Source organism: Mesorhizobium sp. M8A.F.Ca.ET.218.01.1.1, assembly GCF_004791165.1.
In the GTDB taxonomy this organism is placed as follows: Bacteria; Pseudomonadota; Alphaproteobacteria; order Rhizobiales; family Rhizobiaceae; genus Mesorhizobium.
In genome coordinates, this window is the sequence record NZ_SRUZ01000002.1 from 586,963 (window position 1) to 644,633 (window position 57,671).

General features: G+C 59.1%; 46 protein-coding genes and 7 pseudogenes. 18 read left to right on the plus strand and 35 right to left on the minus strand.

Annotation, left to right across the window (positions count from 1 at the left end):
• Positions 1–142: 142 nt before the first annotated feature.
• The 17 genes and pseudogenes from EN861_RS09180 to queC form a co-directional block, all read right to left on the minus strand.
• Positions 143–1,288: a TlpA disulfide reductase family protein gene (locus EN861_RS09180; protein WP_063170388.1), complete on the minus strand. Its 1,146-nt coding sequence runs from the start codon at positions 1,286–1,288 to the stop codon at positions 143–145.
• A gap of 272 nt (positions 1,289–1,560) precedes the next feature.
• Positions 1,561–1,938 carry a hypothetical protein gene (locus tag EN861_RS09185; protein WP_024505270.1) on the minus strand — a complete coding sequence of 126 codons (378 nt, stop codon included), beginning with the start codon at positions 1,936–1,938 and terminating at the stop codon, positions 1,561–1,563.
• Between the two features lie 13 nt (positions 1,939–1,951).
• The gene (locus EN861_RS09190) at positions 1,952–3,250 is read right to left on the minus strand and encodes a SidA/IucD/PvdA family monooxygenase (RefSeq protein WP_063169368.1); all 1,299 of its coding nucleotides are present in this window, start codon (positions 3,248–3,250) and stop codon (positions 1,952–1,954) included.
• Between the two features lie 842 nt (positions 3,251–4,092).
• A complete protein-coding gene (locus tag EN861_RS09195; protein ID WP_126087041.1) occupies positions 4,093–4,965 on the minus strand; it encodes a universal stress protein in 873 nt (290 codons plus the stop codon).
• A gap of 95 nt (positions 4,966–5,060) precedes the next feature.
• Positions 5,061–5,765, minus strand: coding sequence for a response regulator transcription factor (locus EN861_RS09200; protein WP_224571202.1), 705 nt, complete (start codon positions 5,763–5,765; stop codon positions 5,061–5,063).
• Between the two features lie 107 nt (positions 5,766–5,872).
• Entirely contained in the window at positions 5,873–6,352 is a 480-nt protein-coding gene (locus EN861_RS09205; RefSeq protein WP_024505267.1) for a NifX-associated nitrogen fixation protein, read from the minus strand.
• 16 nt (positions 6,353–6,368) lie between these two features.
• Entirely contained in the window at positions 6,369–6,866 is a 498-nt protein-coding gene (nifX, locus tag EN861_RS09210; protein WP_063169371.1) for a nitrogen fixation protein NifX, read from the minus strand.
• The gene (nifN, locus tag EN861_RS09215) at positions 6,863–8,215 is read right to left on the minus strand and encodes a nitrogenase iron-molybdenum cofactor biosynthesis protein NifN (protein ID WP_126063827.1); all 1,353 of its coding nucleotides are present in this window, start codon (positions 8,213–8,215) and stop codon (positions 6,863–6,865) included. Before nifN ends, nifX begins: the two co-directional genes overlap by 4 nt.
• A gap of 8 nt (positions 8,216–8,223) precedes the next feature.
• Entirely contained in the window at positions 8,224–9,699 is a 1,476-nt protein-coding gene (gene nifE, locus EN861_RS09220; protein ID WP_095489376.1) for a nitrogenase iron-molybdenum cofactor biosynthesis protein NifE, read from the minus strand.
• A gap of 61 nt (positions 9,700–9,760) precedes the next feature.
• Positions 9,761–11,302 carry a nitrogenase molybdenum-iron protein subunit beta gene (gene nifK, locus EN861_RS09225; protein WP_126063826.1) on the minus strand — a complete coding sequence of 514 codons (1,542 nt, stop codon included), beginning with the start codon at positions 11,300–11,302 and terminating at the stop codon, positions 9,761–9,763.
• A gap of 129 nt (positions 11,303–11,431) precedes the next feature.
• Positions 11,432–12,934: a nitrogenase molybdenum-iron protein alpha chain gene (gene nifD / locus EN861_RS09230; RefSeq protein WP_024505262.1), complete on the minus strand. Its 1,503-nt coding sequence runs from the start codon at positions 12,932–12,934 to the stop codon at positions 11,432–11,434.
• Positions 12,935–13,021: 87 nt separating this feature from the next.
• Positions 13,022–13,915, minus strand: a complete 894-nt coding sequence (nifH, locus tag EN861_RS09235) for a nitrogenase iron protein (protein WP_024505261.1) — start codon at positions 13,913–13,915, stop codon at positions 13,022–13,024.
• Positions 13,916–14,966: 1,051 nt separating this feature from the next.
• A pseudogene (locus tag EN861_RS36200) lies at positions 14,967–15,163 on the minus strand (7-carboxy-7-deazaguanine synthase QueE); the annotation flags it as partial.
• 160 nt (positions 15,164–15,323) lie between these two features.
• Positions 15,324–16,076 carry a carbonic anhydrase gene (locus tag EN861_RS09245; RefSeq protein WP_126063825.1) on the minus strand — a complete coding sequence of 251 codons (753 nt, stop codon included), beginning with the start codon at positions 16,074–16,076 and terminating at the stop codon, positions 15,324–15,326.
• A gap of 770 nt (positions 16,077–16,846) precedes the next feature.
• Complete coding sequence (gene queE / locus EN861_RS09250) at positions 16,847–17,572, minus strand: 7-carboxy-7-deazaguanine synthase QueE (protein ID WP_164752747.1); 726 nt, start codon at positions 17,570–17,572, stop codon at positions 16,847–16,849.
• 5 nt (positions 17,573–17,577) lie between these two features.
• Entirely contained in the window at positions 17,578–17,934 is a 357-nt protein-coding gene (gene queD / locus EN861_RS09255; protein WP_126063824.1) for a 6-carboxytetrahydropterin synthase QueD, read from the minus strand.
• A complete protein-coding gene (gene queC / locus EN861_RS09260; RefSeq protein WP_063170389.1) occupies positions 17,934–18,632 on the minus strand; it encodes a 7-cyano-7-deazaguanine synthase QueC in 699 nt (232 codons plus the stop codon). Before queC ends, queD begins: the two co-directional genes overlap by 1 nt.
• 492 nt (positions 18,633–19,124) lie before the next feature.
• On the opposite strand from queC, the pseudogene EN861_RS09265 reads away from it, so the two are divergent.
• Positions 19,125–19,242: pseudogene (locus EN861_RS09265) on the plus strand (transposase); the annotation flags it as partial.
• A gap of 13 nt (positions 19,243–19,255) precedes the next feature.
• Here EN861_RS09265 and EN861_RS09270 read toward each other — a convergent pair.
• The 4 genes and pseudogenes from EN861_RS09270 to EN861_RS09285 all read right to left on the minus strand — a co-directional run bounded on the left by EN861_RS09270 (position 19,256) and on the right by EN861_RS09285 (position 24,095).
• Positions 19,256–20,462: pseudogene (locus EN861_RS09270) on the minus strand (IS3 family transposase).
• A 244-nt stretch (positions 20,463–20,706) separates the two neighbouring features.
• Positions 20,707–21,741, minus strand: a complete 1,035-nt coding sequence (locus EN861_RS09275; protein WP_095484287.1) for an LLM class flavin-dependent oxidoreductase — start codon at positions 21,739–21,741, stop codon at positions 20,707–20,709.
• Positions 21,742–21,835: 94 nt separating this feature from the next.
• Complete coding sequence (gene hisC / locus EN861_RS09280) at positions 21,836–22,951, minus strand: histidinol-phosphate transaminase (protein WP_126063823.1); 1,116 nt, start codon at positions 22,949–22,951, stop codon at positions 21,836–21,838.
• Positions 22,952–23,783: 832 nt separating this feature from the next.
• Entirely contained in the window at positions 23,784–24,095 is a 312-nt protein-coding gene (locus tag EN861_RS09285) for a hypothetical protein (protein ID WP_206437555.1), read from the minus strand.
• A gap of 1,174 nt (positions 24,096–25,269) precedes the next feature.
• On the opposite strand from EN861_RS09285, the gene EN861_RS09290 reads away from it, so the two are divergent.
• Both EN861_RS09290 and rpoN read left to right on the plus strand, forming a co-directional pair.
• Positions 25,270–25,803, plus strand: coding sequence for a peroxiredoxin (locus tag EN861_RS09290; RefSeq protein WP_029356553.1), 534 nt, complete (start codon positions 25,270–25,272; stop codon positions 25,801–25,803).
• 68 nt (positions 25,804–25,871) lie between these two features.
• Complete coding sequence (gene rpoN, locus EN861_RS09295; RefSeq protein WP_126063822.1) at positions 25,872–27,305, plus strand: RNA polymerase factor sigma-54; 1,434 nt, start codon at positions 25,872–25,874, stop codon at positions 27,303–27,305.
• Here rpoN and EN861_RS09300 read toward each other — a convergent pair.
• From EN861_RS09300 to EN861_RS09325, 7 genes and pseudogenes are all read right to left on the minus strand, one after another.
• Positions 27,302–27,928 carry a nitrogen fixation protein NifQ gene (locus EN861_RS09300; protein WP_029356557.1) on the minus strand — a complete coding sequence of 209 codons (627 nt, stop codon included), beginning with the start codon at positions 27,926–27,928 and terminating at the stop codon, positions 27,302–27,304. The genes rpoN and EN861_RS09300 overlap by 4 nt on opposite strands.
• Positions 27,915–28,967, minus strand: coding sequence for an LLM class flavin-dependent oxidoreductase (locus tag EN861_RS09305; RefSeq protein WP_024505249.1), 1,053 nt, complete (start codon positions 28,965–28,967; stop codon positions 27,915–27,917). Before EN861_RS09305 ends, EN861_RS09300 begins: the two co-directional genes overlap by 14 nt.
• A 138-nt stretch (positions 28,968–29,105) precedes the next feature.
• Positions 29,106–30,707, minus strand: coding sequence for an SDR family oxidoreductase (locus EN861_RS09310; RefSeq protein ID WP_063169384.1), 1,602 nt, complete (start codon positions 30,705–30,707; stop codon positions 29,106–29,108).
• 148 nt (positions 30,708–30,855) lie between these two features.
• Positions 30,856–31,443, minus strand: coding sequence for a nuclear transport factor 2 family protein (locus tag EN861_RS09315; protein WP_126083656.1), 588 nt, complete (start codon positions 31,441–31,443; stop codon positions 30,856–30,858).
• A 138-nt stretch (positions 31,444–31,581) separates the two neighbouring features.
• Positions 31,582–31,704 (minus strand): annotated as a pseudogene (locus EN861_RS36205) (ferredoxin); the annotation flags it as partial.
• A gap of 29 nt (positions 31,705–31,733) precedes the next feature.
• The gene (locus EN861_RS09320; protein WP_164759124.1) at positions 31,734–32,912 is read right to left on the minus strand and encodes a cytochrome P450; all 1,179 of its coding nucleotides are present in this window, start codon (positions 32,910–32,912) and stop codon (positions 31,734–31,736) included.
• 265 nt (positions 32,913–33,177) lie between these two features.
• Positions 33,178–34,134 (minus strand): IS481 family transposase, encoded by a 957-nt coding sequence (locus tag EN861_RS09325; RefSeq protein ID WP_126063820.1) that lies wholly within the window; start codon positions 34,132–34,134, stop codon positions 33,178–33,180.
• Between the two features lie 1,307 nt (positions 34,135–35,441).
• On the opposite strand from EN861_RS09325, the gene EN861_RS09330 reads away from it, so the two are divergent.
• The gene (locus EN861_RS09330) at positions 35,442–36,674 is read left to right on the plus strand and encodes an MFS transporter (RefSeq protein WP_126063819.1); all 1,233 of its coding nucleotides are present in this window, start codon (positions 35,442–35,444) and stop codon (positions 36,672–36,674) included.
• 261 nt (positions 36,675–36,935) lie between these two features.
• On the opposite strand, the pseudogene EN861_RS09335 reads toward EN861_RS09330, so the two are convergent.
• Positions 36,936–37,967 (minus strand): annotated as a pseudogene (locus EN861_RS09335) (ChuX/HutX family heme-like substrate-binding protein); the annotation flags it as partial.
• A 586-nt stretch (positions 37,968–38,553) separates the two neighbouring features.
• On the opposite strand from EN861_RS09335, the gene EN861_RS09340 reads away from it, so the two are divergent.
• The 14 genes from EN861_RS09340 to EN861_RS09405 all read left to right on the plus strand — a co-directional run bounded on the left by EN861_RS09340 (position 38,554) and on the right by EN861_RS09405 (position 50,055).
• Positions 38,554–38,874, plus strand: coding sequence for an iron-sulfur cluster assembly accessory protein (locus tag EN861_RS09340; protein WP_029356570.1), 321 nt, complete (start codon positions 38,554–38,556; stop codon positions 38,872–38,874).
• A gap of 346 nt (positions 38,875–39,220) precedes the next feature.
• The gene (gene nifS / locus EN861_RS09345; protein ID WP_126063817.1) at positions 39,221–40,432 is read left to right on the plus strand and encodes a cysteine desulfurase NifS; all 1,212 of its coding nucleotides are present in this window, start codon (positions 39,221–39,223) and stop codon (positions 40,430–40,432) included.
• A 180-nt stretch (positions 40,433–40,612) separates the two neighbouring features.
• Positions 40,613–40,990, plus strand: coding sequence for a nitrogenase stabilizing/protective protein NifW (gene nifW, locus EN861_RS09350; protein WP_024505239.1), 378 nt, complete (start codon positions 40,613–40,615; stop codon positions 40,988–40,990).
• 188 nt (positions 40,991–41,178) lie between these two features.
• On the plus strand, positions 41,179–42,030 hold the full coding sequence (locus EN861_RS09355; protein ID WP_126063816.1) for an electron transfer flavoprotein subunit beta/FixA family protein: 852 nt from the start codon (positions 41,179–41,181) through the stop codon (positions 42,028–42,030).
• A gap of 16 nt (positions 42,031–42,046) precedes the next feature.
• Positions 42,047–43,156: an electron transfer flavoprotein subunit alpha/FixB family protein gene (locus tag EN861_RS09360; protein ID WP_126063815.1), complete on the plus strand. Its 1,110-nt coding sequence runs from the start codon at positions 42,047–42,049 to the stop codon at positions 43,154–43,156.
• A gap of 10 nt (positions 43,157–43,166) precedes the next feature.
• On the plus strand, positions 43,167–44,471 hold the full coding sequence (locus tag EN861_RS09365) for an FAD-binding protein (RefSeq protein WP_126080604.1): 1,305 nt from the start codon (positions 43,167–43,169) through the stop codon (positions 44,469–44,471).
• A gap of 12 nt (positions 44,472–44,483) precedes the next feature.
• Positions 44,484–44,783 carry a ferredoxin family protein gene (locus tag EN861_RS09370; RefSeq protein WP_024505235.1) on the plus strand — a complete coding sequence of 100 codons (300 nt, stop codon included), beginning with the start codon at positions 44,484–44,486 and terminating at the stop codon, positions 44,781–44,783.
• Positions 44,784–45,179: 396 nt separating this feature from the next.
• The gene (locus EN861_RS09375; RefSeq protein ID WP_287152319.1) at positions 45,180–45,761 is read left to right on the plus strand and encodes an alpha/beta fold hydrolase; all 582 of its coding nucleotides are present in this window, start codon (positions 45,180–45,182) and stop codon (positions 45,759–45,761) included.
• Positions 45,762–46,461: 700 nt separating this feature from the next.
• Entirely contained in the window at positions 46,462–46,533 is a 72-nt protein-coding gene (locus EN861_RS35830; protein WP_245467364.1) for a helix-turn-helix domain-containing protein, read from the plus strand.
• A gap of 273 nt (positions 46,534–46,806) precedes the next feature.
• Positions 46,807–48,288, plus strand: coding sequence for a nitrogenase cofactor biosynthesis protein NifB (gene nifB / locus EN861_RS09385; RefSeq protein WP_024505233.1), 1,482 nt, complete (start codon positions 46,807–46,809; stop codon positions 48,286–48,288).
• 29 nt (positions 48,289–48,317) lie between these two features.
• Complete coding sequence (locus tag EN861_RS09390; RefSeq protein WP_024505232.1) at positions 48,318–48,512, plus strand: 4Fe-4S binding protein; 195 nt, start codon at positions 48,318–48,320, stop codon at positions 48,510–48,512.
• Between the two features lie 85 nt (positions 48,513–48,597).
• Positions 48,598–48,918, plus strand: coding sequence for a nitrogen fixation protein NifZ (locus tag EN861_RS09395; RefSeq protein WP_024505231.1), 321 nt, complete (start codon positions 48,598–48,600; stop codon positions 48,916–48,918).
• A complete protein-coding gene (gene nifT / locus EN861_RS09400; protein ID WP_024505230.1) occupies positions 48,915–49,127 on the plus strand; it encodes a putative nitrogen fixation protein NifT in 213 nt (70 codons plus the stop codon). Before EN861_RS09395 ends, nifT begins: the two co-directional genes overlap by 4 nt.
• 34 nt (positions 49,128–49,161) lie before the next feature.
• Complete coding sequence (locus EN861_RS09405; protein WP_024505229.1) at positions 49,162–50,055, plus strand: SIR2 family protein; 894 nt, start codon at positions 49,162–49,164, stop codon at positions 50,053–50,055.
• Between the two features lie 307 nt (positions 50,056–50,362).
• Here EN861_RS09405 and EN861_RS09410 read toward each other — a convergent pair whose 3' ends face one another.
• From EN861_RS09410 to EN861_RS36770, 6 genes and pseudogenes are all read right to left on the minus strand, one after another.
• Positions 50,363–50,929 carry a sugar O-acetyltransferase gene (locus EN861_RS09410; RefSeq protein WP_024505228.1) on the minus strand — a complete coding sequence of 189 codons (567 nt, stop codon included), beginning with the start codon at positions 50,927–50,929 and terminating at the stop codon, positions 50,363–50,365.
• Between the two features lie 582 nt (positions 50,930–51,511).
• Positions 51,512–52,555 (minus strand): annotated as a pseudogene (gene nifA, locus EN861_RS09415) (nif-specific transcriptional activator NifA); the annotation flags it as partial.
• A 762-nt stretch (positions 52,556–53,317) separates the two neighbouring features.
• Positions 53,318–54,526, minus strand: a complete 1,209-nt coding sequence (locus EN861_RS09420) for a beta-ketoacyl-[acyl-carrier-protein] synthase family protein (protein WP_127231680.1) — start codon at positions 54,524–54,526, stop codon at positions 53,318–53,320.
• Positions 54,527–54,808, minus strand: a complete 282-nt coding sequence (locus tag EN861_RS09425) for an acyl carrier protein (protein WP_126057635.1) — start codon at positions 54,806–54,808, stop codon at positions 54,527–54,529. It abuts the gene before it with no gap.
• A gap of 1,218 nt (positions 54,809–56,026) precedes the next feature.
• Entirely contained in the window at positions 56,027–56,551 is a 525-nt protein-coding gene (locus EN861_RS36765) for a transposase (protein ID WP_245265439.1), read from the minus strand.
• Positions 56,552–56,642: 91 nt separating this feature from the next.
• Positions 56,643–57,017 (minus strand): annotated as a pseudogene (locus tag EN861_RS36770) (IS110 family transposase); the annotation flags it as partial.
• Positions 57,018–57,671: the final 654 nt, after the last annotated feature.

Consider the following 57,671-nt stretch of genomic DNA (forward strand, 5'->3'; position numbering starts at 1 on the left):
GACCCGAGGTAAACGCAATGGAAATTCCACCTGCCGCAAGCCGCGCACTTTTGCGGCATCGACGTTATTGCTGCGAAGTGCGCCTGGGCGGGCGGATTTGCCGGTGTTCAATTCCAATTGTCATGCCCTTCGCGATCCTTGCTCAGGAAGTGACAGCGTTTTGAGTTTCGGAAGTCTTGTTTTGCGGAGCCACACAGAGACCCGCGTGACAGGCAGGCTCACCCGTGTAGTTGGCCAGGGCTTGGAGCAACGAGGTGAGGTAGCGCTGTTTGGTTTGGTCCGGCACTGGCTCCGAATGGTCCAGCGATTTGATTGCCACCTCGATCAACTCGATCGCCCGGTCCTTGTTGCCGCTCTCGTAATAATACTGAGCGACCGGAAAGTAACACCCGAATTTAAAGTCTCCATCGCCTTGCGGAGGATTAAGTTCCAGGATCTGTTCGGAGAGCTCCTTGCCCATCGCAAAGCGATCATCATGCGGAAGATGGGAGTTGTCGATCGTGGGATGGAAGAGTTGGTTCAGCGCCATCACCACCCAAGACATCGCTTCGAACTTTTTGTTGATCGCGTCCTCGACCAATTCGCGCATAAGCGGCAAGCCGGTTTTGATGTCGCGCAGCTTGTGAAGCAGAATATCCGCATGAACCCGCCGAAAATCAAAAGAGTCTGGCATCACGGCGAGGCCTTCTTCGATGGCCAATAGTGCCGCTGCCCAATCCTCGTCCTGCATCGCCGGCCCAAGTTTGGCGTATATCGGCTGACTCAGCGACGATTCGCGCACACGCGAGATTCGCTTTGCATCGACGGCTTTCGCTTCATAGCTGCTGCGCCAGCTGCCGTTAAGGACTTTCGGCAAAACGTCATCGAGAGGTGCCGGGTGGCCGATATAAGCGATGTGGCCGTCGCGGTCGACCACGAACGAGGTGGGAATCCCGAACGAAGAGCTGGGTTCCAGCCAGAGCTTTTTCATTTCGCCAGTGCAATCGAACGCTGTCCGATAATTCAGATTCGGGAACTTCTCGGTCAGCCAGGCATCCACGTTGGTCCGCGCTTCGTCCGCGGTTGCAGCCTTTTCGCAAGCTGCGACTCCGATAATCTCAAATCCGCTGTCTTTATATTTCTCCTGCAGTTCGATCAAATGGGGCATGGCGTGGACACATGGTCGGCACCAAGTCGCCCAAAATTCAACGAGGTAGACCTTGCCGGGCCGAAGGCTCGTGAGGGGCTCGCCACGCAGCCAGTTCTCCACTTTCAGCGCAGGAGCCGGGGACCCCATACGCAGTTCCATCTTGGTGTCCAAAGTCATTCCACACCTTTCGTCTCTTTTGTCGCGGAATATTTTCCAGTCAAAATCGGACACGGTCTCGAGGGCATTGCTCCCTCTCGCTTGCTTCAGCGGAGCTCTCACCGTGTTGCCGCACATCAAGCACGGCAAAGGGCATGCCAACCCTTCTTAGCTTCGGCAAGCGCCGGTACCGCCTTGAATAAGCGAGCCCTAACACGGCCAGCTGACGTTAACCTGAATGTCGGCTTTCGACGGCTCACCTTAGCGGCTGCCGTTTAGGAAGGTGAGAGTTTGGCTGGCCCGCTGGCGATAAGACCGGCTTCGGCGTCCTGGAGTAGTCGCACTTCGGCGATGGGGTCGAAAGTGCGGGAGAGGCTCGGTACCCTTGCAGCCACCGCCGCATGTGGCCCGGCGTCATAATTCGCGTCGCGGTTGCCAACGGCGGCGTTGGGCTCGATCCACGTGGCGTTGAGCCCGACAGCACGTAAAGCTGCATCGTGATTGAATGCCCTTTGCTGTTTCACGCCAAGCAGGAGTCGCGCGACGCTACCTTGCTCAAGCGCGAGCAGAGCGATCTGACGCCGTAGGAATATTGCTCGTCCCGCTTTTGCCGCCAGAGGCGGAAATCTTTCCTGAATGCCACCGCCGATCATCAATATCGACGAATCATATCCCGCTGCCCATTTGTTCGACTCCGAGGTCGGGCCAGCACTCCGTCAAGGGACGGTTGATGAACCCTAGATGCTCGGGATTGGCGCATGGCGCGCGCCGCAGAAGGCTGTCAAGGATGCGGCGCGCTCGCCAGGCCAGCAGCCCAAAGTTCGGATCAGCCAGCCCGCGCTGTCCAAGGCAGGCGTTCTGAACGAAAAGGCGTCGGTCTCGCGGTCCGTCCCAGTACACCGAAAAATCCTCGCCGATGGCGAGCTCATTGCCGATCTGTTCGAGGCGATCTGCGATCGGTTCTAGGAAACCCGGCAGCGGTTTCTCGTACCCGGTGGCCAGGATGACGATATCGGCGGTTACTTCTCCGATGTTGTCCAAGCCGCGTTGCAGCGTGAGCCTGTGCCCTGCTCCGGCATTGATGCAGCGCGACACGTTGCAACTTGGCCGCAATGTGATCTCGCATTGGTGTGGCTCGAGAAAGGCGTGGTGGTAGAGCGCCTGATAGACCGCGCGCAACTTGCTTTCTGAAATGCCCTCGGAGGCAAGCGCGAAACGCCGCAGGAACAGCTGTCGATGCACCTCGCTCATCGCAGCAAAACGATCCGAGAAGCATGGCGTGAACAGCCCGTTTGTGAACGCGTGGTCGTCGAAAGGCATCTCGCGCGTCAAGACCCATGTGATCGCCGCGGGCCGCCGTTCTTTCGGCCGGCCGACAAGGTGCAGTAGCAGCTCGGCTCCCGACTGTCCGCCGCCAACAACGCAGACATGCTTTTTTTGCACCTCAGGATTGATGTGGGCCAACTCAGATGAGTGGAACAGGTTGGGTCCAGTCCAGCCATGAAACTGAGGCGGAATTTGCGCCTGCTTGCCTATGTCGATGACGAGGTTTCTTGCATCAAGGACCGCGTTGTCCGTCCGCACGCGAAACTCGCCGTCAAAGCGGATTTCGCGAACGGCCTCGCCGCCACGGACAAGCGGATTCTTCTGGAACGCCCAGTTGAGATATTGGGCGAACTCGGCTCTAAGCACCCCGTGAAATTGCGCATTGAGGAAATTGTAAAGACGCCCGTTCTCGTGGAGGTAGTTTACGAATGTGTAGGCTGATCGCGGATTGACCAGAGTAACCAGATCCTGGAAGTGGCCGACCTGGAGCTCCGCGCAATCGAAAGCGCTGCCTGGATGTCCTCGGAAATCGACCTCCCGGTCCAGGAACAGTGCCCCTTGCGCAATCTCTTCCTGTATCTGACACGCAAGGCTCAAATTAGATGGTCCAGCACCCACACCAATACAAAAGAGGTCCACTTATCCTTACTCCTCTAGGAGTGTTTTCCAACTCAGCGGCATGTTGACGTCGATTGCCGGGCATTGAGCAATGCGAACCTCACAGGCATGCTTGAGCCGCGGTCCCGACTGAGAGGACAGCAAAAGCGTGTGCCGCCTTCCAGGTCTTGGGCTCAATGTCGGCGGCATCGACAGCGGCGCGGCGTGATCCGAACCCAAGAGCAGAAGGAAAGTGTGTGATGCTGTCGCGCGGCTCTTCCGGATCTTACGGCGGCTTCTAGCGCCGGCCTCCACCCCAGGAGTGGCTGTTTCCCTGCCACGACGGAAGCGGCTCTTTCTTTCGAGGGGCGTAACCATGGATAACGGCTCTTAATGCTTTCGGAGACTCCCATGCATGCGGCGTGCCGGATAAAGACCTGTCAAACCAACGAGTTCGCGCAGTTCCAGCTCGTCTGGAATCCGACATTGTCGCACGCCCGACGATCGGGCAGGGGAAGCTCCGCGGCAGCGGCCCTTGCACACCGCAGGCTGACAGGGACAGCCGCCGATTTGACGCGCGTCCGGGTACTGATAAGGGGCCTTCCAACAGGGTTCGCGCACGAGGCGGGGTCTCCTGGTACACCCGCCCTGTGGCTTGGCTGCGGTCTGCTGCAGCCGTTCGTCTTTACTGCCCGTTGCGGACGATCTCGCACGAGTTGGTTCACGAGAGCGTCGTGAAGCAGTCGAGGCGTCCGGTTTGGCTCTGACAAGCGTCGCAAGATGTTCGCGGATCCAGCCATGTCTCCGCAATCCGACCGGTAACCGACGACGACTTCGGACTGGTTGGCGGTCCTACGACCTGATCGGTGTTCCTACGGAGCTGATCAGCGAGCCAAAAACAGCGGCAATGTGGTCTTCCCAAAGCTCCAGCTCGGCGGACCGCCGAAAATCCGCTCACGCAGCCCACGGCTGCCATAAGCACCCATAACCATCATGTCAGCACAGATGTCGTTCGCGTGCTGGGTCAGCACTGTGCCCGCCGATTTGCCGGCGCTCTTAAGCAGGTCAACGGAGACCCGAGCACCGTGCCGAGTAAGATAGGCAGCGATGTCAGCTCCAGACTGCGCGCCTTTCCCGTTGTTTTGCGCCTTTGGATCGACCATAGCGACACAGACTTCCTTGGCAGCGGATAGGATACTAAGAGCTTCCCGAACCGCACGCGAGGCCTCTACACGCGAATCCCAGCCGACCAGCACGCGTCGAGGCGACAGCGTCGCCTTAACGCCCTTCGGCACGATGAGCACCGGCTTTCCGCTATCGAACAAGCAGCCGTTGACAACAGGAGGTCCGAGAGTCTCATCGTTGAGGAGGTCTCCTCCAACGATCGTCAGGTCAGCGCAGAGCGCCCGCTGTCGTGCCACTTCACCGAGGCTAGCCGGATCGCAATAGTCGGTGTCAACGTCACAGGAAAGCGACATAGCTTTCAGCCTTTTGAGGATATCCGCGGACCGTCTTTCCATTCTGGTCACGTCCTGTGAAAATTTCTCGATTTGCTGAAATCGATAGTTCGGTACTGCAATTGCCTGTGCACGTCCTGTATTCCATTCGGGGGGCGGAGACAACATCAAGAGCAATGGAGGCGGTATAATGAGTACCGATAGGTGCGCGCCGACCTCGGCACACAGTCCGGCAGCTGTTGTGAGGTCCTCATCAGAATGATCAGCACCCGTCACACTGAATATGCTTTTAAATTCCATTTGCCTGCTTCTCCTGGTCTTCGTTAGGAGCGCCTCAAAGCGGCAACACCGCTCTCAGGAGGAAGAGAGAGCGGCACCACGTTCGATCACCGATTTCAGTCGTCCGGCTTCTCGAGCGAGTAGCCGGCCGACCTGACGGTGCGAATGACGCTGCCGGGCAAGGCCGTTTTCAGCGCCCTCCTGATTCGGCTGATATGGACATCGACGGTGCGTGCACCGACATGAATGTTGGGCAGCCAGGCCGCCCCGATAAGCTCGTCCCGGCTGAAGACCTTGCCGGGGGCCTCAATCATAAGCCGCAGCACGTTGAAATCGATCCGTCCGAGATGGATGTCGTGGCCATTACCGCGAACCCGATGGGCATCGAGCTTCATCTCCAGGCCTCCACAACAAATCCAACTGTCGTTTTCAACCCCGTTCGGACCACGCTTGGTCAGCCCGAGCCTCGCCCGCAGGCAGTCGAGCAGCTTGGCCGGAGCCACCGGCCGCACAAAGCTCTCAACGCCTGCCTTCAAGAGATCGAGGTGCTGGTGCTCGGCGCCAGGCGCGATCAGGGCGATGATAGGCAGGTCGGTGGTGCGCGGTTCCCGCTTGAGGTGGGCGCAAATTGCGGACCCGTTTATGCTGGCTGGGTCGCAATCCAGCACTACGGCCTGAAGCTCCCGTTGTTCGGCCAAGGCCAGCGCAGCCTTCGCGCCGTCTGCCGTCTCACTGCTGAAACCGTCAACCTCCAGTATGTGGCTGTAGAGCAGATAGAACTCGGCATCTTGCGAGCAGATCAGGACCAGCGGCTTCTTCATCGGCGATACCCCAACAACCTGGTCGGCCTCGAGTCCCTGGATCGAGGGGACTGGCCAACATAGTTTCTCGGGTCCGTCATGATGGCCTTTCTCGAAAATCGCGCCCATCATGCCAGCGCCACGTGGGGAAAGGTTTCGATGACTGAAATCGCATCGTCGACCAGCTTCGTACCGGCCGTGGCGAGCTTCAGGAGCGTCTCGAAGCCAAACCGGTGGACATCGCGCAGCGTTTTGGACAAAACGACCAGCCGTCCGGTCGTGAAAAGCACCCGACCAAAACCCTCATGGCTCACCTGGATCATCGGCGATGCCATAAGGCCGCAGCGCTCCTCGATCGCAAGCCCGATGGCGGCGTAGTACTTGTCGAGCCTCCACAGCACGTCGGGATCGGGATCTCCGATGATTGGGATCCCTCGGCGCTGTTCCTTGGTAATGATGAAGTCGCCCAGCAGCTCAGCGTCCGCTTTGCGTTCCCACGAGCCATAGGAATCCTGAGAACGGATCAGCCGCACGAGGCATTTGACGAACGGGGTGCAAAGAGCCGCCTCGTCTTCGGCGACAGCTGGGGGGATTGCGGGGTCAGGCATTGGCGTCCTCCTCTTTTCAGTCCTCGTCCTCGAAGGACGGTTTCTTTTCGGCAATGCCCGCTCGCGCCAGCACCTTGCGCAGCCAAGGCGGAGGACACGTCCTGAGCATCATCTGCGTGCGCAAGAGCACCTGTGGGATCGATTGGGGCTCCGCCACTTTGATCGGGTGGATTTTTGCCGCGACAAGCTTGGCTGCCGAAGGGCCGCCAATTGCCAGACAAAACAGGATCTGACAGCCCTTGAGCGCATCCACCTTTGGCGTGATGCGATCATCGCGCTCGGCCCGATGCTCCCCGCTTTCATCGGACACGTCATCGAAGGCCACGGCTTCTACGAGATTCCATTCCTCGCGCGTCACGTCGTAGACAGCAAAGCGCCTGGCCGACCCGAAATGGGCGTTGAGGTCCTGCATGTCCTGAGTGGCGATCGCAACGCGCAATGCGCCCTTACGTCGTTCAGGCATCGGGGCGAAAACCTCACTACTGACCAGCGAGAGGCGGCGAACAGCGTTCATCGTGATATTTCTCGATTACGGAGTGGATCAAGCGCCTCAGGAGTGGGCGCGTGTTGGTTGGCCTGGAAGATGCTGGCGACCTCGAAGATCATGTCGCGGGTGCCCTGATAGAGAATTGCGAGCTTGTGCTGGCTGCCTAGTCGATCGAAGACCGGGAACCCGATGCGCATGAGCGGAATTCGGAGCCGCTCCGATGCTTGGCGCCCGTGCGAATGCGTGACAAGCAGGTCAGCACCGACGGCAAGACTTTCCAGATCGCCGAGATCGCCGATCTGAACCGAAACCGCCGGGACTTTCTCGAGAATTTTAGACCTGTCGGTCGTTGTGACGGCCGCGGCTATCTCGGAGCCGAGGCCAGCAAAGAAGGTCGCAAGTTGGAACAGCTGGTCTGGTTCGGCAGCGATGGCAATTTTCTTGCCGCCGAAATGGAAATGTCCGTCGAGCATCGCGTCCTGCAATTGCGCCCGGCGCCGGCGCACGCGGGCCGGTACCGCCGCGCCCGAAATCGCAGACAGCAGCGACACGAAGCGGTCCGTGTCCTGCAGCCCAGTCAGTGACTGGAACAACACGTAAGGCACGCCGGTCAACCCGTGCAGCGCTTTCGCCGGGCGGCGCATGTGCTCACCGATGGCGATGCATTGCATGGCCGTGCCCAACTCGCGAATGTCTTCGACGCTGGTGCCGCCGTATGTGGTCGCTACCCAGCGGTCAGGAACCGTACCGTCGAGCGAGCCTGAAATGTCGGGCAGAATAACCGGCTTGAGCCCAAAGCTTTCAACCATGTCCCGCATATGCTCGATGTCGGCGATAGAGAGGTTGCATCCGGGCAGGATTGCGATCTTCTTCGGGTGCCGCGCCCGTTCGCCCGAGCGCGTAATCCCTTCGATCATTGCGGTGACTGCCTTGGCCCAGCCCTCTTCGATCGCGCCGTCAAAATCCGGCGTGTTGGCCAGCACGACCTCCGTACCCGCAAGCTGTTGCGTGTGCTTCCGCATGATGTTGGCAATATCACCCGCGCAATCTTCGCCACGCGTCTCCACCAGCGCGGTCGTGCACACCCCGATCAGCGTTGGCTTCGTGCGGTTCTTGAGGTTGAGGATCGCCTCTTCCAGATGGTCGGCTGCGCCGAGGATGGTCGCCACCTCATCCATCGCCGTAGTCTGCAAGGGAATCGCTTCTTTGAAGTGCCGCACGAAGAGAACGAGCGCAAAGCTTGTGCAGCCTTGGCTGCCGTGGAACAGCGGCATCGCACCGTCGACGCCAAGAAAGGCAAAGGCGGCACCCAGCGGCTGCGACGACTTCAGCGGGTTGACTGCCGCCGATTTGCTCTGGGGAAGGATGCGGGCCATCGGTCGCCTCAACACTCGTGTGCCGTCGCGCAGGCGAATTCATCAAACAGGTACGCGGTCTCGTTCCTCGTGCACGGCAATTCGCCTATCAGCTCAGGCTGGCAATCCCACGGGGCCGGCTGGCGCACCTGAGACCAGATCGGATTGTGAATGGCGAGGTCGATCTGGCGTACGAGTTCCACCATGCCGTCATAGCCGGCATAAGGATGCTGGCGCTCCTGGTTGATATCGAGCCAGGGCGTCTTGGCCTTGAGCGCAATGAATTGCGTGCGACCGCCCGACAGCATGATATCGGCCCTGTGTTCAGAGAGCATGGCGTACAGCTCGCTCGCAGCCATGGATTCGAACATGTGCTTGTCGTGCTTGAGAACTTGTTTGATGCGCTCCTTGTCCTGCACCGTAGATTTCTTGATCGAGGTGCCGACGATCTCGATTCCGATCTCCATCAGCGCATGGACAACCGACCAGGACTTCACACCGCCTGTGTTGAGCAGCACGCGCTTGCCTTGGAGCCTTTGCCGGTAGGATTCGAGTTTCTTCCACGCGATCGCCTCCTGCTGCGCGATCAGCGTCTCTGTGCGCTCGAGGATCTCCGGATCGGCGCCCTTCCTCACCAGCAGCCTGACAAGGTTTCGAAGAGCTTGCGATGTGTCGGAGATGCCATAGAAGGAGCCCTCGAAGAACGGGATGTCCCAGCGCTCCTCCATCTTGCGGGCAAGACTGATCAGCGCGGTCGAGCACACCATCATTGCCGCCCGGGCGCGGTGCGCGGAAGCAATGTCGCGGTAACGCGCATCGCCGGGAATGCAGGCGCGCACCCGGATCCCGAGCCGATCGAGGAGCGGCTTTACAAGCCAGAATTCGCCCGAGAGGTTGAATTCGCCAAGGATGTTGATGTCGTAGGGTCCGGGGTCGTCGGGTTCGACCGTGCCGATGACATGATCGAGCAACGCCTCGGCGGCGAGCTTATTGCCGAGGTTCTTGGAGCCTGCCAGGCCAGGCGCATTGATCGGCACCACGGCCAAACCGAACTTTTCCGTGGCGCGTTTGCACACGGCCTCGATGTCGTCACCGATCAGCGCCGTTACGCAAGTCGAGTAGACGAAGATCGCCGGCGGCGCGTATGTGTGCTTGATCTCGCGGATCGCCTTGAAGAGTTTCCGCTCGCCCTGCCCCATCACAAGGTCGAGTTCGGTGAGGTCGGTCGTGAAGCTTGTCCGCCACAAGGTCGGCCCTGACGAAACCGCACCACGGTTGTCCCAAGAATTGCCCTCGCAGGCGAGCGGCGCATGGACCAGATGCGCAACGTCGGTGATCGGCTGCAGGACGATCTTGGCTCCGTCAAAGGCGCAGCCGCCGGCTGCCGCCCCTGGTGTCAGCGACTTCGAGCAGCCCTCCTTGCGCGCCTTGGCATCTTTGCCACGGTTCTTATCGCAGGCGGGCTCATCGAAGGCGTCCTTGATTTTGGCGCTGAGGGAGGACATTGCTCAGCCTCCCCAGTCCATTGGGCAAGGAATGGCCTCGGCGAAAAGCCGGCCACGGCTCTTAGCGCGTGAGGTCATAGGAATAATCCGTCACACCCGTCTCGCTCGTCTCGCGATCGAGTTTGTCGAAGATCTTGTCGAGGATCGTCGTCAGCACGCGCAACGCTCCCTGGTAGCCAAAGAGCGCAAAGCGGTGATGATGGTGCCGATCGAAGATCGGAAACATCAGCCGGATCAGCGGTGTTCCGGTGTCGCGCTCCAGGTACTTGCCGTAGGAATTGCCGATCAAAAGGTCCACCGGCTCGGTAAAGAGCAGTGAGCGCAGCGCCCACAGGTCCTTGCCCGCCCAAACCTGGGCAGCCTTGCCGAAAGGCGAGGATGCTAGCAGCTTCTTCAAATCGGCTTCCCATGCCGAGGTGCCATTGGTGGCGAGGCAATGGGTTGGCTCGCCGCCGGTCTCCATGACAAAGCGGGCCATTGCGTGAACGAAGTCGGGATCACCGTAGATGGCGTATTTCTTACCATGCAACCAGGATTGGCTGTCCGCCATGGCGTCTACCAGTCGGCCGCGCTCGAGGCGAATTGCCTCGGGAATCTCCTTGCCGGAAATCGCCGCGACCTCCATCAGGAATTCGTCCGTCGCCTGAACGCCGAGCGGATAGTGGAACGAGGCCGTCGCCTGCCCGACCTCCTCGCAATAGCCCAGTGTCTTTCGGGTGTTGTGATGCTGCAGCGAAAGCGTTGCCTCGGCGTTGAGGGCCTTCTTCACCTCGTTGATCTTCGTGCCCCCGTCATACATGCGGTATTCACCGTCCGAAGGCGTATCGAACTGGTCAGAGGCATCCTGGATCAATGTATAGGACACGCCCATTACATCGAGCAGGCGCTTGAGCTCCCGGTTGTTGCCGACGCAGAAGCCGTCGAAGCCCGGAATGATGTTGATGGTTCCTTCGATTTGCGTACGCTCCTGACCTTTCCAGAAGTGCTCCAAAATGCCTTTGACCATGTTGTCATAGCCGTCGACATGACTGCCAACGAAGGCCGGGGTGTGGGCAAAGGGCACGTCGAAGTCGCGCGGGACTGAATCTTCGTCCTTGGCGTTCTGGATGAAGCTGTGCAGGTCGTCGCCAATGACCTCTGCCATACAGGTCGTCGACACGGCAATCATCTTGGGGTCGTAGAGCTGGTAGGTGTTGGCGAGCCCGTCGACCATGTTCTTCAGGCCGCCAAACACCGCCGCATCCTCGGTCATTGAGGAGGAGACCGCCGCGGCAGGCTCCTTGAAATGGCGCGACAGGTGCGAGCGGTAATAGGCGACGCAACCTTGGCTGCCGTGGACGAAGGACATGGTTCGCTCGAAGCCGGCGGCAGCGAATACCGCACCCAGCGGCTGGCAGGCCTTGGCCGGGTTCACGACAAGCGCTTTGCGGGCGAGGTTCTTTTCGCGGTATTCCCACGTCTGGGTGAAATCGCGCTGATCGGAAATGATTTCATCGGGGTGCGGACATTCGAAGTTTAGCTTCTTCTCAGCGAGCATCTTTCTGTATTCCGGCTCGCGGAACAGGGGAGCGTGATCGAGAATTTTTTCAGCCGACTGCGGCATGATGATTACCTCTTTTGCATCTGGCTGCGCGGGACGGCAGCTCAGGACGTCAAGACGTTCCAGGCTCCGGCGGATCAGAGGCCGCGGGAGTTCACCGTCTCAGTGGGAGACTGGGGCTGAAGCAAATGTTTATTCGGCAGCCATCGCCCGCTCATCGCCCCGGCTTCTTTTCCAAGGCGCGTGGAATAGGTCCCAGACCGGGTTGTTAATGGCGAGATCCACATCACGTGCGAAAATGGCAAAGCCATCGTAGCCGTGATACGGGCCTGAATAATCCCAGGAATGCATCTGGCGGAACGGTATGCCCATCTTCTGCACCGGGTATTTTTCTTTGATTCCCGAGCCGACCAGATTTGGGCGAATCCCTTCGATGAATTTCTCCAACTCATAGCCGGTCACGTCATCGTAGATCAGCGTGCCGTTCTTCACGTAGTGGCCGGTGCGCTGATAGTCGTCGCTGTGGGCGAATTCATAGCCGGTGCCCACGATGACCATGCCGAGGTCCTCGTAGGCCGTGACGACGTGGCGGGGGCGCAGGCCGCCCACATAGAGCATCACGGTATTTCCTTCCAGGCGCGACAGGTACTTGGCGATGACCGCATCAACAAGCGGCCTGTACTTGGCAATGACCTTTTCGGTCTTCTCCTCGATTTCCGGCCCAAAATGCTTGGCTATGTTGCGCAGAGAGGCTTCGATCTGGGAGGGACCGAAGAAATTGTACTCCATCCAGGCGACGCCATACTTTTCCTCCATATGCCGACAGATGTAATTCATCGACCGGTAGCAGTGGATAAGATTGAGCTTAGCCTTCGGGGCGCGCTCGATCTCTGCGAGTGTGGCGTCACCCGACCAGTTGCCAACCACGCGCAGCCCTATCTCCTCAAGCAGTATGCGCGAGGCCCAGGCATCGCCGCCGATATTGTAGTCGCCGATGACGTTGACGTCGTAGGGGCCGGCCTCGAACTTGACATCCTTTTTGTCGAAGACCCAATCCCGGATTGCATCATTGGCGATGTGGTGGCCAAGCGACTGCGAGACGCCGCGGAAGCCCTCGCAGCGTACCGGCACGATCGTCTTGTCATACTCCTTGGTCTTTTTGCGAGAAACGGCCTCGGTGTCATCGCCAATCAGGCCGATAGGGCATTCGGACTGCACGGTGATGCCGTTGTTGAGCGGAAACAAGACTTCAATCTCGTCAATGATCTGTTCCAGCTTCTTGTCGCCGCCGAAGACGATGTCCTTCTCCTGGAAATCGGAGGTGAACTGCATTGTCCCGAACGTGTCGACGCCCGTTGTACCGACGTAGTAGTTGCGGCGCTGCGACCAAGAATATTGGCCGCAGCCGACCGGGCCGTGCGAGATATGGACCATATCCTTGACTGGCCCCCACACCACGCCTTTCGAACCAGCATATGCACAGCCGCGAATCGTCATCACCCCGGGAATGGACTTGATGTTCGATTTGACGTCGCATTCGGAAAGGACCTCGCTTTCCCCGCCAGCCTCGTTGCCGCTCTTTGCGACGTTGAGGTGCTTCTTGCGGCGCTTCGCCGCCTTGTCGGGATAATGCGACAGCACCTCTTCGATAAGCTTCGCATGAAGAGCACCGTCATTCTCGTATTCCCGGCTCATGAGTCCCCCTTTCAAGGTTGGGTGACGCCTCAAAGAATAGGCGCCGTTCTCTGCAAGGCGCGCCGATTCATGGCAGCGCTAATGTCACTACTGGGCCGCCGCCTTCGCCGCTTCCTTGGAGTGAAGCTCGGCAAGCATCTGCTCGTCGGTCTTCATGATGCCGAAGTCGAGCAGCATCTCCTCCAGCTCCTCCATGGTGATCGGCGTCGGGATCGTACCCTGGCCCGAATTGGCGTGGATCTTCTCGGCCAGAGCGCGGTATTCCCCTGCCTGCTTTGAGTCCGGCGCGTACTGGATCACCGACATCTTCCTGAGTTCGGCATGTTGGACGATGTTGTCGCGGGGCACGAAGTGGATGAGCTTGGAATTCAATCGGCCAGCCAGTGCTTCGGCCAGATCGAGTTCGCGGTCGGTTTGACGTTCATTGCAGATCAGCCCGCCCAGCCGCACACCGCCCGAATGGGCATATTTGAGGATGCCCTTGGCGATGTTGTTGGCGGCATAGAGCGCCATCATCTCGCCGGACATGACGATATAGATCTCCTGGGCCTTGCCTTCGCGGATCGGCATGGCGAAGCCGCCGCATACCACGTCGCCGAGGACGTCATAGGAGACATAATCGACATCGTCATAAGCGCCATTCTCCTCGAGGAAATTGATCGAGGTGATGACGCCGCGGCCGGCGCAACCGACACCCGGCTCGGGGCCGCCGGACTCCACGCACTTGATGCCTCTGTAGCCCACCTTGAGCACGTCCTGGAGTTCGAGGTCTTCCACCGAACCTTCCTGTGCGGCGAGATCCAGGACGGTATCCTGAGCTTTCGAATTCAGGATCAAGCGTGTGGAATCGGCTTTGGGGTCGCATCCTACGATGAGGATTCTCTGCCCGAGGTCGACAAGGGCAGCGAGCGTATTTTGGGACGTGGTGGACTTGCCGATGCCGCCTTTTCCGTAAAAGGCGATCTGACGCAGACCTGACATAATAGCTTTCCTTCCTTCGTTCTAATCATCGCGACTGCCCGCGACACAAGTGCCGATAGGCAGCTCGTGCCGCCTCACACCAAGCATCGCAAAAAGCGTACCAGCGTGATCGGCCGATCCCAGAAAAAACTTTGTCATTAAATTCCAGCCGCTTAGACGGCGGCAAAACGCGCGAACGGGCCTTTCAGGCGTCTGTCACGGACACGACAAAGCCGACACAGATTGTCGTGCGCCATCCAAACCGCCGTGTGTCGAGCTCGAAGCGGGAGAATGGGGAAGTTAGCCCAAAGCTGATGGCGAGACCATCGGAAGACATCGGCTCTTGTCTTTCCAGCCTGCCATTGATCGGGCGGTCGCTGGATGAGCAGGAGCCTGGGGCTTGACCGCGGCGCGGGTAGTTCAGGCAGGCTTACAGAGCGGGAACGCCGGCGGCCGATAGACATCCGCGCTTAACCTTTCATAGCCCGTCTACAAGTTGGTTCCGCCGACGCGCTATATGGAAGCCAAATAATTCAGTAGCTTAGCCGAGAGCATTGATTTTTTCAGAAAGATACGTGTTATACGCGTACGAACCGCCGAACCCATGGTCGGCGCCCTCATGCGCGTGAGACCCCGTTGTGGGCGAGGCTCGCGACTGGCTGCACGATCCTAGCCGGCCTGCTTGCCATTGAGTTTGGTCCCGCCGCGGTAGGCTGCGGCATCAAGGGCAACATCAGCTACAACACTGGCAAGAAGATTATCACGTTCTTGGACAGGAATCTTACTGGGAGACACGCATCAACAGGCGGGCGGGCGGGCTTCGAGAGGTTAGTGTCGCGGCAGCTTGCAGATCTGCCCACGGGGCCGCCACGATCGCAAAGTGTGTACAAAAGCGCCCTCTCTGCCGAACTGAACAGTGCTCACGGCCATAGCCTCGGATGAGCCCGACTGGCTTGACCTCTGCATGATGAGAGCAGCTTTTACACCAGGTGCGCAGCACATGTCTTTAACGAACGCATCGTCTTCAAGAATATAGAGAGCAATTCGGAAAACCGAGTAGTTGGCGGCGAAGCTAGGAGAAGGTATACACCACCCTCTTGTTACCCCAGAGTAGAACGTGCAGCTGCGGCAAGACGCGGGCTTCGAACCACCTGTCGCTGGTCACCTTTTCTACCAGCGATTCCATGCGCATCATATTCCGTCGGACTCGACAGAGACGTCTTCATTACCACGGCGGGGCGGCGTGTGATTGCCGGGTTGCAGACAAACCTCGCCGCGACGTCTTTGGGACGAGTGGTGTCGGCACCGAATCCCTATCATTTAGACTAGCCAGCTTGGGGAGCGCCGTCAGACCGCCAGACCGGAAGAGGAGGCTTCGCGCCAACTTGTGCCAAGAATGTTGGACCGTGCGGAACCGCTGGGGCGGCGCTCAACTCTGGCGCAGGATGAAGCGTCGATTGGGTGAATGAATAGGGCGCGCGTTCGACGGGTAGAGGGAGGCAAATCGCTGGATGTCTGCCGGATCAACGTCAACCGGTTCCATCGCCACCATCCACTCGACGTTTTCGGTGCACGGCGGCGTCGTCAGTGAGCCCTCATAAGTCCAATAGCCAAGCGAGGCTGGCAGAAGCCAGTTGGGATTCACCTCGTCGATCGTCACCTCCCCATTCGGCAGTTCGGGAAAGGCCGCAGCAAGGGCAGCAAAGCTGGCATTTGTCGCGCCGGGCGTTAAAAAGACGCCCAGCACGCCCAGAGTACCACTTTGCGTGTCCTTGTGAACGAAATGCACCTCCATCGGGAAGCTCTTGCCCGCCACGTGATGTTCGCTTGGCGCATGGAAATGGAACTGTACCAGTTCGTAGACACGATCGCTGCGGGTCAGCGTGCTGCCTTGTGGCATATTGATTTGAATGGTGTGGCCGTTGTTCACCATATTGCCGCCGCCCTTGTGCCAGCCGATGGCGATATGCGGGATATCCGCCTTGACCGCGCTGTTGATATTGATCGGCGATTGCTGCGTGCCGGCAGAGCATACGAAATTTTCCTTATCCAGATCAGCCCAGTGCTCCGGTCCGACCGGACCGGTGTACCCCCAATGGGCACTGGTCGCTTGGGCGGCTTGAACGCAAATCCGGCATGCGCCGAGCGCAACCAACCCTTTGATCAGGTGACGACGATACATATTACTTTTGCTCCTCTTGCGAACTGATGTTGGTGGCTGCCCTAATGGACGCGTGATGGCCAATCGGCGCGGCCAGTATTGTCCTTTGCAACTGATAGATGCCCGCATGCCTTGGCGTGCTTTCATAAGTGCGGCTGCCGTTTCTCGGCTGGCCGGCTTCTGCAGCCCGCAACGGGAGCAGTTTCAACCAGCTAAACGATAAAAAATTTGAGCAGACCAGCGCTTGACCCCCGCCGCAAAGGCACAGGCGAAGGTGATCACTGCGCGGCTGCCGTTCGCGCCGGAGGCCGCATCGCTATACTTTACACTCGCTGCCCAAGGAGACGCAGGCGACCCTAATACGTTTTCATCGCTACTCCCGACGCAGCCGACCCACGCCACGAAAACGTTGCTATATTTCACGTTGGGCCAGTGAGGAAATCGATCTTCTTTATGGAAGGCATTTGCGCAATGGATGCATTCCCATGCTGACAGTCGTGCGTCAGGCCGGACAATGAGATACATCGATAAGAGCTGGACAAGGATGAGGGGATGACGTGCTTGCGACGGAGCAGGTGGGGCGAGAAGGCCAGTTCTTGCGGATTTCAACTTTGCGTGACGACAGCTCATCGGAGTCAAGGTGACACACGCCGGCAGCGGGGTGTCCGGGCGGTTTCCAGCCGCACAATCGCGAGACCGCTGACGCGAACAAAGCTCGGCTGTACTCGGCACGCGAAGAGAGCCTGCCAAGCCGTTGGAGCCCGGCCTTCCGGTGCGACGCAAGCCGCAGACTAGACCGCCCTCTTGTTACCCCAAAGCAGAACGTGCAGCTGCGGCAACACGCGGGCTTCGAACCACCTGTCGCTAGTCACCCTTTCGACAAGCCATTCCATTCGCATCATTATTCCGTCCAAGTCGACAGAGGCGTCTTCACTGCCAGGGCGCGGCGGCGTGTGATTGCCGGGTTGCAGATAGATCGGAAGGTGCGGATATCTCGCCGCGACTTCTTTGGCGTAGGCATAGTCACTCTCGTCGAAAACGACGAGCTTGAGCACGATTTGCGGCTTCTCTTGCGCCGCTTCGAGGCATGCATCAAACGCAGCCCAACGGGTGGTCATCTCGCTGGACGGCGGCTTTGGGCTAAGGGTCAGCACGTCAAGATCCGCAAACCACTCCCTCACCACGGAACCCTGCGTTTCCAGTGCAAAACGATAGCCCTCGCGATGGCCGCGTTCTATGAGGGGACCGAACGGCTGAATGGCCGGGTTGCCGCCTGACAAGGAGACCATAACCGGCCTGCCGCCGGAAAGCGCATGGACGGTTTGCCACACGGCATCGATCGGCATCGGTAGCCATTCATGGCGATACTGATTGTCCACCGCGTGAAGGCTGTCGCACCATGAACAGCGATAATCACATCCGCCGGTTCTGATGAACACCGTCGGCAAGCCGATGAGCACGCCCTCGCCCTGGATAGTCGGCCCGAATATCTCGCTCACACGGATTGCGGGATGCATGTCGGTCACGGACGGTATTCCGCCCAAGTTTTCGGTGTTTCGCTAACGCGCACGGCCGCGGTCTGCGGCAGACGTGCCTTGCACCATTCATAGAAATGTCTGGCCAGGCATTCCGCCGTGACCTTCTCATGTCCCAGCACGTCGTTGAGGTGCCGATGGTCGAAGCTCTCGTCAATGTAGCGTTTGAGCGGCGCCAGATCGTGATAGTCGCGCACGAAGCCGTGGGCGTCCAGTTCCTTGGCCGACAGCTCCACTACGACGACATAGTTATGCCCGTGCAGGCGCGCGCATTGATGGTTGGGAGGCAAGGAGGTGAGCTGATGCGAGGCCGAGAAGTGGAATTCCTTGGTGATGTGGAACATTACGCGCGCCTCCTGCGCAGCGCCTCAAGCCAGAAATCGGCGTCCTCGTAGTCGGTGGGATCAGCGTGCCCGGCGAGATGGAACGCTTCGCGCCGCTCGACGCAGGTCCCGCATCGTCCGCAGTGACGCACGCCGCCCTTGTAACAGGACCAGGTCTCAGCAAACGGGGTGCCGTATCTTGCGCCATCCGCAACAATGTCAGCTTTTCCGAGATTCACATACGGTGCATAGAGGCGTATCTGCGCATAGCCGTCGAGCGCGCGGTCTTGCATTGTCTGGAAAGCTTCAATGAAGGCCGGACGGCAATCGGGATAGATGAAATGGTCCCCACCATGCACGGCCGCCGCCACCGCTTCGGCGCTGTGGGCGGCGGCGAGACCGAAGGCGATTGCCAACATGATGGCATTGCGGTTCGGCACCACCGTAATCTTCATCGTGTCTTCGGCGTAGTGGCCGTCCGGCACGTCGATACTGCTAGTCAGCGCTGAGCCGGAAAGGCCACGGCCAATTTCGCCGATGTCGATGATCTGGTGCGGGACCTTCAGTCGCTGCGCGCAAAGAGCGGCGAAGCCCAATTCCTTCCTGTGCCGTTGGCCATAGTCGAAAGATAGAAGGCCGGTGAGTTCGTGCTCCGCTGCCACCATGTGAGCAAGGGAAACGGAGTCCAATCCGCCAGAGCAGACGGCGAGAGTCTTCATCATTGGTATCCTTGTTTTGACCGGGTAAGGCTGCGACCGGAGATTTCTCTGCGCCCCCACTACTCCAGCGACTCAGTTTTGTGAACCGGGAGAATTTGCGCTCAGCCCGATTGGAACGGGAGTGCGTCGCGTCCAACACGCGTGATCAATAAAAGTTGAGCGCTTCAGCAGTTTGTTTCGCATCGCGCCAACTTTCGCAATCTGCTGTCGGATCGTCGACTTCGAGACAAGGTGATGTTCGGCCGACATCGGCTGACTCTTAATTAAGCCGCAGAACACATGTTGGCTTTCTGGCCTTCGCTTGTGCGGTTGGCACGACAATTGACATTCTAATTGTGGGGCGGCACACCCCGCCAGCCGAAAGTGGCAGTGAGCTCCTTCAGGCGCAGGTTGATGTGCTGATTATTCGGCGATTTTCCGATCTCGAACCAGAAAGCGAGGGCGACATGGATGCCAGCAAATTTGACATTGGCGACATCCGCCTGGAGAACCCTGCGCGGCGCGATTGAGGCCGCAGGCGAGCCTGCTCTACCTGCCGCCCTACAGTCCCGACTTCAATCCGATTGAGAACGCCTTCGCCCAACCTAAGGCGCTGCTGCGAGCAAAGGCCGACCATCAAGGCTCTATGGGACTGACGTTGCCCCAGCAGTTTTGAGTTCGTTTCCGGCGTGGGTTGTGCCCTGCTGGGCGGGTGAAGCGACGGGCGCTGGCGCGGAGCCTTTGGCATAGCGCAGCGCGAGCGACCGTCGCGGATTGAAGGTGCTGGCGAACTTGGCCGGGGTCTGCCAGGCGATTTGGGAGTGCGGCCGCGCGGTGTTGTAGTCGGCGTGCCACAGGGCGATGGCTACGCGCGCCTGAGCCAGCGAGGTGAACAGCGTCTCGTTGAGCAGTTCATCGCGCAGTCGGCCGTTGAAGCTCTCGATGAAGCCATTCTGCATCGGCTTGCCGGGCGCAATGTAATGCCATTCGACGCGGTTCTGATCCGCCCAGGAGAGGATGGCGTTCGAGGTGAACTCGCTGCCATTGTCGCTGACGATCATCCTGGGCCGGCCGCGCTAGTGATGAGCCGGTCCAATTCGCGGGCAACCCGCATGCCCGAGAGAGACGTATCAACGATGAGTGCCAGGCACTGTCTCGTGCAGTCGTCGACGACGGCCAGGATGCGGAAGCGGCGCCCGTCGGTGAGCTGGTCCGATACGAAGTCGAGCGACCAGCACTCGTCGGGCCTCAGCGGCACCAGCATTGGCGCCCTGGTCCCGATCGCCCGCTTGCGGCCGCCACGGCGGCGAACGGCGAGCTTCTCCTCCCGATAGAGCCGGAACAGCTTCTTGTGGTTCACGACCAGGCCCTCCCGCCTCAGCATCACGAGAAGACGCCGGTAGCCGAACCGGCGACGCTCCTGCGCGATCGCCTTCATCCGCTCGCGAACCTCCCGGTCGTCCGGCCTGCTGGTCTGGTAGCGAACCGTCATGCGGCAACAGCCGATGGCTTTACACGCCCGCCGTTTGCTCATCCCGAAGCCTTCCTTCAGGCGAGCGACAGCTTTCCGCTTGGCGGCGGGCGTCACCATTTCTTTCCCACAAGGTCCTTCAACGCGGCATTGTCGAGCATGGCGTCGGCCAGAAGCCGCTTCAGGCGCGTGTTCTCGTCCTCCAGCCCTTCAGGTCGCCGAGCCTCGGTGACATCCATCCCGCCGAAGCGGGCCTTCCAATTGTAGATCGAGGCGTCGCTGACCCCGTGCTTGCGGCACAGATCGCCAACCGATACCCCGGCCTCGTGTTTCTTCAAAATTCCGATGATCTGCTCTTCAGAGAAGCGGCTGCGTTTCATGTCCTGATCCTCTGGATGGGCCAGAACGAACTTCAAACCGGATTAGATCAGAGGGGCAAGGCCTCGGCGCGGTCGTCGACCTCTTCACCCCAGCCGAATGTGCCAACTACTTCAAAGCCGCAGGATATGACCTGGATCAGATAGGACGTGCTCCAATGGTTTACACCTGACAGGAGTCCGGCCCCCACAACCGTTTCGCAATGAGGAGCAGCGCTGCCGCTGCTCCTCCAATCACACGACGGATTCACGATGCGGCAACTCGAGCCATGATTTCGGATCGAATGGCCGATGCGGTGTATAGTGAGGCATCCAGCGGCAAATCCCCAAATGCCAGTTGACACAGAAGATAATTAGCACCTGCCTCTTCCAGCTGATCAAGGAGAGCTTTTCGGACAGAATCTGCCGTTCCCACGACGCACAATTCACTTTCAATTGCTGCATCGAAGTTCAAAGGCAAGTTTGGTGGAGTGGAAATGGCATTTAGTTCGTATAGAAATTTGAAGCTATTGAGCCATCGTTCATAGGCAGGTGCTGCGAGCAAATACGCATCTGTTTCAGAACGCCCTATCACCACCATTCGGAGCAATCCAAGAAATGGCGCTTGCTGGCCAATGTCAGCATCGTGAATTCGGGCGGCGCGGAACGCGTCGGTAACGCTGCGAACAGAAGTGGAAGGTCCGACGCAGGCGATGTTTGCCCCATTCGCAGCGGCCCAGCTAGCCGGCTCGGGTCGATTGGTGGCGATCCATGTCGGCGGATGGGGATATTGGTGAGGTCTCAACGTCAGCGGAACATCTTTCAACTCAAAGTGGCGGCCCTGATAAGAAAGCGTCCCGCCTTTCATCGCATTGATGAGAATCTCACTGGCCTCCGCATACTGTTCTGGTGCTGCTTCTACAGCAACCCCGAAGTATCCCAATTCAGTGGGAGCAGAGCCGCGCCCTATGCCGAGTTCAAGCCTGCCGCCGCTCAACTGATCAAGCATGCAGATCTCCTCGAAGGCACGCAGCGGATGATAGAGCGCAAGTAGCATTACCATGGGACCAACACGAAGACTGCGGGTTCGCTGGGCGACGCTCGCTAAGAACAAATTCGGTGATGGACCTCTGCCATGCGGCGTACAGTGGTGCTCGGCGAGATGATACGCATAAAAGCCATAGCCATCGCACGCTTCTGCTAGGCTCAGCCGATCTGCATATTGTTGTGCGATGTCATCGCCGTTTTCGTCCAGATGATCGAAGATGCCGAAGGTCAGGCCCGAAGCGGAAATTTTCTTCAATTAATTGTTCTCCAAATTACCTATTATTTATTCGCTAATCATCATAGCTGGCGACATATCAGCACCTATTACTTGGCGCTTAATGTGAATTGACTTAATGCTTGTGCACACCGCGATTCTTCTTAAAGCTCATACAGACGCGTTTGGCGGCAGCAAGGAATTTGTCCATCTGCTCTGTGGTGCCAATGCTGACGCGAATACAGTTCTTCAAATCTACGTCAGGAAAGCTGGCGATGAGGATCGCCTGCTCTTTCAACGCGGCTTGCCAGCATGAGCCCTCCTGTCCCGCCGGCACACGGGCCAGCAAAAAGTTTGCGTGGGAGGGTGTTACGGAAAAGCCAAGTTGCAACAGCGCCAGGGTCACTCGCTGTCGTTCATGCTTGATGTGCCTGTGGTTCTCTTCGTAGGCGTGGCGATGCGCAAGAATGCTTTTCCCGACCGCCTGCCCGATCACGTTCATGTTGAAGACATTCTGGATGTTGCGCAGCCTGCCAATGATTTCTGGGTGACCGAAACCGAAGCCGACTCGCACGCCAGCAGCAGCATAGCTCTTTGAAAAAGTCCTCAAGATCAAAAGATTCGGATGTCTATTGACGAGGCGCAGGGCATTGTCGGGTGCGAAGTCAACGTAGGCCTCATCCAAGACGACCAAGCGATCTGCTTGCTCCACAAGGCGTTCGATTTCGGCCACCGGCACGAATGTTCCGGTCGGATTGTTCGGATTAGCCAACAGAATGAACTTCGCGTCTTTTGCGGGGCCGGACAGCAGTTTTTCTATCGGCAGGGGATGAGCTTCGCTCGATGCGATTTCGAGAAACTCGGCACCCTGCAACATGGCAAGTTTACGGTTGAACGAAAATCCGGGCGACAGCATCGCCACTCTATCTCCTGGGGCGAGGAAAGCTCTGTAGATGAGTCCGAGCAGCTCCGACGAACCGTTGCCGGCAATCACCTGATCTTTGGAAAATCCGTAAGCATCGGAGGCAGCTGCCCTTAAGCTGAGATTGTCGTCTTCCGGATAAAGATACTGGTGTTCGATCGCAGCAATTGCACTTTGCATTACGCTCTTCGGCAACGGAAACGGGTTCTCGTTCGTATTTAGCTTAACGCAATTTGCATCCGTCGCTGGTCCGTTGGACGAGAGAGCATCTAATTTGCTGGCCACCGGCGAAAAAAGCGAAAGCACGGTCTTCAGTTTTGCATCGCACATGTTCTTCTCCGTTTTTCAGTCCCGCAGGGCATGTGACATGAGGCAATAGTTGATCGTGACTTGATCGACGTTCGGCTATATCAGCGCTGCCTTCCCACCCTGGTGGGGATCGCCGACCACGGTTTGGATTTGACACCGGCAAGCTGTCGAGAACCTGATGACGACCCAACGTGTGGCCGACGGCCGATTCGGCGCAACAGACGGTGTTTCAACATCGCATCGTCCTCAAAGCCGCATGCAGGGCCTGCACGACAGCCCGTCTCCAGCGCCCGCAGATAGGTGGAAGCCGAAGTCTTGCCGAACCTCAGTTGCTCTGCCACCTGGCCCACCGGACTGCCCTGTTTATGGGTCAGGCGCAGGATATCTCTGACGCTCGTTCGTCTTGCTTGCTTCCGTCTTGGCATGGGCTCTCTCGGTTTGCTGATGAGAGAGCCAAATACCGGCTCATCTGAGCATGAGACGCAGGCCTGACGATATGGAGCGTCGCTGTGGCGCGCGTAGCCAAGAGGGTTCGCCTCGGTGGCGGGGCATGCAAGACGGCGCACCTCCTTAGCCATCCTGTCCCATCGTCTCAGATCGTGAGGCGCACCTTATAGTCGGTGAGGAGATCTTGCAGGGTCAGGTTACGCCCTAGCGCTTAAGGTTGTTGGTCGCACCGAGCAAGCGCGGGACCTGTCGACGGACAACAGCGGTGCCACTGCCGGCACTAGGTCGTCCAGCATCGCAGTGAACCGCGTACGTAGTATTTTGTCGTAGGCGGCATTCTGGATAGCCGGATACGGGCTCTTCACCCGCTGCACCACCGATTGCGGGATGATGTCGCGAGAAACATTCACGGATTTCGTGAAAAAAGTGTACCCGCCGAAGAGCCCCACTCGCGGGGGCGGTGCAGCACCACCTCGGTGTCACTGCTCGTGTTCATGCGATGGACTAGGCCGGCCAGCTGTTGACGCAGCTCGCGGTAGTTGTAAGTCTCACCCGTGTAGACGAGCACCAAGTCAGGTCGGCCATCCTCCTGGAGCATCCTCGGCTGACGGCCGCCCTGGATATCGATGATTGCCAGGCGGTGGTGTCCCAGCGCCGCAGGCCCGCCGATCCAAGTCCCCTCGTCGTCCGGACCGTGGTTCGCTATGGTGGCCGTCATATCGGCAAGCTCCCTTCGCGCATCGGGACCTCCGAGGTCTCGATTGAAGTCGATCCATTCACAGATGCCGCACAGGTTATGTCGCCGCATTTGGGGCGAAGCAGATATAAGGCCAGTGGGAAACCATCGAGGCAAAGTGACGGATCTAGCCCAGCTACGATCCGCATCCGACATTGTCGGACATCGGACAGCACCGCGATTCGCTGCATAGGAAGCCTGGAGTCGCGATTTCCCTTGGGGGAATCAGCGCATGAAAGGAGAGCTGGGTCGTGTCTGCCGAAATGAGAAATTGCTCCCCCTTATTGCCTCACCGAGGAATGTTACCCAGCGCGATAGACGGACATGCCCTACCTCCCCCCGTTGCAGCTGAGGGAGATAGGGGCCAGCTCTTCATTCAACCCTCATGGAGGATGATCAGCCCAGCCATTTCCATGCGCCGGCCTTCACAAGCCGTGCACCATTCAGGTTCTTTTCCTTGAAGCGCGACGATCCTTGTCAGACGTCGCAACACTTGCTGCCGAGAGCACGAGCTCTTCCTCGAGCATGCCTTGATCTGCGCCTCGAACGGCTCGCACATGCTGGGTTTCAACGACTTCGCAGAGGTTGATATTCTGCAGTGACTTCGTCTCGCTGCTGCACGGCATTGACGCTGGGAGCCATGCTCGCGTGGCGCAATTGTGCTGAAGCCGGTGCCCACGGCAACGTTTCTTAACCCGCCCCAGATCCTGGCGTTTGGCTATTTCCGACATTCGTGTCCGGCTTCGGACAAAGGCCGGGTTTGCCGAACGGAGTCGCACCCAATTTCCAGTGCTGCTTGAGCAATAATATCGACCGGCATTACTGCACAACACGAAAGTTGCTGCAAAAACCGAAGTGAACCCAAGGCATCGGGTCAATTGGCATGGCGCTTGCGACTCGGTCGATAGAACGCAGTCAAAATCACGGTTGCAGACCATGCCTACCTCTCAAAGCTCGATAAAGCACGCGAGCGAAATTCCCCGTCTCCGCGGAAGCTCGTCGCCTTTAAACGTGCCTGCTCGGGGGCGGTCTTGCACAAGACCGGTCCGAGGCAACCACGCCAAGGCGCGAGGCTGCCGGAACTGTCGACCGAAGTCGATGCCGCTTCAGTTTAACCGAAAAATGCACCGTACCACTTTGGCCTGGGAGCAAATCAATGACCGACAGAAAGAACGTTCCTCTCGTGACCTTTCGCACGCGTGTTCGCGATGAGTCGATCGGGGGGCCAAATCCTTATCGGTGGGAGAACAAGACCTCCGACGATTATTTCGGGGGCAAGCGCGTCATCCTGTTCTCGCTGCCTGGCGCCTTCACCCCGACCTGCTCGACCTTCCAACTGCCCGATTTCGAAAAACTCTATGATCAATTTCTGGAACTGCGAATTGACGCGATCTACTGCGTCTCGGTCAACGATGCTTTCGTCATGAATGCGTGGGGAAAGTCCTTGGGGCTGCAGAAGATCGAGCTGATCCCAGACGGGTCGGGCGAGTTCACGCGCAAAATGGGCATGCTGGTCGCGAAGGACAATCTGGGCTTTGGCATGCGCTCCTGGCGATACGCCGCTCTGATCGACGATGGCGTGGTGGAGCAGTGGTTCGAGGAGGAAGGCTTCTGTGACAACTGCGAGACGGACCCCTATGGCGTTTCATCCCCGCAAAACGTTCTCGACAAACTGAAGGCGGCGGCATGACCCAGAAGTGGCAAGTCTCACACAACCCAAGCACACACTAGAGCATCCTCGGCAGATTACGGTTCAACATGCATCTCTCAGCAAGCCTGCTTCAACGCCAGAAGCAACGTATGGTCTTATCGCCTCAAGCCATTGAAGCTATTCGCTTGCTGCGATTGACGCATACTGAACTCCATCAGCTCGTGCAGCAGGCACTCGAGAGGAACCCCGTTTTGAAGCCTGACCCGTTTGACGACGATTCGCCGCTGTCAGGGGTGGATCAGCGGAGCAGTCAAAGCAGAAGCGAAATCGGCGAATCGCCCATTGGCGGGCCGTCTGGCGGGCGCGGGCAATGGAAGTCGCAACGCAGTAGCGGCAACGATCGACCTGCCGTCGAGGAGTTTACCGCCCACACCGAAACATTGCACGACCATGTCGCCCGCCAGGTCGCCCTCACCCCGTTCACCCCCCAGGAGCGGCTGATTGCCGGACAGCTCGCCGCCCATCTGGAGGACACTGGCTATCTTCAGGTAAACCTTTTCGATCTGGCCAGGAGGTTAAACGTTCGGCAAGCTGATGTGGAACGGGTCATCGGAATCTTGCAGCAATTTGATCCGCCGGGGATTTTTGCGCGAACTCTCAGCGAATGCCTGGAGATTCAGCTGCGCCAGCAAGACCGGTTCGACCCGGCTATGGCAGCTTTGGTCGCCAATCTCGAGATGCTTGCACGGGGGGATTTTCAGGGATTGAAGCAGCGTTGCGGAGTCGACGAGGAGGATCTCCTCGACATGAGGAACGAAATCCGCGCGCTCGATCCCAAGCCTGGAGACCGGTTCCAGTCCGGGACGCCGGAAACCATCGTACCGGACGTCTGGGTAATGCCCAAGTCCGAAGGTGGATGGCGGGTGGAGCTTGATCCGGCCACGCTGCCCAAAGTGTTGATCAACCACACCTATGTCGCCGAAATCTCGCAGCTGACCAATCAAAATCCGGAAGGCAAAGCGTTTCTCGACCATTGCCAGGAAAAAGGGAACTGGCTGATCAGCTGCCTCGAGCAGCGCGCTAAGACGATCCTTAAGGTTGCGACCGAAATCGTGCGCCAGCAGGATGCCTTTTTTACACACGGCGTCGCCCATCTGCGGCCTCTCTGTCTCAAAAATGTCGCTGACGGGATCAAAATGCACCAGTCGACGGTAAGCCGGGTGGCTTCGAACAGGTACATGTTAACTCCGCGCGGGGTGTTCGAGCTGAAGTATTTTTTCACAGCGACAATCGCATCCTGCGAGGGCGGCGACGCGCACTCCGCCAAATCTGTCCGCCATCGGATCAAGGCAATCATCGCCGAAGAATCGCTCGACAAGGTACTTTCCGACGAAGACATCGTTGCTCAGCTCAAGCAGACCGGCATCAATGTCGCTCGCCGTACCGTCACCAAATATCGCGAGGCGATGAACATCCCTTCCTCCATACTACGGCGCCGCGATAAGCGTTTGTCCGCAGCTGCGATCAAGCGAAGTGACTAACCGGCATTCCTGGTCGGCGAGAGGCGACTCTCAACTTCCTCCGGGCCGAAGCAGCTTTCGAAGTCCTGGCATTCCCGACAACTGGGTGCAGTGCATGACGAAAAGCCTTCGGCCTCACACAGCTTGCGGTAAAAGTACTTTTTCCATTTCATGTTTTCTGTGTTGCCTGCCGCCAGCGCGGGAAAATGTCTGGCAAGCAGGCGGCTGAGCTCAGCGCGATTTGAGAGGCCAAGATCCCGCCAAAGATGGTCCGTGCGCATCGCACGCCGGGCGATGATCTTGGCCAAGCGGCCGCTCGCCGGGTCGGCCGGCGCAGCATGCGCTAGCAGCAGCCGGCGTAGCAGCTCCTCTTCCAGTTCCGGCTCGGGCTCGCTCAACTCCTCCAAAGCGAATACGCTGCTGGAGGTAGACGGGAAAGTTGCGGCCAAGACATCACGCAATTCGACAGACGAAAGGCCTGTCCCCTCCGTCGCCAACACCTCGCCCGCCTGGACCTCCTCAAGCGAACGTGAATGTACGCAGGGCAGCACATGCTGATCGAAGCTCCTCCCTAGCTCGGACCCACGCCATTGCGCGCTGGATAGGCAGCCATCATCGTAACGGCCGGCTTCAGCTTCCGGCATGACAAAGCGCCTTGTTGACCGCAGGGATGATCTTGTCGCCCCAGAGCTCGATCTGGCGCAGCATCGTCTTTTGGTCGAAGTCGCCCAATTGAGTCTGAACTGCGATCTGGTCCGGTTTCAAGATATCGATCTCTTCCAGCAGGCGATCAATCACGCGATTTACGCTGCCAATCGGCAAATTTTTGCGCATGGTCTCGAAGGACAGATCCTGCTGGGTCGGTGTCTCCTGCAGCAGGTAGCCATCGTGGCTCTGTTGGCGGCGCTGATGCAGGGCTTCAGAAAGCCGGCGCTGGAAGCGGGCATTGTCGAGATAGCTGTTGATCTCCAACTCGTCGTGGCTGGCATAGCAGCAGCGCAGCAGCGATATCTTGACGTCGGTGACGTTCTTTTCCTCGGATGCCGCCGCCCTCTCGACTGATTCACGCAGTGTGGTCAAAGTCTCTAAGCCGTCGTGGAAGGCTGTGACAAAAAAATTGTGCCCCTCGCGGTAGGCCCGAGCCATCCGTGCGGCTCCGCCAGCGATCCAGATAGGCGGCGTCGGCTGCTGGACTGTGCGGACCGAAATCGCTGTTGGGGGGATCTTCTCATACTGGCCGTCGTGTTCGAAGACGTTTTGGTTGAGGCCCTTGAGAATGATGTCCAGGTATTCCGAAAAGACGGCCGGCGCCTCATCGATGTCCACGCCGAACCGTTCGAACTCGAACTGCTGGTATCCCAAGCCTACGCCGAGCTCGAGACGGCCGTTCGCAACGATGTCGGCGAAGCCGATCTCGGACAGCAGGCGCTGCGGTTGGTAAAGCGGCAGCACGCAGACGGCAGTGCCCAGGCGAATCGTGCTTGTCAAGCCGGCGCAGTGCGCCACCATCATCAGCGGGGATGGTATGAGGCTGTAATTGTTGAAGTGGTGCTCAGCAAACCACGCGGTGTTGAACCCAGCCTGCTCCGAAGCGACGGCCTGTTCGATGGAGTTGCGGATGACGCTTTCTGAGGATTGGTGATAGCCACGCTGGGCGGCCAGAATGAAAGTGGCAAATTCCATGATTTCTCCTCGTTATAGACACGTCAGCCGACCGGGAATGTGCTCGGCATGCACATGCTTGGATCTCAAGCACCTCAGGTGCGTCGTGGAGCCGAGGCTTCATAATGCTCGGCCGGTCGCCCTGCGAAGGCCTGGCAATTAACCTGCGGCCTCCGCAAAACATTCGTCATAGAGTTCGCTGGCGTTTCCCGCATCACCGAACGAGGTCCAGCCGCCGTCCACGTAGAGGATCGAGCCGTTGATGTATGAGGCGTCAGACGAAGCAAGGAAGAACGATGCATCTGCGACGTCTTCTGGCCGTCCCATCCTGCCCATGGGGATGCGTCGTCCGATTGCTGTCAGGTCGATGCGGCCGGCTTTGGCCAACTGAGCAAGTGCGGGCGTGCGGATGTGGCCAGGAGCGACGGTGGCTGTCCGAATTCCGACCGGCCCGAGTTCGGCCGCCATGCAACGGGTCAGCATATCCATCCCCGCCTTGGAGGCGCCGTAGGCATGGCGCGGCGCGAACGGCAGAAAGCTGTCGATCGACCCGAGATTGAGGATCACGCCGCCCGGGCGCATAGCCTTGATCGCTTCGCGCGCGCAGGTGAAGGCGCCGGTAAGGTTGACATCCAGGACGTGTTCGAGCTGTTTCGACAGTTGCTCGATCGCAGGCACAATCCTGTCGGCGGTATCAGCACTATTGACCAGAACATCGATATACCCGAAGCGTCCCCTCAGTTCTTCGAACATCGACACCACATCGCTCTCGACGGCCACGTCCAGCGATTTCGCCAGATGCTTGCCGGGGAGCGATGTAGCCAGCTCTGCCGCTGCAGTGCCATCTTTATCAGCAATCACGACGGTGTCGCCGTTCGCGGCAAAGCGGCGAGCGACGGCCGCGCCAATGCTTTTTGCGCCACCGGTGACGAGCACGATTCGCGCATCTGTGCATTCGGCCGGACAGGAGAGCTCGGCTTGGAGCGCACCATCCACCGGCGGGTGAGCATCCCCCGGCTGGTTGAATGACATCCAGCCTCCGTCGACTGCCAGCACCGAGCCGGTGATGTAGCGCGCCTGCGTGCTGCTCAGAAAACGCACGACCCTGGCGATCTCGTCGGGGCGAGCCAAGCGCCCCATCGGCACGCGGCGGCGTATCGCCGCGAGGTCCATTTTGCCAGCGCGTGCCAGTTCTGTGACCATTGGGGTGCGGACGGAGCCCGGCGCCACCGCCGTGACGCGGATTCCTCGCATAGCCCACTCGCATGCAAGGGACTTTGTCAACGAGATCACGCCAGCTTTCGAGGCTGCGTAGGCGTTGCGCCTGGGATTGCCGACCACGCCCGCCATCGAAGCCACATTGACGATCGCACCGCCCGGCTTCATGCGCCGCGCCGCTTCCCGGGCCATAACGAATGGCCCAATAAGGTTCACTGTCACGCCGCGTCGGAAGGTATCGACAGCGGTGTCGATGATCCTATCCATCGTGGGTCCAACCGCCGCATTGTTGATGAGGACATCGATTTGCGCGAACCGTGCTTCGACCTGGCCGAAAAGTGAGAGCATGTCCTTCTCTCGCGACACATCGCACTCCAGACCGACGTGCGGCGACCCGAGATCCCGAGCCAGTTCAACCACACCACTGCCCGGAAGGTCCACCGCAACTACAGTGTCTCCGTCCGCGGCAAGGATATCGACCAGGGCACGGCCGATCCCGCCCGCAGCGCCTGTGATGATTACGGTGCGTGCTGCCAGTTTCACGAGAGCTTCTCCACGATGACCGCTTGTGATCTCAGCCCATCAACCTTGGGCGGAATGAAGGGCCGAGCCAAATCGTTGCAGTGACCGCCAGTTGCGGCCCCACACAGATGTCGTTCCCGTAGGGCGCTCATCCTCCATTTCTACCCACTTATGCAGCTCCCAGTTGGGGACCCTCGACGCCATCTTGGTCGGTGGGGATGTGACCCTTGAGCAACTGGTAGATGGGATCGTCTGGATGTTGTGCTCCAATCGGCTGTCGCCGGCCGAACCTATCTGCCTCAAGAATCGCTGGCGGGATTTGCTCCTCAACCCAATCGTAGACGACTGTCCGTTCCGCAATTCGCCACTCGTCCTGCCTCTTCTGAAACAGATCGCAGTAACGGCCGCAAAGCAGCGTCTGACGTATTTCTTGGTCTGTATCCGGTCCGCGTTGCAGCGCGGTGAAATAGCTCTCGACCGCGGCCTCTGCTGAACTGATGAAGTCGATCAGGCTGTTCGTGATTTGATGGATGTTACGGTGCCCCGGCAGACCGAGAGCAAATTGGATGAAGTCCTCTGCCGGTCCGCAATAGGGACCGTGCCTGTCATACGCTTCGGGCCAGTATGCGCTACGCAGCGCCGCCTCATCGGCGCGGTCTATCCCGCGGCAGTACCGATACAGGCAGTTGCGGATCGCCTCTCGGTCACGCAGTTCGGTAATTTTCGCGTGGTCGACAGGGTCTGTCGCGAATTGTATGATTGTTTTATCCTTCCCGATGCCAGTCTGCACTTTGCGTGTGTCTCTCTCTACAACTGAGTTAGCGGGGGGCTCGTCAACTTCCAGAGCTTGTTCGGGGCAGGCTCGTACCCCTTTTGAGGCAAGCAGTTGCTCCCCATCGGCAACATCAATATCACCGGGCAAGATGTAGCCGGCGTCATCAAGCTTGAAGACTCTCGGCGCCCGCGCCCAGCAGCGCGCATGACCCTGGCATCTGGCTTTATGTACGACGACACGCATAGCGAACTCCAATGTCGTTGGCTGAAACTTCAGGACCAGTCCAGGATCAGATTCTCGATCCCGAACACATGGCCGCCGAAGGTGATAGGTTCAGTCCCTGTCTTGATCCGAAAGGCTGGGATGCGCGCCAGCCACTCCTCCAGGCCAATGACAATCTCCCGCCGGGCAAGGTGTGAGCCAAGACAACGATGGGGACCATAGCCAAAGGCAGCGTGCCGGTTGTCCTCGCGCGCCAGATCGATCTCATTCGGGCATTCGAATTCCGCCGGGTCACGATTGGCAATCATCGTGGCACAGGAAACATAGTCTCCCTTGCGGATCGGCGCGCCTTTGAAGTCGACATCCTTCGTTGCCACTCGGATCATCTGAATGGTCGAATAGGCGCGCAGCAATTCTTCCGCAGCGACGGCAATCCGGTCCGGTTCGCTTCGTAGCAATTCCTGATCTTTGGGGTTGCGCGCGAGATGGGCCAAGTCGAAGCATATGGCTGCTGAGACCGTGTCGAGTCCCGCGACGAACACAAGCACGCCGATGCCACGGACTTCTTCGTCACTGAGCAGACGACCCTCGACCTTTGCCTTCACGATGAAGGTCATGAAATCATCGACCGGCTCCTTGCGGCGCTCGGTGGCAAGTTCGTCGATGAAGGCCACGATCGTCCGGGCTGCGGGTGGTCGTTGCTCCTTATCGCCGTGGAGCAGATCTCTAGCCCAGCCGACAAATGTTTCTAGTCCGTTGTCCGAAAGCCCAATAAAGCGAAGGAAGATATTGACCGCGAACGGAACTGCAAAATCCTTCATGATGTCGCAGCTCGTGCCTGATGCGGCGATCCTGTCGATCAGCTTGATCGCTCGTTCCCGGACAGCCGGCTCCAATGCCATTACCCGCTTTGGCGAAAGCAGCGGATTGAGCAGTGAGCGAAAAACACCGTGGAATGGCGGATCGAGCTCAAGCGGGATCATCGGCCAGCTCTCGCCGAGCACAGAGGCGAAGATGCTGCGATGGCTGGAAAACGTTTCGGTGTCCTGCAGCACCCGGCGCTGGTCGCTCGCGCGAGTGATGACCCAGGTACCCCGACCGTCGCGCGTGTTGCTGGTTGAATAAAAGATCGGAGGCCCGGCATGAACGCAAGCAACCGCTGCATGCGGATCCCCGTTAGCGGTCGGCAACATGCCGGGCGACGTAAACAGGCTGAAGTCCCTCACCATTTCGGGCGGGACATGATCTGGAACCGGCCGCGATTTAACCGCGCCAGAATCGAGAGACCGTTCATGAGATGCTGTCGGCATTTGCATGCAATCGTTGGTGCAAGCTCCGTGCCGAATTCGTCTTTCGATAATCCTTGCCGTTTGCTGGGCAACAGGTGGCGCCTGCGCTGACTTGCTGGTCGGGATTGCAACATTCTTGTCCAGCGTCGGACACAGAATGTAGAAAGCTAGACACCGACTTGGAGCAACTCAACTGGTGGGATCGCTAGCTGTGGAGCCTCAACAGGTTGTCCTCGGTTAGAGCGAGGCGACTGATAGGTGTTTTGGACTTTAGGCTCCCGTGGGGACGGTGCCAATTGTATCTGTGCAGCCAGACCGGCAACTCTGCGGCGCGGTGATCTGAAGTCGGATAAGCGATGGCATAAGCCCATTCGCGCAGTGCTGTCTGGATGAAGCGCTCGGCCTTGCCATTGGTCTTGGGTGTATAGGGTCTTGTCCTGACGTGCTTGAGGCCGAGATCGCGGCAGGCCTTGGCGAAGGCCTTTGATCTGTAGCAGGAGCCGTTGTCGGTCATGACGCGGGCTATCGTGACGCCGAGGCTGGCGTAGTAGGCCACCGCCGCCTTGAGGAAGGCGATGGCGCTTTCTTTTTTCTCGTCGGGCAGGATCTGCGAGAAGGCGATGCGGGAGGCGTCGTCGATGCAGACATGGACGAACTCCCAACTGCTGCCGCGCGAGCTGGCATTGCCGGTGCGCTTGCCGGTAATGCGATGACCGATGCGCTCGAAACGACCGAGCTTCTTGATATCGATATGGATCATCTCGCCAGGATGCTCGCGCTCGTAGCGTCGGATCGGCTCGGCCGGTTCGATATCCCGCAACCGCGACAGTCCGGCACGCTTGAGAACCCGGCTAACGGTGGCGGGCGAGACGCCGACCTCATGGGCGATGTGCTTGCCGGTCCAACGTTGCCGCCGCAGCGCCATGATGCGCTCGGCGATCAACGCAGCGGTGGCCTGCGGCATATGGGCGGGCCGCGAGGAACGGTCGATCATGCCGGCCCGCCCTTCGGACTTGTAGCGCTCGACCCAGCGCGCCACGATCTTGGCCGACACGCCGTAGACACGCGCCGCATGGGCTTTGGAGAAAGCGCCTTCTATCACCGACAGCGCCATCTCCTCTCGACGCAGCGGTGTGAGACGGGCATTCTTATGGATGTTCATTCGGATCCTCCGATGGATGCTGAAGCGTGGTAACTCCAGTCTCCTCGGTCCGGTCCGAATGGACAACCTCCCGAAAGCTCACAGCTAGCCGATCATGTGCCCGGGGAGCATCCAGTTCGAAAGCTTGCTCTAAGCGGCTTGGTGACTTGGCCGAGGTCACCCAGGTGGAAATGACCAACACTTGGGGTAAGCCTAGTGGCGCTCCCCTCGATGATGTCTGGCGGGGTGGTTAGCCGCCTCCGTGGGACAAGATCAGTCTACACGAATGGGCTATAGCCTCTCCTCGCCTGCCTCACTGGCCGTCCTTCAGAGCCGGCCACACGAGCTTTTGTCTTTCAGCAGGGCGTTTTTCTCGCCAGCTACAGAGCCACACCGACGCCATTAATGAGCGTCCAGTCGACGGGTTGGATGGCCCTGTCCATCTTGCCCAGCACCTTGGCTTAGCATTTGCCGGTGCGGCGGAAGCCTTCAAGACGCAGTTCTTGACCTTCTCCAGATCAGCCTCGGATGGATATCGGCAAGGGTTCAGCTCGTCCTTTTGAACTTGCGCATCTTCGTGTTGGCCAACCCCAGGCCGCCCGACATATTTGCGGTCTATCCGGCACCTCAACTTCGAACAACCTTGCGGCAAGCTCTTGGGATAGCCCACGCTCGTGCCTCCACCACCCGCTCAGCAGAGCCAGATTTGTCGTTGATGGCACGGAACTTGCGGAGTCATTCGCAGATGCGTCACGGACCGAGAGTGTCGTCCCATGAATTCGATCACCAAAAAGGCCGCCCGACGTTGCTGGGACCGCCTGCAATTACCTTATCCCAGAATTGGGAGCAACGGCTTCAAAAGGGATAACTCATCACCTCAATTTTGTCGATCGCGCGGCCATCGAACCGCAGCCATCGATCAGACTTCCGCCTCGTTGCACTCATTGCGACCGCCTTGGTGCTTGCGACAACCGCTCAATTCTGGCTGCCAGGATAACCACATATGGCGACGGAACTTCCTGCTTCAAAGCAATATAGAGATCGTCGATCATCCCCCCATCAAGGCCTCGATCGAGGACACCGCGTTCGGCTTGCTTGGTTCGCAGTGAACAGACCGCACTTCGACGAATGCGATCGATGCGACCGCGCCGAGAACTCTCCCGCATTGTCGACGGTTGGGTCCGTCGGCCCTCCGATGAGGCCTCGGATGCGTCGGGCGCCGAGGCCTCGACTGATGCCGACTGGCCGCCGCCGGAAGGTCTCGCGGCTTTGATCCCCGGCGATGTAGCCACCCCTGCTGCAACAGCTCCTAGCCGGAGAACTCATTCATGACCGAATCGGCGACAGATTTAGTGGACGCGGCTTTGTTCGACCGAGATCGGCTTGACCCAGAAAGTCCCTATCAACGTTCTGGCCCTGCATGGGGTGCCATCATTTCGCTTTCCTTCGGCACCTTCGGGCTTGTGACGGCAGAGTTTCTGCCCGCCAGCGTTCTGACACCGCTCGCGCATGATCTCCGTATCACCACGGGCACGGCTGGACAGGCGCTAACAGCGACCGCAATCGTCGCGGCGATCTCGGCACCGATAATCGCCATCGTGACAAAGCGTCTGGACCGCAGGGTCGTCATCTGGGCGATGACGCTCCTGCTGATCCTGTCGAACGTTCTGGCAGAGGTTGCGGGGTCGCTGCCGGTTTTGCTGGCGGCACGCGTCGTCCTTGGCATATCGCTTGGTGGTTTTTGGTCTATTTCGGCAGCGTTGGCGATGCGGCTGGTTCCAAGTCACCTCATGCCGCGCGCCATGTCGATCATCCTCACCGGCGTTTCTGTCGCCTCCGTCTGCGCGGCTCCAATCGGCGCTTATGTCGGTGACATTTGGGGATGGCGAGCCTCGTTCAAGGTCGCCGCAATCGTGAGTGCCGTTGCGCTGCTCGTGCAACTCGTAACCATTCCGCCACTGCCTCCGATCGAAGTGCGCAGATTCCGCAGTCCGCTGGATGTCGCGAAGAATCCGGCGATGAAGGTTGCGGTGCTAGTCGTGCTATTGGTCGCTTCCGGCCATTTTGCCAGCTTCGCCTACATCCGCGCCTTTCTCGAGAGCGTTCCTGCGCTCGAAAAGAAGTCAATCCCGCTCGTGTTCCTTGCTTTTGGCACGGCCGGCGTCTTCGGCAATTTAGCCGGCGCATTCCTCACCAAACACAGTCTCAAGGCGGTCGCGGCCCTGCCGCCCCTGCTCATTGCCGTAGCCGCTGTCTCGCTCCTGACTATGGGAGCATCGGCCTTGACCTCGGCAATTGCAGTTGCCGTATGGGGCTTTGCTTTTGGCGCGGTCCCGGTCGGATTGCAGACATGGATGGTGCTACGCGCCGCTCCGAAACAGGCCGAGAGCGCTGGTGTACTGATGGTCATAACCTTCCAAGTGGCCATCGCAGCCGGCACAACTTTCGGTGGCCTATTGGTGGATCACACGGGTATTGCCAGTGTCTTTGTCTACAGCGCGGTTGCCACGTTCCTCGCTGTCTTGACAGTATTTTTGCTCGGCCCGAACCGCAAAACCTGACCGCCTGGTGGGGAGTGACGGTCGGCGGCGTTCACGCTATTGCCACCTCTGAGCTCGGCCCAAAGGCCGCGGCTTCGTCGTAACCATGCGGTCGATGGGGCAGCGCCAAATTGCTTCCTGCTCATCGCGTTGCGATAATACAGCGCGCTTATTGCGTCATCGTGTCCCCGGTCTCGGCTTCAATGCCCGGCTACTGGCTGCGGAGGCAGATGGGCGCCGGCGTCCCACCGACGACGATCGGTCTTTTCTCATGTAGCTGTCGGGGAAACGAGGCAGGTTTTCCGCCAGAACCCGCCAGTCGTCGCGCTCGCGTTCGCCTTCCTTGCGCGCACCGAACAACTGGATGATGATCTTGCCGTCGGACCCATATGCTTCGAGCGAGGTGACGTGACTGTCATTGGTCGGCTTGCGCACGGCCCAAACCTCACGGATTTGGTGGGTCCTGAGATGCAGCCGGAACGTTTCGTCCAGCACATGGATGCACGGCCCGATCTGCTTGACCGACTTGATTAAGCCGGAATGGGTCTGGATAGAACCTCGGTTGCCGACGAAGCACATGATCGGCAATTCGTCTTCGGCCGCACGCTGGAGCACGGCGCCAACTGCGGCATTGTCGAGCAGCCAAGCGTAATCCTGGCCGACCATGCGCAAAGCCTGGCAGCGGCTGAGCTTGAGCGTCTTTAGAAGGTTGACGTCAGTCAGCCGGCTCCAGTGCTCGCGTAGGTCGTCCACCGTGCCGGCCCAGTCCGCAGTCCTCGCGCCCAGGTCGGCTACTCTCGCCTTAAGCGACATGGTCGGCTCCTGGTTGGCGGATACGAGCTCGGCCACCAGCTTTCGATAGGCATGAAGGTTGGAGACCGGCCTGAGATGCACCTTATGCACTGCTGCGCCGGTGGCGTCGAAGAATTGCAAACTGCGCTGGATTCCGCCGCGATGGCGCCTTTCAACAGCGAAACCATACCTCCAAGCTTGCGGGAAGACGCGAAGGTCGAATTCGTCACCAAGGACCATGGCGTGATTGTTGCCGGTTATCACTCTGTTGAAGACGCCAATCTTTTCGTGCACGGCACCTTGATTGCGGGTCAGCGCCGTCACTTCGCCCACGAATTCGAGGCCCGTCAGAACGTGATTGACGCGCGGGTCGATGCGTGCCGCGCCGAAACCGCAATGGGCCGCGACCAGTTCCGCTTCCGAAATGGCCAATTGGGCTGCGAAATCACGCGCGGGAATGTTCGGACAGACTTCCCACGCACGCCGGATTTCGTTGGGCGACCGCTTCTTGCGCTGATCCATGTTTTTACCCCTGCCCCGTTCTTCTTTTGACGATCGATCGAAAAACGGGCCTCAGGGGTGTGCACGGCGGACGCGATCGATCGTCAGGCACATGCCAGTCGAATCCTGTCTCCGGGCGGTCAGCGGCCAATCGCCGGTAGAGAGCGATTGTTGGGTGGTCGGCGCCAATCGGCCGATCGAGCATTCGGGTACCACCGGCGGTGCTGCTTTCCCACTCAAGGCGGGTCTGATGGATCATATTGCTCTCCTTCGTTCTTCGATTGCGAGGGCAACCCAAAGGTGAATCGGCCGGCAATTTTGCCGCCGCAACGAAGGCTTCACAAAAATCGTGCCAGTTGCTCCGCGGCAAGCTCTGAACATCTTTGGCTCTGTTCATTGCTTTACGCGTGAGTGCATCGCGAACTCAGGCGCCCTTCCTGTGACGCGGACGCGACAAATCCGACAGTAAGTGTCGGTTGTCGGACGTCTCCCCAGCAATCGAGCATAAGAGACGTCGGGATGTCCTACGGTTTTTGACACGTCTTCCCTTTGGCACGGTCCATGCGAGATGATCCGCGAAAACGTCGGACCGAGGAGAAATCGAGCCATGATTACGCTCACCGACAACGCTGTTGCCGCCATCAAGGCCGCTCTTTACCGCGCCAGCGAGCCGGCGGAAGGATTTCGCATCATGGTCCATGCCGGCGGCTGCGCCGGCTTCCAATACTCAATGGGCCTGGAGAGCGTCTCACGTGAGGGCGATGCGATCATCGAGCGAGATGGGCTCAAGGTGTTCATGGATAGAGGCTCCCAACCCCATGCAGCCGGCATGACCGTGGACTTCGTCACTGGGCTCGAAACATCCGGCTTTGTTTTCGATAACCCCAATGCGCGTGAGACGTGCGGCTGCGGCAAGTCCTGCAAATGATTGCGAGGGAACAGGCTATGTTCGACTATAGCGACGCCAAGGAATACTGCGTCGAACCGGCACCGCCGGCGCTCTGGAACCGGCCGACACGCACTGTCGGCCCGGAACAATTGCGTTCGGTGATGCGCCAAATCGCGATCATCGATCGTTGCCGTGGGCAAGCAAACAAAATTGCCCGAAACAGCTGAATTCCCGGCAGATGCCGCCACCAAAGGGCAATGTCGACAGCGACCGGTCAGCCAAGCCATCGCTCGCCCGGCCGCCCACCTTACCAGATACGATATGCGCCAGAGGTTCAATGGCCCGCCTACCCTTGAATCATTTCAGCAGTTGAAGGATCACTCCCATGAACCCTGTCTATCTCGACAACAACGCAACGACGCGGGTTGATCCTGCAGTCGTTGGAGCGATGTTGCCTTTCTTTACGGAGCAATTTGGCAATCATTCGTCCATGCACGCCTATGGCGCATCGGTTGCTGAAGCCGTGAGAAAGGCGAGGCAACAGTTGCAAGCCCTCATCGGCGCGGGATTCGAGGACGAGATCATCTTCACCTCGGGCGGGACTGAAAGCGACAGTACAGCCATCCTTTCGGCGCTGGAGGTGATGCCCGACCGAACGGAAATAGTGACTTCCGCGGTTGAACATCCGGCCGTTCTGAAGTTGTGCGCGCACCTTGAAAAGACGCGCGGCGTCAAGGTGCACATTATCCCAGTCGATCACCACGGCCGGCTCGACCTGGACGCCTACAGAACCGCTCTCACTCCACAAGTGGCAATCGTCTCGATAATGTGGGCGAACAATGAGACCGGTACGATCTTTCCCGTGGTTAAGCTTGCCGATCTAGCCAGGGAAGTCGGCGCGCTTTTCCACACTGATGCAGTGCAGGCGGTCGGAAGGCTTCCGATTGAGCTGAAATCGACCGCGATCGACATGCTGTCGCTCTCCGCCCACAAGCTGCATGGTCCAAAGGGGATAGGCGCGCTTTATGTAAGACGTGGCGTGCGCTTCTCCTCCATGATCAAGGGTGGGCACCAAGAGCGCGACCGGCGTGCAGGCACTGAAAACACACCCGGCATAGTCGGACTGGGCATGGCGGCCGAACTCGCCTTGAAATTCATGGACGAGACAAAACGAATAAAATGGTTGCGCGACCGCCTTGAGAACGGGATCATCCAGCGCATCCCAAACACATCCATCAACGGCGATCCGCAAGAGCGATTGCCAAACACTGCAAACATTGGATTCGAAGGTATCGAAGGCGATGCAATTCCAATTGTCCTGAGCCGGCTGGGAATCGCCTGTTCCGCCGGGTCCGCCTGTGCCTCTGGCTCACTGGAACCGAGCCATGTTCTGATCGCTATGAACGCGGCATGTGGGGCAGTCCGCTTCTCCTTGTCGCGTGACAACGGCGAAGATGACGTAGACCGCGTGCTTGAGGTCCTGCCTGCGATCACCGAGAAGCTACGGGCCGTTCCCAGTGCTGGACTGTGCGGGCGAGGTGCAGAACAGCTTCATTCCGGCCCGGGTCCGAGCGGCACAATAGCCGACGAGCCGTGAGGTCTTCCTCAACGTGACGACCCTGCGCAATGGAGAGCAGTCAAACTCGGGGTCGCCTTCACCACTTCAGAAAAGCTTGAGATCGCCAAGTCTCTTGCCCAGCCGCCGTGCCAGAGGTCGGCACGCCGTCAGCAATGTCACCAATGCATCGACACCACAATTACGCGCCGGGAGAATACAATGAACTGCTCCGCTGATAGCCGCCCGATCGATCGCACCGATATCCTAGCGCGACTGAAGGGCCTGTCGGCCGCGGAGGACTTCTTCGCCTGCCTTGGCGTCTCCTACGACCCGAAAGTGATGAATGTCTCGCGGCTCCATATCATGAAGCGCGTGGGCCAATACCTTGCCGAAGAAGATTTCTCCGGTCTGCCTAACCAGGTAATCGCCGCGCGGGTGCGCGCCAAGCTGGAACGCGCCTACGAAGATTTCGCGACTTCCTCGCCGCTCACGCAACGTGTGTTCAAGGTGCTAAGGGACCACGATCCAAACATATGTCCCGCACCTGGCCGCGCCTTCGTCCCGCTCGACTCTGCACTGAAGCGGTTCGGAAAGTAATGAGCCCGACACGGCTGCGACGCGACAATGTCGAGAAGTCGACAAATCCAGTCCTCATGACGCCTCCTCGGAAGCAAACGAAGCCACCTTCTGGAATAGAGGCAGGAAGACGACTTGGCATGAACGATGCAGGCAATGAGGCGAACCGCCAAGCACGAATCCGGACTGGGAGCTTAGAGAAACCGCCAATGCATATCGTAATCTGCATCAAGCAGGTGCCGGATTCGGCACAGATCCGCGTGCACCCGGTGACGAACACGATCATGCGTCAGGGTGTTCCGACCATCATCAATCCTTACGACCTGTTCGCCCTCGAAGAAGCGCTCAAACTGCGCGACGTTCATGGTGGCGAGGTTACTGTGCTCACAATGGGTCCGCCCATGGCGGAGGACTCGCTGCGAAAGGCGCTCGGTTACGGTGCTGACCGAGCAGTTCTCTTGACGGACCGCTATTTTGCCGGATCCGATACGCTGGCGACTTCCTTTGCTCTTTCGCAAGCAATCGCAAAAATTGGGGAGACTTTCGGCAGGCCGGACATCGTCTTCACCGGCAAGCAGACGATTGACGGCGATACCGCCCAGGTCGGACCGGGCATAGCCAAGCGCCTAGATTTATCGCAACTTACCTATGTCGCGAAGATTGCCTCCATCGATCTCGATACGCGAGAGATCGAAGTCGCGCGTCGCGCCGAAGGCGGCACCCAGTTGCTGAAGAGCAGACTCCCTTGCCTCATTACCATGCTGGAAGACACCAACGAAATCCGCCGGGGCTCGCTCCAGCAGGCTCTGTGCGCGGCGCGCAGGCAAGTCGTGAAGTGGACTGCAGCCGACGCCGGCATTGACGATCTCACCCGGTGCGGTCTGCGTGGCTCGCCTACAGTCGTCAAGCGTGTTTTCGCCCCCACCGCACGGGCAGAAAGGGCGGCGCAGATCGACACCGCGGAAAGGGGCTTGCAGGACATAGCCGATGAACTCATCGCCGATATCTTAACCCGCCGGCCGGCGCTGGAACATGAGCTGGCCTTCAACAGCGGCACGTGACGGCCAGGAGCAGAAAATGTCGACCGCAAGCCAAACCACCCCTCGCATTGCCCCCGGCCGTGCCGGTGTAAAGAAAGAACTTCCCGACCATTTCAAAGACTACCGGCACGTGTGGGTCTTCCTCGAGCTCGAACGCGGCAATGTGCATCCTGTATCATTCGAACTGCTGGGCGAAGGCCGCAAATTGGCCGACAAGCTTGAAGTCCAGCTCGCGGGCGTCGTGCTGGGACCGCCGGGCGAGATGGTCGAGGACGCTGTTGCCGAGGCCTTCGCTTACGGGGCGGATCTTGTCTACATCGTCGATGCGCCGCCGCTCGCCGACTACCGGAACGAGCCGTTCGCCAAGGCGCTCACGGATCTGGTCAATACCCATAAACCCGAAATCCTCCTTCTCGGCGCGACCACACTGGGCAGGGATCTTGCAGGCTCGGTAGCGACGACCCTGCAGACGGGGCTCACGGCCGACTGCACCGAACTTGATGTAGATTCCGACGGTTCACTCGCCGCGACCCGTCCGACTTTTGGTGGCTCATTGTTGTGTACGATCTATACACTAAATTACCGGCCGCAAATGGCGACGGTGCGACCAAGGGTCATGCCTATGCCGCAACGGGTGGATAAGCCGGTCGGGCGTGTCATGCGGCACAAGCTGTCGCTCGTTGAGGACGATATCGTCACCAAAGTCCTCGGCTTCCTACCGGATAACCAGTCGGCAATGGCAAATCTTGCCTATGCGGATGTCGTGGTTGCGGGAGGCCTCGGTCTCGGAGCGGCGGAGAACCTTCAGCTTGTGAAGAATCTTGCCCGAGCGATCGGCGCCGAGCATGGCTGTTCGCGCCCCTTGGTCCAGAAGGGCTGGATGCCGGCTGATCGACAGATTGGACAAACTGGCAAGACCATTCGACCGAAGCTTTACATCGCGGCCGGAATTTCCGGCGCCATCCAGCACCGAGTTGGGGTCGAGGGGGCCGATCTCATCGTCGCGATCAACACCGATCCGAACGCGCCGATTTTCGAGTTCGCCCACCTCGGGATCGTCACGGATGCAATCCGCTTCCTGCCCGCACTGACGGAAGCCTTCACCCGGCGGCTGTCGCCGCACAGTCGAGACAAGCTTGCGAGTTGAGGGAGAGGACATGATTGAACAATTCGATGCCATAGTGGTCGGAGCCGGCATGTCTGGAAACGCAGCTGCTTACACTTTGGCAAGCCAGGGGCTGAAGGTACTGCAGTTGGAGCGCGGGGAATATCCGGGCTCTAAGAACGTCCAGGGTGCCATAATGTACGCGAACATGCTGGAGAAGATCATCCCGGACTTCCGGGATGATGCGCCCCTCGAGCGGCACCTGGTCGAACAGCGACTTTGGGTGTTGGACGACACGTCTCACACCGGAATTCATTACCGGTCGGACGACTTCAATGAGGCGAAACCCAACCGCTACACGATCATTCGCGCCCAGTTCGACAAATGGTTTTCCCGCAAGGTGCGCGAGGCTGGCGCGACGGTCCTGTGTGAGACGACCGCGACGGAACTCGTCCGTGATGGCAATGGCAAGGTGATCGGCGTCCGCACAGACCGGGCTGGCGGAGTGGTCTTCGCGAATGTGGTCGTTCTCGCAGAAGGGGTGTCGGGATTGCTTGGCACTCGCGCAGGCCTGCGCGAGATGCCGAAGCCGGAGACCGTGGCGCTTGCCGTCAAGGAAATGCATTTCTTGCCCGAAGAGGTCATTGGCCAGCGGTTCGGGGTCAAGGGCGATGAAGGCTGCGTAATCGAGGCCGTGGGCACGATCTCTCGCAGCATGGCCGGGCTCGGCTTCCTTTACACCAACAAGGAGTCGATATCACTCGGCATCGGCTGCCTGGTCTCGGATTTCGCCGCGACGATGGAGAGCCCGTCCGCCCTACTGGATGCGATGAAAAACCATCCTTCGATCCGGCCGCTGATCGCTGGCTCGGAGGTGAAAGAATATGCCGCCCATCTTATCCCCGAAGGTGGTTACAAGGCCATTCCGCAGCTCTTCGGCGACGGTTGGGTCATCGTCGGCGACGCAGCGCAACTGAACAATGCCATTCACCGTGAGGGTTCGAACCTTGCCATGACCTCGGGTCGTGTCGCGGCTGAGGCGATCATCAAAGTCAAAAGCCGCAACGGTCCTATGACCAAAGCGAACCTTGCGCTCTACAAGACGATGCTGGATGACTCCTTTGTGATCAAGGATCTTAAGAAATACAAGGACATGCCAGCCTTGCTCCACACCAATTCCAGCAACTTTTTTGACAGCTATCCGCGGCTGATGTCGCATGCCGCTCAGAACTTCATGCGTGTCGACGGCACGCCGAAGATCGAGAAGGAAAAGAACACCACGGCCGCCTTCATCAACGCGCGCTCGCGCTGGGGGTTGGTCAGCGACGCGGTCCGCCTGGCATTGGCATGGCGCTGAAGAGGGTACAAGATGACGATCGCAGTGACGAAGGTTCGTGTCGAGGACAAACTTTACCAGAACCGCTATCTGGTCGATTCCGGCCGCCCCCATATTATAGTGCGACCGCACGACAAGCCAAGCGCGAACTTGCTTGCGTTGACCTACGTCTGTCCGGCGAAATGCTATGAGTTGAATGACAAGGGTCAAGTCGAGATCACCGCCGACGGCTGCATGGAATGCGGCACCTGCCGGATATTGTGCGAGAAAGGCGGCGACATCGAGTGGAACTATCCGCGCGGCGGCTTTGGTGTCCTGTTCAAGTTCGGATGATCAGCCGGGACCGTGCCAAGAGCATGCCGGCAGCGAGCAACTGCGGCACACCATGAGCCTCTCCATCCACTTGCAAAGAGCTAGTGAATATTGGCCTTTCGCAATTCAAATTTCCTTGACTCGTTAGCGGTGTCCTCAGGCCACGGCGCTGCCCTGTGCGCCGGACTTACCACCGGTCACGTGGTCGAGCCCCTTTGGGACAACGCCCGGCCATCGTGCCGGATGGCAGCCACAACGGCCGGTGAGCAAGTGGAACGGCACAACCCATGGCAAAGACGTATGTGCTAGTGCATGGTGCCTGGCATGGCGGATGGTGTTGGCGGGACGTGGCTGCCAATCTTCGCAAGATGGGATGCCACGTGACCACGCCGACCAGGTGTCGGCGAACGCGCACGTTTGCTGTGCAAGGACATCACGCCCGACACATTCGTGACCGACATCGTCAACCACATTGTGACGGAAGAGCTGAGCGATGTGATCCTTGTCGGTCACAGTCTAGGCGGCATCAGCATCACCGGCGCCGCCGACCGGATACCCGACCATATCAGCCATCTCGTTTATCTCGACAGCGCCATCGTCGAGAGCGGTCAAAGTGTATTCAGCACCATGCCCCCCGACATCGTCGCGGCCCGTCGAAAATTGGTTGCGGAGGAAGGACGGGGTATCTTCATGCCGACTCCGCCGCCAACAGCATTCGGCATTCCCGAGGGACACTCGCTCACGGACTGGGTGCGGCGCCGGATAACACCGCATCCGGCAGGCACCTACGAAAGCGGACTTAAGCTCGAGCACCCGCTCGGCAACGGCAGACCCCGAACCTATGTCGTCTGCACTAATCCACTCCACCCGCCGATGGCGGGAGCGCGAGAATGGGTCGCGAAGCAGGATGGCTGGGCGTGGCAGGAACTCGCCACTGGCCACGACGCAATGATCCTCGCGCCGACGGAAGTTGCTCTCCTTCTTAGCGCAGTCGGCTGAGGAACCAAGTAGGGTGAGCGGCGGCCGATTCTCAGGCCGTGGCCTTGAGCTCTGGTGCACGGATAGGCCCAACGGGTCGTTCCGGTGGCGCCACCGAAACCACTAGGCGGGAGTGGCCTGTCCTGCCGACGTCGCAAGCTTGCGAGCGTTCCGCCGCGGCCGCAGCCCGTAGCGCCGGGCAACCTCCGAGATCACCGCGTCGGCTCCAGGGTCTCGGAATGACTCCGTGCCTTGTCGTCCATCGACCAATGCCGCCGACCAACAGCGCCGTTGATCACCCTCGAAAACGCCGAGGCTGCCGCTCAGGGTCAATCGTAAGTTCAAGTTCAGACACAAGCCGATCTCCGATCCACCTCAGAATCGGCAGGCCCACAGATCGCGGGTCCTCCTGGAAGGACACAGCGCTTACCCTTGAAATATGGAGAACCATGGCTTTGCGCCGTCGGCAGTTGAGCTGATCTCGCAATGCTATTTCCCCGGCAACGTCCGAGCCGGAGAACTGCGTGCTTGGCGTTCTCCTCTGGAAGGAACCAATCTTTCGGAACGTGGCAATGTCATCGACGAGCTCTCACGGGCCAGCACGATGCCGGTTCGGCGCATCGGCGCCCCCTGAACACGAGATAGCCACTTGCGATTCTAACGATACGGCCGGACGGGGGCTGAGACCGCGGCGGACGGAGCGTGACGGCTGATCGACACAATGGAGAAGGCCGGCTGGGTTCAGGCTAATGCGGCTCGAATTCTCGGCCTCAAGCTGCGACAAGTCGGCTAGGCGATACGCCGGCATAGTATCGAGGTGAAGGAAATTCTAAGAGCCTGATGAGCCAATCGTCAGGCCAGTGGTCTTGCGCGCCCTGTGCGCGACAAGGAGTGCTTCGTGCTTCTGAACGGATTTGGACTTGCACTGTCGCAAGCAGGACAAAATTGTGTCGCGCCGGCCTGACACAATGCGATATCGACCCGAATAGTGAACTGAAGCCGCTTTTTTCAGTTGGTATGGCTCTTGCACCTTGAACCGCGACGTTACCAGCAACGGAGCCGTTTGATGTCCTCACCGACAGTTTCGATTGAGGGGCCGACTAGCACGACATCCGAGGGTTTTCTGGCAGCCGCGAAATCCGGTGGCTGCGCATCGTCCTCCTACGGCTCGTCGCCGACCAGCCCGGGCGAAGGGGATCCGGCTATTTGGGAAAGGATCAAGGATCACCCCTGCTTTTCGGAGGAAGCGCATCATTATTTCGCGCGTATGCATGTGGCGGTCGCGCCGGCTTGCAATGTCCAGTGCAACTATTGCAATCGCAAATACGATTGCGCCAACGAGAGCCGGCCTGGTGTTGTGTCTGAGAAGTTGACGCCCGACCAAGCGCTACGCAAGGTCATCGCCGTTGCCAACAAAGTTCCGCAGCTTTCGGTTCTTGGCATCGCTGGGCCGGGGGATGCCTGTTACGATTGGGAGAAAACGAAGGCAACGCTCGACCGCGTCATCAGGGAAATCCCCGACATAAAGCTGTGCGTCTCCACTAATGGGCTCGTGCTGCCGGACCATGTCGCCGAGCTTGCCGAAATGAATGTTGATCACGTGACGGTCACCATCAACATGGTCGACCCGGAAGTCGGCGCGAAGATCTATCCATGGATCTTTTATGAAAATCGCCGCTACTTCGGCATCGAAGCCGCTCGAATCTTGCACGCGCGGCAGATGCTGGGCCTGGAGATGCTGAGCGCGCGCGGCATCCTCACCAAAATCAACTCGGTGATGATTCCTGGAGTGAACGACCAGCACCTGTTTGAGGTGAACAAAATGGTCAGGGAGCGGGGCGCGTTTCTGCACAACGTGATGCCTCTGATTTCGGACCCGGCGCACGGTACCCACTACGGACTCATCGGGCAGCGCGGCCCAACGGCAATGGAGATGATGGCTCTTCAGGATCGACTTGAAGGTGGCGCCAAGTTGATGCGCCACTGCCGGCAGTGCCGGGCAGATGCTGTCGGCCTGCTCGGTGAAGATCGTGGCCAGGAATTCACGCTGGACGGGATTCCCGACGATGTCGCCTACGATGCTGGCAAGCGTCAGGCCTATCGGCAGGTGGTCGCACACGAGCGCCGTGATCATGAGGCGGCGAGGAGCGAGGCCATCGGTATGGTCAAGGCAACAGACTCCGAAAAGTCGCTTCTGGTTGCGGTGGCCACTAAGGGAGGTGGACGGGTCAACGAACACTTCGGCCACGCGAAGGAATTCCAGGTTTATGAAGTCTCGCCTAGAGGGATCAGCTTGGTCGGGCATCGGAAGGTCGAGCGGTATTGCCTCGGAGGCGGGGGCGAAGACGCCATCCTCGAGGGCGTCATCGCAGCGCTCGAAGGCATACACATAGTGCTATGCGCCAAGATCGGAAATCGCCCGAAGGAACAACTCTCGCGAGCTGGACTGCGCGTAACCGACGCCTATGGCCATGACTACATCGAGACCGCAGTCAGCGCACTTTACGCGGCAGAGTTTGGGATCAGACCACTAGCGGCGACGGCCTGAGCCGTCTCGTCCGATAACCAGGAGTTAGAATGGCTTTAAAGATCATCGCATCCCAATGTACCCAATGCGGGGCCTGCGAGTTCGAATGTCCTTCGGAAGCGATCAAGTTCAAGGGCGACGCCTATGTGATCGATCCAAACAAGTGCACCGAATGCAAGGAGGCCTTCGATACGCAGCAATGCGTGTCGGTCTGTCCGGTACCGAAAACCTGCGTTCCCGCTTGATTCCTACCGAAACGGTCGGGTTCGCCGCACGACGACGCCTGCAACCCGCGACCACAACAAAAGCCTCGAGAAAGGAATGGACAGCATGTGGTCCAGACGCGAACAGGAGGTCGAAATCGGCAGACCGCCACGGTTCATGCAGGGTGAGCGGGTCCGTGCGATACGCCACATAAAAAACGACGGCACCTATCCCGGCAAGGAGATCGGCGAAAACCTCGTGCGGAAGGGCGACGAAGGCTACGTGCGCGACATTGGAACCTTTCTCCAGCAATTCTTCATCTATGCGGTCGAATGGATCGATCGTGGCACGGTCGTCGGCATGCGAGCGCGCGAACTCATTAGCCTCGACAAAGTCGAGGTTCCCTGCGGAGCTGAAGGCATTTCCAACGGGGGAACAGCCGGATGAAAGTAATGATTCGCAGGACCGCTACTGGCTTGTCGGCTTATGTCCCCAAGAAGGATCTCGAAGAGCCGATCACCGAGATTGAGAACGCTGACTTATGGGGCGGGACCGTGACGCTCAGGAACGGTTGGCGGCTCATGCTGCCCGACCTTCCGCGCGACACGCGTTTGCCGATCACCGTCGAGGCGATGAAGATTTCCGACGGGGCCTGATGCCGGTGGGTTCAGTGGCGGAGAGGAAACGCGTATGAACACGATGCTGAGCTGGGACCATCTCGTCGTCGTCCGGGGCAGTTTTGCCAAAAAACTGATTGACCTGCTGAACGGCGCTCTCAAGGCCGATCGAGTGATCCCCTATCTCGGTCCTGGTCTTCTGCAGCTTAACCCACCGGAATCACCTGTACCTTGCACCCCTGAAGATGTCGCCGCGGCCCTCAACAAGCGGGCGCCTGCCCCTTCCAGGATTCGCACCAATATGTGGTCGGTCGCGCAGTTTATCGAGCAGCGCCGACATCGTCGGACTCTCCAAGCGTGGATGGCGGAGATATTCGCAGCCCCCGCCGAGCCGACCGTTCTTCACGCCTGGCTCGCAACCCTTCAACTGTCTGTCATCATCGACAGCTGGTACGATGGCGCCATGCGAGCAGCCCTTGCAGAGGCCGGCCAAACAGACGTTGTCGAGATACAAGGAACGACGCGCGCGACCGGAATCGGTAACATCTGGACGAGAACTTACGATTTGTCAGGAACAGAACTCGAGGCCGAACAAGTGGCTAGGACGGTGCTCTATGCGCCGCACGGCAGCGTCAGGCCGGCGGCAAACTTCCTCGTGGCTGATTCCGATTACGTCGAAGTCCTAACCGAAATTGATATCCAGACGCCGATCCCGGACGCGGTGAAGCAACGGCGCGTCAACCGGGGTTTTTTCTTCGTGGGCTGCCGCTTCAACGATCAGATGCTGCGCACATATGCCAGACAGCTGATGAAGCGCTCCACTGGCCCACATTTTGCGGTGATCGATTCGGCTACGCTGACCAGAAACGAACGTCGTTTCCTTGCCGAAGGCGCAATCACGGTCATCGACATGCCGATCCGCAACGCCGCGGCTCGCCTCGTCGGGGTCGATGCTAGCCAGGATTAATGGCCGGCGATTGCTGGTGAGTCGCTGCTTGCCTCCAAGGGCGAAAACTCAGTTGGGAATACATTCGTGAGTAGTAATGCTAGTGGCAGCACAACGTAGGCTCTGAATTCGTTGGGCGATGTGAAAGGGTCCGCTGCTGCGGGACGTGAGCACGTTGCGGCGGCATTACGCACATGATCTTGTGACCCCCGTGGCAAAAGAACTGAAGCGCCCGAGTCGCGACAACATATGCAGCGCTCAATGGCTTCGACAAAAATTCGGCACAGTTTCGACAGTTCGCATGCACCTCCAGGGTCAACGAGGTTGATTATGCCTGTTTATGTGGGTCGGCCACGCGAGCAGGAATTCCCACTACCTTTGCCCCGGCGGGAACATCTCGTGTGACCACGCAGCCAGCGCCTACCACTGCATTATCACCAATCGTGACGCCAGGCAGAATGATTGCTCCACCGCCGATCCAGACACGGCTGCCAATGTGAACAGGACGCCCGACCTGCAGGCCGGCCTGCCGCTGCTCGGCATCATGTGGATGATCGGCGGTATAAATCTGCACAGCAGGCCCAATTGCCGTTCCTTGCCCGATTTTGACCTCTACCACGTCAAGAATAACGCAGTTGAAGTTGATGTAGGCATTGGCTCCAATGCGGATATTGAATCCGTAGTCGCAAAAAAAGGGCGGACGGATGACCGTTCCGCGCCCAACCTCTCCCAGCCGCTCGGACAAAAGCTCATGCCAATGCCCCGTGGTCTGCCCCAGCGTATCATTGTACCGCTTGAGCCAAGCCCCGGTGGCCAACAGGTCAGCTTGGATCTCCGGATCCGCCGCATTGTAAAACTCGCCTGCGAGCATCTTTTCTTTTTGGCTACGCATCATAGTCTCCCGTCAGGTCGTGTCCCGTACAGTGATGCAGGAACGCACATCAAACTGCCTCGGCAACTTTGTAACTCGGTCTTGCCGGGCGCGCGGTCGGTCACGAGCCGGGGCGACAGTTTCGTCTCGACCAACTTCCGCGAATTTGGATATCGCAGATCAACCGGTCGCAGGGGCCAATACCTGACGAGGTCGGCAACTGTCCAGCGGTCGAACTCACTTTCATGCCCATCTCAGATTGCGTGATATCGAGCGGTAAGCCATCAGCTAATGTATCGACCAGGTCCCGCCAGCGGAGATCTGCGCGTCGCCTCTACGCATGCTGGCGTGTCACCAATAATACATCGATTATTTCTGGATCCAGGCACGTCGAATTGATTTGCCTTGCGGTGTAGAGCGAAGTTACTAGCCATAGGATTACTCCTTTTTAGTTTGTCAGTCGCAGAGCCCCAGTATGACTACGTGGTAGAAAGCACACGGCCGGAATCTTGGCAGCGCTGTTCACACCCACTTCGTAAGCCTGGCCGATGGGCTCGCCAGAGCACCAATGCTTGACCTGCTCCAGCTCTTGCTCGGCGGGTTGTTTCAGAGACGCTTGATCTCGATACCGCGTTTTCTCAGCACGTAGCCGATCTGGCGCGGGGTCAAACCGAGCAGGCGCGCCGCCTTTGCCTGCACCCAGCCACACTTTTCCATGGCAGCAATGACCGTATCGGCATCGGGCACCCTACCACGACTCGTGGCAGGGCCTATCGGCGCTTGCCCGTCGCCGACGGGCGGGGCGGCACAGGCGGCGGAAGGCTGGATCGTAGTCGACTTCTCTGACGTCGGCGGTCCGTTCTTCCACAGCGCCGCGGCCAAGCACTGATCCGCGTAACAGGCAAAGTCAGTTCTGAGGATTGATGGACCCGTCGCCAGAACTGCCGTCCGTTGAACGCAGTTTTCGAGCTCTCGGATGTTGCCTGGAAATTCGCAGTTCATTAGCACCTCAATCGCTTCGGGAGCGAAGGTCAGCGTGTGATCATTCTCAGTATTGAAATTCTTGAGAAACTGAGCGGCCAAGAGCGGAATATCACCTCGCCTTTCGCGCAATGCCGGCACGCGTAAAGTGACGACGTTGATGCGATAATAGAGGTCTTGCCGGAACTCCTTGCGTTGAACTGCCGTTTCCAAGTCCCTGTTCGTTGCGGCAATCACGCGAACATCAACTTTAATGGTGTGGTTGCTGCCGACGCGCTCAAACTCCTGCTCCTGCAGGACACGCAGCAGCTTAGCCTGGAACGAACCTGATATTTCGCCAATCTCGTCCAGAAACAATGTGCCTTTGTCGGCAGCCTCAAAGCGCCCCTTGCGCAAACTGCTCGCGTCGGTGAAGGCACCCTTCTCATGACCGAACAAGTCAGATTCCAGAAGCGTCTCGGTGAGCGCCGCGCAATTGACCTTGATGAAGGGCTGCTTGGCGCGAGGCGAGAGCTCGTGAATGGCTTTGGCAACCAGCTCCTTACCGGTTCCGGATTCACCTCGCAACAGGACCGTAGTCTTCGCCTTGGCCACCTTGACAAGGTGCTCACGCAGCTTGCGCAGCGCCTGACTATCGCCAAGCATCTCCTTGCTGATCTTTTTACGTTCCATTTGGCAGCCCATCCCACTCCGCCACCCGCCGGTAGAACTGCACTGGACGGTGAGCTGTGTTGTATTTCGTCATCATCATTCTCGATCTCACCTTTGTTGCTTCGAAATTTTCGGCGCGCGGACGCCCTCGGCAAATGGCAATGGCGCCTGAGCATCGTTGCCTTTCACCAGGACGAGCGTCTTCCTCCGCGCGGGCGCTCGCAATATGCGGTTTGCGCAGGCCTTTACTCGACCGGTCGCTGTTCTGTCCGGCTTCTGCCGCACCGCAGCCTGCAAACTCATCCTTGACAAGAAAGGAGGGGAGTCAACCGAGCTCTCCTTGCATTTATGCAAGGAAAATTGTCAGTTTGATAGAATTCTATCAAAACGGCAGAAACGCCCCGCCCCAGTTTGGCTGTACCTGCGGCGTTCAGCGTACGTGACGACATGTGCGGACTTGTCCCAATTGCCATCCGAGTTGTGCGGAACAGTAGCTGCTGCGCTGTTCGCTTCAACCGCGTGAGGCCGGAGACAGTAGAGACGGCGGCTCGTCGAGCGAGGTTTCATTGTTCGGCTACTAAACCGGCTGTCCTTTGGTGGGAGTTGGTTTCGCCCAAGTTCTGGGCCTGGGGGCGTCTAGCCCGTTTCGCCGCACAGGCTCCTTCCACATCGTCGAGGCCGAGAAGGAGGGACCCCACAGCTCTCCCTGTATCACAATGCCCCGCCCCTCAAGCAGCTAGATACGACAGGTGACCTCAAATGAGGCGTCTTGCATGGCTTCTACACCTGCCTGAATGCCAGAACTGCGTTCGTACCGCCCATGGCGAAGGCGTTGCTCATGGCGACGCGCACCTTGCGCTCGCGCGGCACATTGGGTGTGATGTCGAGGTCGCAAGCGGGATCTGGCTCGCGATAGTTGGCGGTCGGCGGCACGACGTCCTCTTGGATTGCCATCACGCAGGCGATCATTTCAAGCGCGCTCGCTGCGCCGAGGCAATGCGCGTGCGTGGACTTGGTGGAAGAGATGGACATCGAATAAGCGTGGTTTCCAAACACACGCTTGATCGCCGCCGTTTCAGTCTGATCATTGCTTTTGGTACCGGTGCCGTGCGCGTTGAGGTAGTCGACGTCCTCGGCATTCAGCCCGGCATCGGCAAGGCAGGCGCGCATCGCCGACGCTGGCCCCTCGACAGATGGCGCGGCAATGTGGAAGGCATCGGCGGAAAGGCCGACGCCGGCGATCTCGGCAAGAATTGTGGCACCACGCCTCGTGGCATGCTCGTAGCTTTCCAGCACGGCCATGCCCGCACCCTCGCCCAGCACCAGGCCCTTCCTATCGGCGGAGAAGGGCCGGCAGGTATCGGGTGAAAGCACGCGCATTGCTTCCCATGCTTTCAGCACGCCCCATGCGAAGGGTGCGTCGCTGCCTCCGGAAACCATTACGTCGGCCCGGCCCAGCTTGATCTGGTCCACCGCCGAGGCGATCGCATGGTTGGCCGAGGCACATGCGGAGGTCACCCCGAAGACCGGCCCGCGCAAGCCGAGGCTCAAGCTAAGATGGACGGAAGCGGCGCTGGGCATCACCTTTACTCCAGTGAAGAGTTCAGCACGGATTGCGCTACCCAAAAGCAGTGAGCGGTAAGTTTGTTCTGTTGCGTATGAACCGGTAAATCCGACGCCCACTGTCGCGCCGAAGCGATGGGCATTCCCCTCGTCCCAGGAAAGTCCGGCCTGCCGCATGGCTTCGCGCGCTGCAAGCACGGCGAGCAAGCTGAAGCGGTCCATGGAGATGAGATGCCCCCGGTTGATGTCGTGCTGGGGCAGCGCCTTGATCTCAGCGCCGGTCATGCCCTCCAGGTCATGAAGCTCGGAATTGGCGATCGGGCCGATGGCGGAGCGGCCTTCGCGCATCTCTTTCCACATAGAGGCGGCGTCGGTGCCCAGTCCGCACAGGCCGCCCACTCCGGTGATAACGACGCGCCTGTCCATTCAAGCCTCCTTCGCAAGCAAGCCGCGGACGGCTTCCACGACGTCGCCGACATTCTTGAGATTGGACCAGGCATCGGCCGTGTTCATGTCGATCTTGATGCCGTAGGCCTGCTCCACATCCCAGAGGACGTCCGCCAAACCCAGCGAATCAAACCCGAGCGCGTCCAGTTCCGTGGCGATTGTTATCTCGCCGACGAATGACGTAGGCATTCCCTCACCGCTCTCCGACTCGGCGCGTTTCTTGATCAGGGCAATGACGTCCGTTGCGAATTGATCGGCCATTCTGTTTCCTGTCTTTCTTTCCCGCGTTTCGACCTGGACGCGGCTCAGTTCCTGAGGCGCGCCGCGTCGCGAAAGCCATCACGCTTGGGCAACTGACAAAGCCCAATGCTCATAAAGCCGGATCAGGTCCGGCCGGTGTGTGGCGTAGGTGCAGTATGACGATGTGAGCCGCTACACCGTGCGCGTCTCCCAGTCTGTCCATAGGCTCGGAAGAAGTCGGACCCGGTCAGTTGCAACTCCCTTTCCCAGCACTCCACTGCCCGGTAGAGCGCATGAAAAATCTCCTTTCGGGCGGTTTCTTAAGACGCTCGCCACGCCATGAGGCAGTGGGGGCATCGGTGTGCGTCAGGTGCTTCTGCCCATGCAGGATTCCAGAACATTGATGAAATCGTTTGTTTCGATGAAAGGCATCCACACTTTGGATAGTTGACCACGCGTTTCAAAGATCGTGAACTACATCTCGTCGTTGTGCTCGACGCACTCCCGACAGAGCGCAACCTCATGGGCGCGGCATGCAGGATTAACCGAGCCCAGCCGGTCATGAGTGCGGCCGGCGCTCGGCTGCTCGATTATTTGCGCGATAAGCTCGCGACCATGTCCGCGGAGGTATTCAAACTTAACGCTGCGTCCGGGAGCTCTTGCCCTCCAGTTCGCGACGCTCTCCCGCCCATCCAGTGCTCGTTTATTTCGTCGGATAGTTTGACCCGGCTCTACCGAATCGCCGCTTCAGGATCATTCTTCCCGATTTCGTCACGCTCGTATTTTCTGCCGCGTCCTACACCGATTGGGCGCGAACAAAACTGAGCGCCTTGGAACCCGAACCCGTGCGTCGTGACCGGGAGCATCCGGGGCGAACTCATCCGCTCGGGGGCATCGCATCACCGGACGGCGACAGGCACGGTCGACCGGCATCTCGGCATCGGCTGGGAATTCGTCCATGGTCTGCATTGGCGACGACGCTTCCTGAGGCCACGTAGCCCTTATGCCAAGCTGGGCGCCCGGTTTGCGGCATCCGTGCCTACCCTCTTCGGACCTCGTGGGTTCCAACCGGCGACGAGGCGTGCATAGGCGCCCTCGGCCTGCTCCACCCAGCGGCGCTCTTCTTCCCGGTGGCTCTTTATGTTGTAGGCGTGCGCTCCCTTTTGGCCGCGCACAGCCTTGCTCCCGGCCTTGAGTTCCACATCGCGCAAGCTTCTTGGCATGCAGGGAGGGTCGAGCCTACGCGTAACTCTCGCCCTTCTCAACAGATGACAGATCACGACAGAGAGTTTGCGTGCGGTTGCCACGGCCGCGACATGCTGTCCGCGCCGGGCTCGCACGCCGCAGGGAGAAGGCTCGCAACGGTCCGGGAGCACGAGCGGCCGCCCAGGCCGCCTCGACGAGCATGCCGCGCGCATGACCACGGCCCTGCTTGGTGATCCGCCCATGGTAGGCCGGACCTGGCCGGACTGCTGGACGCTTGGGTTCAACCCGAGATAGGTCACGAGCTTCTGCGGATCGTCGAAGCGCGACACGTCGCCGATCGCCGCCCTTCATCGCCAGCGCGACGGTGATGTCGACGCCGGGAATGGTCATCAGCCGCTTCACGCCTTCATCCTCGAGAGCCGAGCGGACAAGATCGCGTTCGATGACCTGGAGGTCTTCGCCCAATCGGTCGAACTCGCGCAGATGCCCATCGATCGCGAGGCGCTCGTCCTGCGGTACGACCTGCTCGATTACCAGGTCCGACCCTTGGCGCCGCACAGGTCGGCATGCGGGCAGGACGGATCAGGTGGCTATGAAGGATCGACTGGATGACGCTCTTCAATCGAGATCTCTGTCGGACAATCTGATTGCGCCGTGTCACCTGTCGACGCAGAGCCTGCGTCGGCTCGTCCGCAATCCAGACTTCTGGCAAGAAGCCGCTGGCATAGAGCTGCGCAAGAACGTCGGCGTCGATCGTCGTTTTGATCTTGGCATAGGCAACGATAAACACCTGTTTCGGCTTGGCGATCCCCACCTTCTTCACATGCGGCGCAATCACAGCTGCAGCGGACGTCGCGCTGCCGGTGGCCTCGATCACCCCGACATCGTTCGGCGACAGCTTCGCGGCGAACGCCGCCAGCAGATCGCGCCGCATGTCGACGCGGCCGAGTCGCCTGAGCCTGCCCTCCTCCCATGCCACTGCTTCGGCGAAGGCGCGGTGAATATCCAGTCCGATGATAAGCATGCCCGTTCCTCCTTCTTGGCTCGGTCAAAGACGGGAGCTGGCGGGCAACACGACATCTACTGATCCGCGCTCGCAGCGCATCCGGGAAAGTCGCCAGGGGCGGCCATGTAACGAGCTCGGGCTCTCAGCCCACGGTCTATTGACGGCCTGCCTGCACCTTTGTGCTCCCGGTGCCCCACGTCCCGGATGGGCTCACCATAAGGGCGTTCCAAAACAAGAACAGCAGGACGAGAAGACACCACAGATCACATACCGGATAGCGGCAAGGCCAAGCGCTTCGTTCAGATAGGCTTGCGCCAATGGGCTTAGGCCGAGCCTACAACAGCTCTCAAAAACGCTGCCGGACTACTGCATTGGCTCGCCGATACAATTGGCACAGGCCTCACGGCAGCTTAGGATCAAACCGCCCATCAGTCGCCTCGGACTGGAAAGGTGCACCCTATTAGATTCCACGCCCAGCTAGGTCGGGGCCGCCGAAGACGCTGGTTGATAGCCCGGCGCCATCGGCCCGGCGTTTCAAACTGCCAATCTCTGACCTGCACAGTACGAACGATTGCTCGCTTCGGCAGATCACGCGGCTCATATGTCGGACCTTAACGTCATCCATCATAAACTTTTTGCGACAAAAGATTGCAAGAATGCTAAATTGTTAAA

Bases quoted from the DNA above. Each gene is read 5' to 3' on its own strand.
- nifN (WP_126063827.1), bottom strand. From the start codon at position 8,215: ATGGCCCGCATCCTTCCCCAGAGCAAATCGGCGGCAGTCAACCCGCTG.
- EN861_RS09325 (WP_126063820.1), bottom strand. From the start codon at position 34,134: ATGAACATCCATAAGAATGCCCGTCTCACACCGCTGCGTCGAGAGGAG.
- nifH (WP_024505261.1), bottom strand. From the start codon at position 13,915: ATGTCAGGTCTGCGTCAGATCGCCTTTTACGGAAAAGGCGGCATCGGC.
- EN861_RS09205 (WP_024505267.1), bottom strand. From the start codon at position 6,352: ATGCCTGACCCCGCAATCCCCCCAGCTGTCGCCGAAGACGAGGCGGCT.
- EN861_RS09290 (WP_029356553.1), top strand. From the start codon at position 25,270: ATGACCGACAGAAAGAACGTTCCTCTCGTGACCTTTCGCACGCGTGTT.
- EN861_RS09410 (WP_024505228.1), bottom strand. From the start codon at position 50,929: ATGATGCGTAGCCAAAAAGAAAAGATGCTCGCAGGCGAGTTTTACAAT.
- EN861_RS09180 (WP_063170388.1), bottom strand. From the start codon at position 1,288: ATGGAACTGCGTATGGGGTCCCCGGCTCCTGCGCTGAAAGTGGAGAAC.
- EN861_RS09340 (WP_029356570.1), top strand. From the start codon at position 38,554: ATGATTACGCTCACCGACAACGCTGTTGCCGCCATCAAGGCCGCTCTT.
- EN861_RS09425 (WP_126057635.1), bottom strand. From the start codon at position 54,808: ATGGCCGATCAATTCGCAACGGACGTCATTGCCCTGATCAAGAAACGC.
- EN861_RS09195 (WP_126087041.1), bottom strand. From the start codon at position 4,965: ATGGAATTTAAAAGCATATTCAGTGTGACGGGTGCTGATCATTCTGAT.
- nifD (WP_024505262.1), bottom strand. From the start codon at position 12,934: ATGAGCCGGGAATACGAGAATGACGGTGCTCTTCATGCGAAGCTTATC.
- nifB (WP_024505233.1), top strand. From the start codon at position 46,807: ATGTCCTCACCGACAGTTTCGATTGAGGGGCCGACTAGCACGACATCC.
- EN861_RS09395 (WP_024505231.1), top strand. From the start codon at position 48,598: ATGTGGTCCAGACGCGAACAGGAGGTCGAAATCGGCAGACCGCCACGG.
- nifT (WP_024505230.1), top strand. From the start codon at position 48,915: ATGAAAGTAATGATTCGCAGGACCGCTACTGGCTTGTCGGCTTATGTC.
- hisC (WP_126063823.1), bottom strand. From the start codon at position 22,951: ATGTGCGATGCAAAACTGAAGACCGTGCTTTCGCTTTTTTCGCCGGTG.
- EN861_RS09305 (WP_024505249.1), bottom strand. From the start codon at position 28,967: ATGGAATTTGCCACTTTCATTCTGGCCGCCCAGCGTGGCTATCACCAA.
- nifS (WP_126063817.1), top strand. From the start codon at position 39,221: ATGAACCCTGTCTATCTCGACAACAACGCAACGACGCGGGTTGATCCT.
- nifK (WP_126063826.1), bottom strand. From the start codon at position 11,302: ATGCCGCAGTCGGCTGAAAAAATTCTCGATCACGCTCCCCTGTTCCGC.
- EN861_RS09360 (WP_126063815.1), top strand. From the start codon at position 42,047: ATGTCGACCGCAAGCCAAACCACCCCTCGCATTGCCCCCGGCCGTGCC.
- EN861_RS09405 (WP_024505229.1), top strand. From the start codon at position 49,162: ATGAACACGATGCTGAGCTGGGACCATCTCGTCGTCGTCCGGGGCAGT.
- nifX (WP_063169371.1), bottom strand. From the start codon at position 6,866: ATGAACGCTGTTCGCCGCCTCTCGCTGGTCAGTAGTGAGGTTTTCGCC.
- nifE (WP_095489376.1), bottom strand. From the start codon at position 9,699: ATGTCCTCCCTCAGCGCCAAAATCAAGGACGCCTTCGATGAGCCCGCC.
- EN861_RS09420 (WP_127231680.1), bottom strand. From the start codon at position 54,526: ATGGACAGGCGCGTCGTTATCACCGGAGTGGGCGGCCTGTGCGGACTG.
- queD (WP_126063824.1), bottom strand. From the start codon at position 17,934: ATGTTCCACATCACCAAGGAATTCCACTTCTCGGCCTCGCATCAGCTC.
- rpoN (WP_126063822.1), top strand. From the start codon at position 25,872: ATGCATCTCTCAGCAAGCCTGCTTCAACGCCAGAAGCAACGTATGGTC.
- nifW (WP_024505239.1), top strand. From the start codon at position 40,613: ATGAACTGCTCCGCTGATAGCCGCCCGATCGATCGCACCGATATCCTA.
- EN861_RS09185 (WP_024505270.1), bottom strand. From the start codon at position 1,938: ATGATCGGCGGTGGCATTCAGGAAAGATTTCCGCCTCTGGCGGCAAAA.
- EN861_RS09365 (WP_126080604.1), top strand. From the start codon at position 43,167: ATGATTGAACAATTCGATGCCATAGTGGTCGGAGCCGGCATGTCTGGA.
- EN861_RS09390 (WP_024505232.1), top strand. From the start codon at position 48,318: ATGGCTTTAAAGATCATCGCATCCCAATGTACCCAATGCGGGGCCTGC.
- EN861_RS09245 (WP_126063825.1), bottom strand. From the start codon at position 16,076: ATGTATCGTCGTCACCTGATCAAAGGGTTGGTTGCGCTCGGCGCATGC.
- EN861_RS09320 (WP_164759124.1), bottom strand. From the start codon at position 32,912: ATGGTGAGGGACTTCAGCCTGTTTACGTCGCCCGGCATGTTGCCGACC.
- EN861_RS09330 (WP_126063819.1), top strand. From the start codon at position 35,442: ATGACCGAATCGGCGACAGATTTAGTGGACGCGGCTTTGTTCGACCGA.
- EN861_RS09200 (WP_224571202.1), bottom strand. From the start codon at position 5,765: ATGAAGAAGCCGCTGGTCCTGATCTGCTCGCAAGATGCCGAGTTCTAT.
- EN861_RS09370 (WP_024505235.1), top strand. From the start codon at position 44,484: ATGACGATCGCAGTGACGAAGGTTCGTGTCGAGGACAAACTTTACCAG.
- queE (WP_164752747.1), bottom strand. From the start codon at position 17,572: ATGCATCCCGCAATCCGTGTGAGCGAGATATTCGGGCCGACTATCCAG.
- queC (WP_063170389.1), bottom strand. From the start codon at position 18,632: ATGAAGACTCTCGCCGTCTGCTCTGGCGGATTGGACTCCGTTTCCCTT.
- EN861_RS09300 (WP_029356557.1), bottom strand. From the start codon at position 27,928: ATGCCGGAAGCTGAAGCCGGCCGTTACGATGATGGCTGCCTATCCAGC.
- EN861_RS09285 (WP_206437555.1), bottom strand. From the start codon at position 24,095: ATGACGGCCACCATAGCGAACCACGGTCCGGACGACGAGGGGACTTGG.
- EN861_RS09355 (WP_126063816.1), top strand. From the start codon at position 41,179: ATGCATATCGTAATCTGCATCAAGCAGGTGCCGGATTCGGCACAGATC.